The sequence below is a fragment of the Leptotrichia wadei genome (genome assembly GCF_007990545.2).
Classification (GTDB): Bacteria; Fusobacteriota; Fusobacteriia; order Fusobacteriales; family Leptotrichiaceae; genus Leptotrichia; species Leptotrichia wadei.
In genome coordinates, this window is sequence record NZ_AP019829.2 from 1,441,788 (window position 1) to 1,499,458 (window position 57,671).

Annotated in this window: 63 protein-coding genes (2 of these 63 cut by a window edge); 11 read left to right on the forward strand and 52 right to left on the reverse strand. The window is 29.1% G+C overall.

Going from position 1 to position 57,671, the window contains the following annotated elements; genetic code table 11:
* From FVE73_RS06735 to FVE73_RS11060, 19 genes are all read right to left on the reverse strand, one after another.
* Positions 1 to 852: the 5' portion of an FAD-dependent oxidoreductase gene (locus FVE73_RS06735; RefSeq protein ID WP_018497730.1), read on the reverse strand. Its footprint begins 522 nt before the window's first position; the window shows 852 of its 1,374 coding nt (coding positions 1-852); its start codon is at positions 850 to 852; its stop codon lies off the left edge, out of view.
* 136 nt (positions 853 to 988) lie between these two features.
* The gene (locus FVE73_RS06740; protein WP_018497729.1) at positions 989 to 1,177 is read right to left on the reverse strand and encodes a DUF4926 domain-containing protein; all 189 of its coding nucleotides are present in this window, start codon (positions 1,175 to 1,177) and stop codon (positions 989 to 991) included.
* A gap of 54 nt (positions 1,178 to 1,231) precedes the next feature.
* The gene (locus tag FVE73_RS06745) at positions 1,232 to 2,458 is read right to left on the reverse strand and encodes an SEL1-like repeat protein (RefSeq protein WP_018497728.1); all 1,227 of its coding nucleotides are present in this window, start codon (positions 2,456 to 2,458) and stop codon (positions 1,232 to 1,234) included.
* Positions 2,459 to 2,483: 25 nt separating this feature from the next.
* Complete coding sequence (locus FVE73_RS06750; RefSeq protein WP_018497727.1) at positions 2,484 to 2,915, reverse strand: hypothetical protein; 432 nt, start codon at positions 2,913 to 2,915, stop codon at positions 2,484 to 2,486.
* Positions 2,869 to 3,366, reverse strand: a complete 498-nt coding sequence (locus FVE73_RS06755) for a hypothetical protein (RefSeq protein ID WP_018497726.1) — start codon at positions 3,364 to 3,366, stop codon at positions 2,869 to 2,871. Before FVE73_RS06755 ends, FVE73_RS06750 begins: the two co-directional genes overlap by 47 nt.
* Positions 3,363 to 4,376: a tetratricopeptide repeat protein gene (locus FVE73_RS06760; RefSeq protein ID WP_018497725.1), complete on the reverse strand. Its 1,014-nt coding sequence runs from the start codon at positions 4,374 to 4,376 to the stop codon at positions 3,363 to 3,365. Before FVE73_RS06760 ends, FVE73_RS06755 begins: the two co-directional genes overlap by 4 nt.
* A gap of 273 nt (positions 4,377 to 4,649) precedes the next feature.
* Complete coding sequence (locus FVE73_RS06765) at positions 4,650 to 5,444, reverse strand: TraX family protein (RefSeq protein ID WP_018497724.1); 795 nt, start codon at positions 5,442 to 5,444, stop codon at positions 4,650 to 4,652.
* Positions 5,445 to 5,838: 394 nt separating this feature from the next.
* On the reverse strand, positions 5,839 to 6,792 hold the full coding sequence (locus FVE73_RS06770; protein WP_018497723.1) for a GTP-binding protein: 954 nt from the start codon (positions 6,790 to 6,792) through the stop codon (positions 5,839 to 5,841).
* 28 nt (positions 6,793 to 6,820) lie between these two features.
* Positions 6,821 to 7,909, reverse strand: a complete 1,089-nt coding sequence (locus tag FVE73_RS06775; protein WP_018497722.1) for an NAD(P)-dependent alcohol dehydrogenase — start codon at positions 7,907 to 7,909, stop codon at positions 6,821 to 6,823.
* Positions 7,910 to 8,561: 652 nt separating this feature from the next.
* Positions 8,562 to 8,732 carry a hypothetical protein gene (locus tag FVE73_RS06780; protein WP_155822748.1) on the reverse strand — a complete coding sequence of 57 codons (171 nt, stop codon included), beginning with the start codon at positions 8,730 to 8,732 and terminating at the stop codon, positions 8,562 to 8,564.
* Entirely contained in the window at positions 8,687 to 9,664 is a 978-nt protein-coding gene (locus FVE73_RS10930; RefSeq protein ID WP_018497720.1) for a helix-turn-helix domain-containing protein, read from the reverse strand. Before FVE73_RS10930 ends, FVE73_RS06780 begins: the two co-directional genes overlap by 46 nt.
* A 106-nt stretch (positions 9,665 to 9,770) precedes the next feature.
* Positions 9,771 to 10,589 carry an oxidoreductase gene (locus tag FVE73_RS06790; RefSeq protein WP_018497719.1) on the reverse strand — a complete coding sequence of 273 codons (819 nt, stop codon included), beginning with the start codon at positions 10,587 to 10,589 and terminating at the stop codon, positions 9,771 to 9,773.
* A gap of 112 nt (positions 10,590 to 10,701) precedes the next feature.
* Complete coding sequence (locus FVE73_RS06795) at positions 10,702 to 11,271, reverse strand: TMEM175 family protein (protein WP_018497718.1); 570 nt, start codon at positions 11,269 to 11,271, stop codon at positions 10,702 to 10,704.
* Between the two features lie 144 nt (positions 11,272 to 11,415).
* Positions 11,416 to 11,640: an SIR2 family NAD-dependent protein deacylase gene (locus FVE73_RS10935; RefSeq protein WP_018497716.1), complete on the reverse strand. Its 225-nt coding sequence runs from the start codon at positions 11,638 to 11,640 to the stop codon at positions 11,416 to 11,418.
* A gap of 33 nt (positions 11,641 to 11,673) precedes the next feature.
* Positions 11,674 to 12,423 carry an SIR2 family NAD-dependent protein deacylase gene (locus FVE73_RS10940; protein ID WP_232058498.1) on the reverse strand — a complete coding sequence of 250 codons (750 nt, stop codon included), beginning with the start codon at positions 12,421 to 12,423 and terminating at the stop codon, positions 11,674 to 11,676.
* Positions 12,404 to 13,210 carry a protein-ADP-ribose hydrolase gene (locus FVE73_RS06805; protein WP_018497714.1) on the reverse strand — a complete coding sequence of 269 codons (807 nt, stop codon included), beginning with the start codon at positions 13,208 to 13,210 and terminating at the stop codon, positions 12,404 to 12,406. The genes FVE73_RS10940 and FVE73_RS06805 overlap by 20 nt, the downstream gene beginning before the upstream one ends.
* A gap of 81 nt (positions 13,211 to 13,291) precedes the next feature.
* Positions 13,292 to 13,732, reverse strand: a complete 441-nt coding sequence (locus FVE73_RS06810) for an Rrf2 family transcriptional regulator (protein ID WP_018497713.1) — start codon at positions 13,730 to 13,732, stop codon at positions 13,292 to 13,294.
* Between the two features lie 396 nt (positions 13,733 to 14,128).
* The gene (locus FVE73_RS06815; protein ID WP_018497712.1) at positions 14,129 to 14,272 is read right to left on the reverse strand and encodes a hypothetical protein; all 144 of its coding nucleotides are present in this window, start codon (positions 14,270 to 14,272) and stop codon (positions 14,129 to 14,131) included.
* A gap of 155 nt (positions 14,273 to 14,427) precedes the next feature.
* Positions 14,428 to 14,553, reverse strand: coding sequence for a hypothetical protein (locus FVE73_RS11060; RefSeq protein WP_018497711.1), 126 nt, complete (start codon positions 14,551 to 14,553; stop codon positions 14,428 to 14,430).
* Positions 14,554 to 15,088: 535 nt separating this feature from the next.
* On the opposite strand from FVE73_RS11060, the gene FVE73_RS06820 reads away from it, so the two are divergent.
* On the forward strand, positions 15,089 to 15,439 hold the full coding sequence (locus tag FVE73_RS06820; protein ID WP_018449901.1) for a cupin domain-containing protein: 351 nt from the start codon (positions 15,089 to 15,091) through the stop codon (positions 15,437 to 15,439).
* Between the two features lie 139 nt (positions 15,440 to 15,578).
* Positions 15,579 to 15,914: a winged helix-turn-helix transcriptional regulator gene (locus tag FVE73_RS06825; protein WP_269473107.1), complete on the forward strand. Its 336-nt coding sequence runs from the start codon at positions 15,579 to 15,581 to the stop codon at positions 15,912 to 15,914.
* A 151-nt stretch (positions 15,915 to 16,065) separates the two neighbouring features.
* Here the strand turns inward: FVE73_RS06825 and FVE73_RS06830 are convergent, their stop codons facing one another.
* From FVE73_RS06830 to FVE73_RS06885, 12 genes are all read right to left on the reverse strand, one after another.
* A complete protein-coding gene (locus FVE73_RS06830; protein WP_018497709.1) occupies positions 16,066 to 16,398 on the reverse strand; it encodes a hypothetical protein in 333 nt (110 codons plus the stop codon).
* Between the two features lie 151 nt (positions 16,399 to 16,549).
* Positions 16,550 to 17,803, reverse strand: coding sequence for an RNA-binding domain-containing protein (locus FVE73_RS06835; protein WP_018497708.1), 1,254 nt, complete (start codon positions 17,801 to 17,803; stop codon positions 16,550 to 16,552).
* A gap of 92 nt (positions 17,804 to 17,895) precedes the next feature.
* Positions 17,896 to 18,186, reverse strand: a complete 291-nt coding sequence (locus FVE73_RS06840; protein ID WP_018497707.1) for a helix-turn-helix domain-containing protein — start codon at positions 18,184 to 18,186, stop codon at positions 17,896 to 17,898.
* A gap of 4 nt (positions 18,187 to 18,190) precedes the next feature.
* On the reverse strand, positions 18,191 to 18,778 hold the full coding sequence (locus FVE73_RS06845; RefSeq protein ID WP_018497706.1) for a TMEM175 family protein: 588 nt from the start codon (positions 18,776 to 18,778) through the stop codon (positions 18,191 to 18,193).
* Positions 18,779 to 18,994: 216 nt separating this feature from the next.
* Complete coding sequence (locus FVE73_RS06850) at positions 18,995 to 19,579, reverse strand: TMEM175 family protein (protein WP_015769649.1); 585 nt, start codon at positions 19,577 to 19,579, stop codon at positions 18,995 to 18,997.
* A gap of 131 nt (positions 19,580 to 19,710) precedes the next feature.
* Entirely contained in the window at positions 19,711 to 20,331 is a 621-nt protein-coding gene (locus FVE73_RS06855; RefSeq protein ID WP_018499010.1) for a flavodoxin, read from the reverse strand.
* 47 nt (positions 20,332 to 20,378) lie between these two features.
* The gene (locus tag FVE73_RS06860; protein ID WP_018499009.1) at positions 20,379 to 21,371 is read right to left on the reverse strand and encodes an alpha/beta hydrolase; all 993 of its coding nucleotides are present in this window, start codon (positions 21,369 to 21,371) and stop codon (positions 20,379 to 20,381) included.
* Positions 21,372 to 21,412: 41 nt separating this feature from the next.
* Positions 21,413 to 21,715, reverse strand: a complete 303-nt coding sequence (locus FVE73_RS06865; RefSeq protein ID WP_018499008.1) for a carboxylesterase family protein — start codon at positions 21,713 to 21,715, stop codon at positions 21,413 to 21,415.
* Between the two features lie 7 nt (positions 21,716 to 21,722).
* Positions 21,723 to 22,625, reverse strand: coding sequence for an alpha/beta hydrolase (locus tag FVE73_RS06870; protein WP_018499007.1), 903 nt, complete (start codon positions 22,623 to 22,625; stop codon positions 21,723 to 21,725).
* Between the two features lie 90 nt (positions 22,626 to 22,715).
* Positions 22,716 to 24,389, reverse strand: a complete 1,674-nt coding sequence (locus tag FVE73_RS06875) for a carboxylesterase/lipase family protein (RefSeq protein WP_018499006.1) — start codon at positions 24,387 to 24,389, stop codon at positions 22,716 to 22,718.
* Positions 24,386 to 25,447: a cupin domain-containing carboxymuconolactone decarboxylase family protein gene (locus FVE73_RS06880; protein WP_169458051.1), complete on the reverse strand. Its 1,062-nt coding sequence runs from the start codon at positions 25,445 to 25,447 to the stop codon at positions 24,386 to 24,388. The genes FVE73_RS06875 and FVE73_RS06880 overlap by 4 nt, the downstream gene beginning before the upstream one ends.
* 173 nt (positions 25,448 to 25,620) lie before the next feature.
* Positions 25,621 to 26,685: an alpha/beta hydrolase gene (locus FVE73_RS06885; protein ID WP_018499004.1), complete on the reverse strand. Its 1,065-nt coding sequence runs from the start codon at positions 26,683 to 26,685 to the stop codon at positions 25,621 to 25,623.
* A gap of 147 nt (positions 26,686 to 26,832) precedes the next feature.
* Here FVE73_RS06885 and FVE73_RS06890 point away from each other — a divergent pair, with 147 nt between their 5' ends.
* Positions 26,833 to 27,684: a LysR family transcriptional regulator gene (locus FVE73_RS06890; protein WP_018499003.1), complete on the forward strand. Its 852-nt coding sequence runs from the start codon at positions 26,833 to 26,835 to the stop codon at positions 27,682 to 27,684.
* A gap of 35 nt (positions 27,685 to 27,719) precedes the next feature.
* Here FVE73_RS06890 and FVE73_RS06895 read toward each other — a convergent pair whose 3' ends face one another.
* The 4 genes from FVE73_RS06895 to FVE73_RS06910 all read right to left on the reverse strand — a co-directional run bounded on the left by FVE73_RS06895 (position 27,720) and on the right by FVE73_RS06910 (position 31,816).
* Positions 27,720 to 28,562, reverse strand: a complete 843-nt coding sequence (locus FVE73_RS06895) for an aldo/keto reductase (RefSeq protein WP_018499002.1) — start codon at positions 28,560 to 28,562, stop codon at positions 27,720 to 27,722.
* Positions 28,563 to 28,620: 58 nt separating this feature from the next.
* The gene (locus FVE73_RS06900) at positions 28,621 to 29,976 is read right to left on the reverse strand and encodes an MATE family efflux transporter (RefSeq protein ID WP_018499001.1); all 1,356 of its coding nucleotides are present in this window, start codon (positions 29,974 to 29,976) and stop codon (positions 28,621 to 28,623) included.
* Between the two features lie 173 nt (positions 29,977 to 30,149).
* Positions 30,150 to 31,241: an alpha/beta hydrolase gene (locus FVE73_RS10945; protein ID WP_018499000.1), complete on the reverse strand. Its 1,092-nt coding sequence runs from the start codon at positions 31,239 to 31,241 to the stop codon at positions 30,150 to 30,152.
* A 41-nt stretch (positions 31,242 to 31,282) separates the two neighbouring features.
* A complete protein-coding gene (locus tag FVE73_RS06910) occupies positions 31,283 to 31,816 on the reverse strand; it encodes a nuclear transport factor 2 family protein (protein WP_018498999.1) in 534 nt (177 codons plus the stop codon).
* 177 nt (positions 31,817 to 31,993) lie between these two features.
* Here FVE73_RS06910 and FVE73_RS10745 point away from each other — a divergent pair, with 177 nt between their 5' ends.
* Both FVE73_RS10745 and FVE73_RS10750 read left to right on the forward strand, forming a co-directional pair.
* Positions 31,994 to 32,242: a TetR/AcrR family transcriptional regulator gene (locus FVE73_RS10745; RefSeq protein WP_018498998.1), complete on the forward strand. Its 249-nt coding sequence runs from the start codon at positions 31,994 to 31,996 to the stop codon at positions 32,240 to 32,242.
* A 144-nt stretch (positions 32,243 to 32,386) separates the two neighbouring features.
* Positions 32,387 to 32,584 (forward strand): hypothetical protein, encoded by a 198-nt coding sequence (locus FVE73_RS10750; protein ID WP_197739254.1) that lies wholly within the window; start codon positions 32,387 to 32,389, stop codon positions 32,582 to 32,584.
* A 171-nt stretch (positions 32,585 to 32,755) separates the two neighbouring features.
* On the opposite strand, the gene FVE73_RS06920 is transcribed toward FVE73_RS10750, so the two are convergent.
* The 4 genes from FVE73_RS06920 to FVE73_RS06935 all read right to left on the reverse strand — a co-directional run bounded on the left by FVE73_RS06920 (position 32,756) and on the right by FVE73_RS06935 (position 36,712).
* A complete protein-coding gene (locus tag FVE73_RS06920; protein ID WP_018498996.1) occupies positions 32,756 to 33,796 on the reverse strand; it encodes a restriction endonuclease in 1,041 nt (346 codons plus the stop codon).
* A 37-nt stretch (positions 33,797 to 33,833) separates the two neighbouring features.
* Complete coding sequence (locus FVE73_RS06925) at positions 33,834 to 34,541, reverse strand: FtsZ/tubulin family protein (RefSeq protein ID WP_018498995.1); 708 nt, start codon at positions 34,539 to 34,541, stop codon at positions 33,834 to 33,836.
* Positions 34,542 to 34,565: 24 nt separating this feature from the next.
* Positions 34,566 to 35,507: a helix-turn-helix transcriptional regulator gene (locus FVE73_RS06930; RefSeq protein WP_018498994.1), complete on the reverse strand. Its 942-nt coding sequence runs from the start codon at positions 35,505 to 35,507 to the stop codon at positions 34,566 to 34,568.
* A 74-nt stretch (positions 35,508 to 35,581) separates the two neighbouring features.
* A complete protein-coding gene (locus FVE73_RS06935) occupies positions 35,582 to 36,712 on the reverse strand; it encodes a hypothetical protein (protein ID WP_018498993.1) in 1,131 nt (376 codons plus the stop codon).
* 480 nt (positions 36,713 to 37,192) lie between these two features.
* On the opposite strand from FVE73_RS06935, the gene FVE73_RS06940 reads away from it, so the two are divergent.
* Entirely contained in the window at positions 37,193 to 38,635 is a 1,443-nt protein-coding gene (locus FVE73_RS06940) for an acyl-CoA dehydrogenase family protein (RefSeq protein WP_018498992.1), read from the forward strand.
* Between the two features lie 93 nt (positions 38,636 to 38,728).
* Here FVE73_RS06940 and FVE73_RS06945 read toward each other — a convergent pair whose 3' ends face one another.
* The gene (locus tag FVE73_RS06945; protein WP_315861808.1) at positions 38,729 to 39,223 is read right to left on the reverse strand and encodes an NADPH-dependent FMN reductase; all 495 of its coding nucleotides are present in this window, start codon (positions 39,221 to 39,223) and stop codon (positions 38,729 to 38,731) included.
* 195 nt (positions 39,224 to 39,418) lie between these two features.
* On the opposite strand from FVE73_RS06945, the gene FVE73_RS06950 reads away from it, so the two are divergent.
* From FVE73_RS06950 to pcp, 4 genes are all read left to right on the forward strand, one after another.
* Entirely contained in the window at positions 39,419 to 40,207 is a 789-nt protein-coding gene (locus tag FVE73_RS06950) for a PhzF family phenazine biosynthesis protein (protein WP_018498990.1), read from the forward strand.
* Between the two features lie 160 nt (positions 40,208 to 40,367).
* Positions 40,368 to 41,048 carry a DUF969 domain-containing protein gene (locus FVE73_RS06955; protein WP_018498989.1) on the forward strand — a complete coding sequence of 227 codons (681 nt, stop codon included), beginning with the start codon at positions 40,368 to 40,370 and terminating at the stop codon, positions 41,046 to 41,048.
* Positions 41,048 to 41,989 (forward strand): DUF979 domain-containing protein, encoded by a 942-nt coding sequence (locus FVE73_RS06960; protein WP_018498988.1) that lies wholly within the window; start codon positions 41,048 to 41,050, stop codon positions 41,987 to 41,989. The genes FVE73_RS06955 and FVE73_RS06960 overlap by 1 nt, the downstream gene beginning before the upstream one ends.
* A 126-nt stretch (positions 41,990 to 42,115) precedes the next feature.
* Entirely contained in the window at positions 42,116 to 42,757 is a 642-nt protein-coding gene (gene pcp, locus FVE73_RS06965; RefSeq protein ID WP_018498987.1) for a pyroglutamyl-peptidase I, read from the forward strand.
* 165 nt (positions 42,758 to 42,922) lie between these two features.
* Here pcp and FVE73_RS06970 read toward each other — a convergent pair whose 3' ends face one another.
* From FVE73_RS06970 to FVE73_RS07025, 12 genes are all read right to left on the reverse strand, one after another.
* A complete protein-coding gene (locus tag FVE73_RS06970) occupies positions 42,923 to 44,020 on the reverse strand; it encodes an RNA-guided endonuclease TnpB family protein (RefSeq protein WP_146997847.1) in 1,098 nt (365 codons plus the stop codon).
* Positions 44,021 to 44,296: 276 nt separating this feature from the next.
* Complete coding sequence (ybaK, locus tag FVE73_RS06975; RefSeq protein ID WP_018499149.1) at positions 44,297 to 44,800, reverse strand: Cys-tRNA(Pro) deacylase; 504 nt, start codon at positions 44,798 to 44,800, stop codon at positions 44,297 to 44,299.
* A gap of 2 nt (positions 44,801 to 44,802) precedes the next feature.
* The gene (locus tag FVE73_RS06980) at positions 44,803 to 46,467 is read right to left on the reverse strand and encodes an NAD(P)/FAD-dependent oxidoreductase (protein ID WP_018499148.1); all 1,665 of its coding nucleotides are present in this window, start codon (positions 46,465 to 46,467) and stop codon (positions 44,803 to 44,805) included.
* A 28-nt stretch (positions 46,468 to 46,495) separates the two neighbouring features.
* The gene (locus tag FVE73_RS06985) at positions 46,496 to 47,731 is read right to left on the reverse strand and encodes a BaiN/RdsA family NAD(P)/FAD-dependent oxidoreductase (protein WP_018499147.1); all 1,236 of its coding nucleotides are present in this window, start codon (positions 47,729 to 47,731) and stop codon (positions 46,496 to 46,498) included.
* Between the two features lie 188 nt (positions 47,732 to 47,919).
* Complete coding sequence (locus FVE73_RS06990; protein ID WP_018499146.1) at positions 47,920 to 48,690, reverse strand: competence/damage-inducible protein A; 771 nt, start codon at positions 48,688 to 48,690, stop codon at positions 47,920 to 47,922.
* Between the two features lie 211 nt (positions 48,691 to 48,901).
* Entirely contained in the window at positions 48,902 to 50,587 is a 1,686-nt protein-coding gene (gene treC, locus FVE73_RS06995; protein WP_018499145.1) for an alpha,alpha-phosphotrehalase, read from the reverse strand.
* Positions 50,588 to 50,671: 84 nt separating this feature from the next.
* Complete coding sequence (gene trmD / locus FVE73_RS07000; protein ID WP_018499144.1) at positions 50,672 to 51,436, reverse strand: tRNA (guanosine(37)-N1)-methyltransferase TrmD; 765 nt, start codon at positions 51,434 to 51,436, stop codon at positions 50,672 to 50,674.
* A 121-nt stretch (positions 51,437 to 51,557) separates the two neighbouring features.
* Entirely contained in the window at positions 51,558 to 52,067 is a 510-nt protein-coding gene (gene rimM, locus FVE73_RS07005; RefSeq protein WP_018499143.1) for a ribosome maturation factor RimM, read from the reverse strand.
* A gap of 80 nt (positions 52,068 to 52,147) precedes the next feature.
* A complete protein-coding gene (locus FVE73_RS07010) occupies positions 52,148 to 52,567 on the reverse strand; it encodes a PTS-dependent dihydroxyacetone kinase phosphotransferase subunit DhaM (RefSeq protein WP_018499142.1) in 420 nt (139 codons plus the stop codon).
* Positions 52,568 to 52,612: 45 nt separating this feature from the next.
* Entirely contained in the window at positions 52,613 to 53,176 is a 564-nt protein-coding gene (locus FVE73_RS07015) for an RNA methyltransferase (RefSeq protein ID WP_018499141.1), read from the reverse strand.
* Positions 53,177 to 53,197: 21 nt separating this feature from the next.
* The gene (locus FVE73_RS07020; RefSeq protein WP_018499140.1) at positions 53,198 to 54,286 is read right to left on the reverse strand and encodes an O-antigen ligase family protein; all 1,089 of its coding nucleotides are present in this window, start codon (positions 54,284 to 54,286) and stop codon (positions 53,198 to 53,200) included.
* A 24-nt stretch (positions 54,287 to 54,310) separates the two neighbouring features.
* Positions 54,311 to 56,638, reverse strand: a complete 2,328-nt coding sequence (locus tag FVE73_RS07025; protein WP_026239090.1) for a peptidase U32 family protein — start codon at positions 56,636 to 56,638, stop codon at positions 54,311 to 54,313.
* A gap of 253 nt (positions 56,639 to 56,891) precedes the next feature.
* Between FVE73_RS07025 and FVE73_RS07030 the strand changes: the two genes are divergently transcribed.
* A protein-coding gene (locus FVE73_RS07030) for a BMP family lipoprotein (protein ID WP_018499138.1) crosses the window boundary here: on the forward strand, positions 56,892 to 57,671 show its 5' portion. 261 nt of this gene lie beyond the right edge of the window; the window shows 780 of its 1,041 coding nt (coding positions 1-780); it begins with the start codon at positions 56,892 to 56,894; the stop codon falls past the right edge of the window.

Below are 57,671 nucleotides of genomic sequence, written 5' to 3' on the forward strand. Positions count from 1 at the left end.
AGTTTTTACTCCTGCTGCTTCTAGATTAAGACCTTCTGTATTAGGTTTTCTTCCGATTGCCACAAGAATTGCGTCTGATTCAATTTCGCTCTTGCTTGACCCTTGTGAAATTTGCACGTATCCTTTTCCATTTTTATCAATAATTTCCTCAATTTTTGATTCCAGTAAAAATTTAATTCCTTTTGCCTCAAATATAGCTTTTGCCCTATCAGCAATTTCTTCATCTTCTCTAGGCATAAGTCTTTGTGCCAAATCAATAACCGTAACTTCTGACCCAAAATCAGCATACATCGAAGCAAATTCCAACCCAATGTACCCTGCTCCCAAAATAGTCAATTTTTTAGGAAGTTCCTTTAGTTCCATAATTGAAGTGCTTGTATATACATAGTTACTTTCTTTAAGTCCTTTTATACCAGGAATTATTGTAGTCGAACCTGTATTTATAAATATTTTTTCCCCTTCAATCTGAACATTTTCCCCATTGCTTTCAATATTAACTACATTTTTTGAAACAAAGCTTCCAAATCCATCATAAATATCAATATTTTCCTTTGTAGCTAGCATTTCATAATTTTTTCCACGTAATGCACCAATCAGTGTATTTTTATTATTTATACTTTTTGTATAAAATCTCTCCTTTTCCTCAATACCACTTAGTCCTTTATTTTTAAGAACTTTTGTACTGTCAACAAGTTTTTTCGTAGGAATACATCCAATATTTATACAAGTTCCCCCATACATCTTGTCCGATTTCTCAATCAACGCAACATTCTGACCTTTCCCAGCTAAAAATCCTGCCAAAGTTTTTCCACCTTTTCCAAATCCAATTATTACTGCATCATATTTTTTCATTTTCTTCGTCCTTTCCATTTTATACAATTATAGTTACATAATTGTATTTATTATAAAATTAATTTTTATATTATAAGAGTACCACATTTTTTGTAAAAAAACAAGAGTATTTGTGTTTACAAATTTTATTATTTTTTCAATCCCCCTTAATAACTAAAATATCCAAAGTCTTCTCATCTTCCATAAACTCTACCATATAATCATTTAAAAATTCAGGAAATATCATCACAACTGTTCCAATCGAATTTTTTAAAACTTTATCAGACAATTTTCTTTTTGCTTTTACTACATCATATTCATCAAACATAAAATCTTCATTTTTCATTTTTATATCAAAACACCTATATTTATCATTTTATTTCACAATTAATTAAGCATTTTACTCTTTTTCTTTTAAAAATTTTTCATACTGCTTTATTCTTCCGCTTTGACCTTCGTTATAATTTTTTAATTTTGTTGAGTTTTTAACCACATCTACCCATTCTTTTATTTCTTTCAATTTTTTTCCTCTATAATAATATTTTAACAAATAATCAATTGCTCTATAATCTTTTAGCTCAGCCGCTTTTAAATACAAATCAAAAGATTCGAGTTTATAACCTTCTTCTTCCAAAATTTGTGCTAAATATATTTGTGAATCAGTGTATTCTGCATTCGCTGCTATCCTATACCATTTTTTTGCTTCATCAATATTTCTATTTCTATGCTCAATAATTCCTATAAAAACAGCAGCTTTCTTTAAACCATTTTCATATGCTTTTTTATATTTTTCCATTCCTTTTTCTTTTTCATCCTTAAAACGATAATAAAAATCAGCTGTATACAAAATTCCTTCTTTTTTTAACTTCTCCATTTGTAAAAAATATTTTTCTGCTGTATCATAATCTTTTTTTAAAATACTTTCCTCTCCTTTTATATACAACTCAAAGAACTCTTTATCCATTCTATCTTTTGATAAACTGTATTCCAGTAAATCATTTGCTTCATCATCAAATCTAAAAATTTCTTTTGTATTTAATATTTTATCTTGCCAGTATTTCAATTTTTCATTATCTTTTTTCATATAATATATTTTTATTAAGTATAACATCGAATCCGCATCTTTGCGATTTCCAGCTTCTATAAAATATTTCTCAGCCTCATTTTTTCTATTTGTTTTATATAAAAATGTAGCAAAAGATTTATATCCTAATACATTCTCTTTATCCAATGATTTTTTGTACCATTCTTCCGCCTTTTTATAATCATTATTATCCTCAGCAATCATACCTAAAATTGTACCTGCCTTTTTATTTCCTTTTTCAAAAGCTATCTTATACCTCTTTTTCCCTTCATTTTCATCAATATGTTCATAATACATATCTGCAATTGAAACATAAGCAGTTTTGTCATATTTTGCCACTTTTAAAAAATACTTTTCCGCTTCTTTATAGTTTTCTTTGTTCAATTCATAGGCAATTCTTGCCATTAATTGAGCTTTTTCAGGATTTTTTTTATTTTCCAGATAAAAATAAACATCATCAATATCTTTTATTACCACATCATTTCCTTGATTTCTACATCCTATTAACAAACAAAGCAACATCAGTAAAATATATTTATTCATTTATAATTCCGCCTTTTCAAAGTTTTTATTCCTTCCGATTTTTAAATTCCGTACCAAATCCCGCCATCCTGCATTCATCATCAAAAAATAGCAAATATCCTTCCCAAATTTCAACTTCTAAAAAAATTTTCTTCCCTTCCTTTAAATAAACTGTTTTTCCATCAGCCCAATATTTTTCCAGCTTATCCTCAATTTCTATTTCTACATACTCATACAATCCATATTCATAATCCAAAATAACCGAATTCCCCTTAAATTTTAATACTGCTTCCATTCCAATTTCTTTTTCAATTTTCTCATTTTCACTAACTATTTCTATTTTTTTCAGTTCTCCTGTTTCATAAGACAAATATATTTTTATCTCTCCGTTATTAAAAGAAAAAATCATATCCCGCTCGCTTACAACATTCTCACTTTTTCCAGTAAAATCTATCATCTTCAATTTCAAATTTTCCATAAATCAAAATTCCTTCTGCATAATTATCCCTATTTATTAAGATTACTATATTTTCACAAATTTTTACTCCAAAATAAATATTAAGCTTGTTATCAGTAAAATAACATCCGATAATATTTTTGGGAATATCAATCTCCAAAAAATCTAATTCTTTAACTTTTATACCAGCTTCATTGTATTCTTCTCTCTTAAAATAAATATCGCCTTCTATTATATTTTCAGGAATTTCTATTTTATGTGTAAATTTAGCCATTTTCAATATATTGAGAATTTCCAGCGAATTTATTCTCCCGTCTTCTCCTATTAATAAATAAAAACTGTATAATTTTTTTTCATACGAAACGCTTGAAAGTTCCGTTACCTTCCTATTTAAATTAATCTCCACATATTCATCAGAATTATTTTCAAATTTATCAATATTTTTTACAAATTCCAGTTTTTCTATTCTCATAAAACTCTCCATTTTTTATTTCTTTTATGATTTAATTTTTTCTGTTTTTCTATTTTTTCCAATTCTTCTAATTCTTCGTTTATTTTCAAAGCTTGATTATATTTCCCTTGCTTTTCATATAATTTGGCTAAACTCGTTAATGCAAGTTCCTTATGTGCAAGTTCTTTTGCTTTTAAAAGACTATTTTCAGCCTTGCCGTAATCTCCTTTCATTTCATAAACTTCTGCTAACAGACGCAATAATCTTGCTCTTTTTTCTTCAATCCGTTTTACATTGTCTTCTGAATGTGAAAATAATTTTTCCGATTCCTTTAATAACCATTCTTCAGCTTTGTCATAATCTTTTTTCCACATATAAAGTTCTCCTAAAAGTCTTTCTGCATTCGGATATTTTTCATTAACAAGCTCCTTGTAGAGTTTTTCAGCCTCATCAAAGTAATCATGCCTCTGATAATAAAAAGCCAAAGCATTTTTTACCTCAATATTTTTGTTTAAATTTCTTTTAAATGCTTCCACCACTTCGCTATTAATTTCTTTCCTTTCTCCATACACCCACACTCTAAACAAGGTGTCTTCCCTATAATCTCCCTGATCCATTGCCTTTATATAATATTTTCTTGCATTCATTTCATCTCTCTGATTAGCATAAATCTGTCCTGCAAATGCACTTGCTTCCTTCACTCCTCTGTCCGAGCCTTTTCTTGCCCATTTGAGTGCCTTTTCTTTTTCCCCTCTCGCACTATAGTTTCTTGCTAGATAATAATCTGCTATTGGAATATCCTTTTCCACACTTTTAAAATACACTACCCCAATTCGTAAATATTTTTCCTGAACTTCTAGCCCCTTTTGCAAAATTTTTTCTTTTTCTGCCATTGTCGGATTCTTCTTCATTTCAGCAATTTCCGTTTTTGCCTTTTTTAAAGCTCCTTTTTCCTCCTCCGAGAAAGGAATACCCCCACTACAGCTCACTAAAAATAATACACTTACCAAAATTAAAATTATCTTTTTCATAACTTACCCTTTCTATATTTTTTCAGTATTAACAAAATTTATATTTTAAATTTTATCCAGTAATATTATACCCTATTTTTTATTTACATTTCTTTTTTAAAATATAATTTTAACAACAAAATAAATTCTTTATTGCCATACAAAAAAGACTGAAAAAATTCCAGCCTTTAATTAAATATTTCTATACCAATCTTTCATCCTATTTTACTATTAAGAAATTCTATAAATTTATGATTAAATCCGCTTTTTGTTACAATACTTATATCATTTAGTTCAATAAATGATGTATTTCTTTAAAAAAATATAAATCATTACAATTAACAAAAGATGCAATGGATAAAAACTGTAAAACATATATTTTGTAATTTTATTATGAATACCTTGCTTTCCATTATAGAGCCATATAAAAACTAATGAAAATATTGCAAATGATTGTACTGGTGCATATATTTTATTTCCAAAAAGATAAAAAGAAAAATCATATCTTGGTATAAGAAAAATATTTATCCATGCTAACAAGATGACTTGAGCCACAAAATTCCACCATTTTCTACTTCTAAAAAAATAAAATACTAAAACTGTCATAATTCCGTATTCTAAATAGTCACTACCTATGAGACGTGTAATAAACATAGCTAAAATACTTATAATAATTTTTCCAAAAATTTTTACTGTTACAGGTAAGTTATCTTTATTTTTAATTTTTTCAATCAAAACTAGCATATATAAAGCAATCCCAAAAGTCCATAAAACATTATTATATGGAAAAAATATCGACGGACTCTCAAATATAGAAGTACTTAGCAAAAGATTAAAAGGAATTTCTGAAATAACAGCAAAAATAAAAATACGCTTTAAATATTTACTTCTATTCTTTGTTTTATAAAATCCTTCTACAAGCATAAAGGCAAAAATAGGAAAGGCAAGTCTGCCTAAAAGATTCATCCTTATCTGATTCTGATTAACAAAAAATACATTCCACGAATGGTCTAATGTCATAAATAAAATAGCCAAAATATGTAGTGTAAAAGAATCTATCCCTCTTAAAAATATATTTTTTTGTTTCATTTTAACTCCTTGTACAGTATAATTAAAATAATATCTAAATTTATTTTTTTTAATTTCTGGGCTTTTTATTTCAACGTACAATTGATTTTTTCACAATTGAAGAATTGATTATAAAGAAAATCATAAATAAAACTAACAATCTTTTTATTTTATGCTTCTTCCTAAAATTTTAAGCAATTCATAACACAACTAATTATTAAATCTTTGATACTACACAATTATTATAAACAACTGATAATTGTATAGATTTTTTACTAAAAACTTTCTTCCATTTTAATTTAAAATCATTTAGTATTAAACAAATATCTATTTGTCATAAACAAAAACGGACTGAAAAAATCCAGTCCTTATTTATTATTTTTTTATTTCCTTAACAAAAATTATTAAAAAATTTCTATTTTAAATTTTTCATTTCATCAAGCTCTTTTATTAACAATTCCTTATCAATCGGATTTCCTATAAAAACTGCATTGTTTTCTGAACTATCCTCCAAAATTGTAATATTATAATTTGTATCTACCACATCAAAGTGCATATTATAGTCATTGCCTTTAAATACACCTTTTGCTCTGTTTATATCCCCGTAAAAGCCTGAAATCAACTTTTCCAGAAAAGATACAAGAATTGCAGGATTATCAGAATATGAATTTTTATAAGTCATATTTTGCATTTTATTTTTAACATCTATTAAATCTGAATTTTCTGTTTTTACAAGTTCTCCGCTAAAAAGCGCATTCCAGTAATCCGTATTTTGGTTATGATAATCATTTGTAAAAATATCAGCATTTGGATTAAACGATTTTATGTCTTCATAAATTAGCTGTAACTCTTCATCTGCCATATTTTCGACTTTTGAAAGCTGTATATGTGCTGCCATTTTTATCTGGTCTATGAATATTTCATCATATTTATTTTTATATTTAAAATATGTGCCAGCATCAATTATTGTTATTGGCGGGAACATTTTTATTCTGTCATAGCCAGTATTTGTCACATTTTTTAAGATATTGCTCAAAATAGCTATTCCTGATGGTTCGACTATTAAAAAATCAGGATTTAAAGTATTATCAATTACAAGAAGTGAAGATATAAAATCTGCCTTTGTACTGCAACAGGCACATCCGCTTGTAAGTTCCCATACGTTTAATTCTACATTTCCATTTTTCTGGTTATTTTCTTTCATCTCTTCAGTATTATTTCTCAAGATTTCACCATCAATATTTACATCTCCAAATTCATTTTCAAAAATTACATATTCCCTTTTTGTGCTTTTAACCATCTCTTTAATAAATGTAGTTTTTCCTGCTCCAAGAAAGCCAGAAATAACAAGTATTCTCAATTTTTTCACCTTTTCTCTTTGCTTCTATTTATCTTTTTTACTCATTTATTCTTTGTGAAGTCATATAAACTACAGGTTTTATTACTCCATCAGCTTTTGTTCTCATAAGTTCCAAGGCTTTTTCAACATTTTCAAAACCTTCAAATCTATGAGTAATCAAAAGGCTTGGATCTAATTTTCCAAATTCAATCAATCTTGCCAATTTTTCAAGTCTTAATCTTCCACCTGGCATAAGACCTCCAAAAATTTGCTTATGTCCCATTCCAGCTCCCCATTCAACTCTCGGTATTTCTATAAATTCTCCGCTTCCTAAATAATTTACATTTCCTATACGTCCTCCTGGTTTCAAAACTTTTACAGCTGTAGCAAATACTTTTTGATCTCCTCCAGCAATTAATACCCTGTCAACACCTTTTCCATCTGTCAATTCCATGATTTGTTCATCTGCAGGCGCCTTTTTAAAATCAACAATATCTGTTGCTCCATAAGCCTTTGCAATTGGCACAACTTGTTCTCTTGAATCCACAGCAATTATTCTTCCAGCTCCCTTTAACGCAGCAGCAGCAACTCCCATAAGTCCCACAGGACCCAATCCAAATACTGCAACAACATCACCAAACTGAATATCAGCAAGTTCTGCACTATGGAATCCAGTAGGTACCATATCACTTAACATACATGCTGTTCCGTAATCCATACCTTTTGGAATTAACGCTAAATTACCATCTGCATCATTAACGTGAAAATATTCTCCAAAAACACCATCTTTAACATTTGAAAACTTCCATCCAGCAAGCATTCCTCCACAATGCATCGGATATCCCGCCTGAGCTTCCACCGAATTCCAATCTGGAGTTATCGCCGCAACCAAAATTTTATCTCCGACTTTAAAATCTTTAACTAATTCCCCAACTTCAACTACCTCTCCACAAGCTTCATGCCCCAATACCATATCATGTCTTTCTCCAACTCCACCTTCATAAACAGTATGTATATCCGAAGTACAAGGTGCAAGTGCAAGTGGTTTTATAATCGCATCTGTCGGCCCACATTTAGGTCTATCTTTTGTAATCCAACCAACTTCTCCGATTCTTTTCATTACAAACGCTTTCATTTTTTCTCCCATTTTGGAAACCTCCTAGATTAACAATTGCATAATTTTTTCTTAATATGAGTATAACCTATAAATTTTAAAAATGCAAATTTTATTATTTAAAACTTTTTATTTTTTTTCTATTATTTAAAAATTTACTTAAATATGTTGTACTAAAAAATAAATCACAAAAAAGGAGTAACTATGTTTTTAATAATTATTTTAATAATTTATATGTTATACTCATTAACATGAACAAATGAAATTCTAATATTTCAAAATTTAATAGAGAACTTAAAGATCTTAATGAGAAAAAGCGAGAATGAGAAGAACTAAAAGATAGAATGAGAGATTTAAGAAAAGAAATTTGTAAAATTAATGAAGAAATAGAAAAAAAAGATCTGAATACAAAAAATCCTATTTTCAATATTTGTACAAAAGAACCGCAGATTTGCAAATAGAATTAGATGATTATGAGTTTGAGCTAAAATAGGCTTACAAGCAAAAAGATAAAAATTAAATAATTCGTTATTCTCTACTAACTCAATCACTCCATACACACTATAAAATGTTATGTCTTTTAAAGGTCTAGTCACCTCAATTTCTCCAACCCCTCTCGCAATATTAATTAACCCTTTATTTTTTTAGTTGCATCAAATTTTTCGTACGATAACAGGATTTGTATTTATACTTCCAGCAAGAAAATCACTTGTAATTTTGTGACTTTTGTTATGTCGGTAATCGTTTTGAAAGTTAAAACAGTTGTAAATACGACAAAAAATACTCCAAATTTATAACATATTTTAATATTTATTTTTTGCCCTTCTGATACTGCAATACCGTTTTCCCAGTCCATTTTTTAAATGCTCGATAGAAGGACGAAAGTTCCGTATATCCAACCAGATAGGCTATTTCATCTATTGAAAGTTCCTTTGTTTCCAAATAGTTGAAAGTCATTATTTTCTGAATATCTTTCACCAGCTGATTAAAACTTGTATTTTCTGCTGACAGATTTCTTTGAAGAGTCCTTCCACTTATTCCAAACTCTTCTGCTACATTTTCCAGTCCAAAACGTCCGCTCGGAATAAGCTGAAAAAGTTTTTTCTGAACTCTGCTCGCAAAGGTTTCAAATGTCTCACTTTCCATTTCTGCCAGTTTCTGCTTCAATTGAGGTTCCAAATATTCCACCATTATATTATTTGCCGTCAAAAATGGCTTTTTCAAATCTTTCATGCTAAAAATGACTTCATTTTGCTTTGCTTTATTTATCGCCGTATTTATCTCTTTTGTCAATAATTCCCCGTACTCAAAAGGACTTGTAACACTTACTGGAGATATTTTTTCCCCAATTCCTTTATTTAGTAAATTTATCAACATAAGCTGTTCATTCAAAACTGCAAAACGTGGCAATTCCTTTTCCCTTTGTTCAAAAAAATACTGCACTTGAACTATTTCTTCAAACTCTTTAATTTCCAAAAACACAGGCCCTATTAATTTCTTGTATTTTGCCAGCCTTTTTAAACCTTCACGTCCATTTTTTGAAGAAAGTGCTGCAAAAAATGAAGGAATAAACACATTTAGATTATCAATATTGCTAATTGCTGAAATTTGCTCATCAGTAATAACTTCATCAATTTTTTTCAAAAATAAATAATATTCCTCAGTAGAAAGCTGAATTTCCTCTTTCCATAAGATATTTGGTATTCCCGTTTCTTCAAGAATATTTTCAATTGATAATCCAATACTCTTTAAAAAATCCTGAAACTGCTTTGGCATAGTTATTTTCATATTTTCTCCATTTTTCCTATTTTTTATTATATTAAGTTTTTCATTTTCAAAAATTAATTTTTTCTATAAGTTTCTCAGCAAAATTCAATTTTCAATTATTTTTTATCTATTTCGAAGCATTTTTCATAATTTTATCAAAAATTCTTGCAGGAAGAACAGTATGTAAAAATACTAATGGTTTTGCCATAAATCCTATTAAATATCTCGCTTTTGGACGACGACTATTCACTGCTTTTGAAATTGCTTTTGTGATAACAATCGGGTTAGAACCCATATTTCCTGAATATTGCTTTTTCATTCCTTCTGATGTTCTCAAGGCTTCTTTTTCATAGGCCCCGTCTTTTGACGAATCTACCAATTTATTCGCAGCGATGATTCCCCAGTCAGTTTTTATCAAACCTGGCTCAATAAGTGAAACATCTATTCCAAAATCAGCCACTTCCATACGTAACGCATCACTAAATGCTTCAAGTGCATATTTAGTCGCATGGTACCAGCCACCAAAATAGCTTGTCATTCTTCCTCCCATTGATGAAACATTTATAATTCTACCTGATTTTTGTTTTCTCATATGCGGAAGCACTAATTGAACCAATCTCGCCAATCCAAATAAATTCACTTCAAACTGCATTTTTGCTTCACTTATTTCAACATCTTCTATCGCACCATAAGAACCGTACCCCGCATTATTTATCAGAACATCTATACGCCCTTCATTTCCAATTATTGTATCAATTGCACTTTTTATACTTTCCTCATCAGTTACATCCAAATACATAGGTTTAACTCCAAACTGTTTTAAAGTCTCCATTTTTTCAGTTCTTCTAGCTGCACCATAAACCACATGCCCTTCTTTTGCCAAACTTTCTGCTGTCTGATATCCAATTCCACTACTTGCTCCTGTCAATAAAATTACTTTTTTCATATCTTTAATTTCCTCTCTTCTTATTATTAATTTTCATACAATTATTCTATCAAAGATATATTTTAAATTCAATAACAAAAGGCGACATTTAACTGACAAATAACGACAATTTTTATTTATTTTTTCTAATTTTTGGCATTGGAATATACCATATTGACAATGAAATAAATCCTATTATTAGCATAAACATTGGATTAAATAGACCTATTATCAAAGAAGAACTTTGCAAAATCGTTGCTATCTTATGTCTTCTAAGAGTTGTTATTGTGTTCTTTAATTTTATATTTTTAGAATCTGCTTTCATAAGTTCATCGCAAAGCCATGAATAAACAATATTTGCCCCTAACAAAAAAAATGTATACACGCATTCTACCAGATAACTGTGAGGATTTTCAGAAACCCATGATGTTATATACGGAAATAATGTATTCAAAAACAGTAAAAATATCTGTATTCTAGCTATTTTAGGAGTTACTTTCTCAACCTTATCAAATATTGTATGATGAGTGTCCCAAAATACTGCAAATAGTGTAAATGTAGTTATATATGCAAAATAATGCACTCTATTTTCCCAAATAGCTGACAATGTTGTTCCATGAATTTTAGGAAGTTCTAACACTAAAACTGTCATTACAATTGCTATAATTGCATCAAAAAATGCTACTAATCTTTCTTTTTTCATTTTATTTCTTCTCCTTTTGTTTCAATCCATAATAGTAATTATACTAAAAAGGTTCAATAAAATCCAGCACATCTTTTATTTTTTGATATTTTATTTTCAATATCAATTGATACAAATTTTATCAACTGGAAAATGAAAAAAATTTTAAATATCTTCTTCAATTTTTTTATATATTTCACCCAAAACTTCCCCAATATCCCCATCTAAACAAATACTTCTATCTTCAAGTTTAATCGGACAAAATGCTTCCCTGTAATTTATACAAGCATAAACAGCTTTTTTGTTTTCCATCGTCATATACCAAAATGAATATTTCACGATTACAGGTGTATTTCTGCCAACTCCTAATTCTAGAAATAAAATGTGCATATTTTTATGATTTTCAAGGTAATTTGAATATTCTTAAGACGCTTTATGCCATCCTTCATCTTCCACGAACGAACTGTCAGCCCGAAGATTAGTTGTCATATCTGAGCCGTCATCAGGACATTTAGGAATTAATTCTGCCGGTATTCTCATAAGAATTTCTCCATTCATAGGAATACTGAATACTTCATTTTCATCTTTTACAAATCCTTGTGCTTCCATCGCTTTCATTACCCATTCTTCATTATCATAGGTTTTTTGTATCTGCGGATTCACACTTTGGAATAAACCATAATCTCCTTGCGTATAGAAAAGTCTCTTTTTATCAAATCCTGCCTTTTGAAATTGATGATCCACATTTGTTGTAATAACAAAATAATCTTTATCTTTTAAAAGTGAAAATAATTCATTATAGACAGGTTTTGGAGCTTTCACATAACGATTAAAATATATGTGTCTTGCCCACCAGGCCCAACGAATTTCATCATTTGGAAATGGATAAAATCCACCTGAATACATATCTGCAATGCCATATTCCTTTATAAAGTCAAAAAAGTATTTTTCAAATCTTTCACCGCTATATGTAAAACCTGCCGAAGTTGATAATCCTGAACCAGCACCTACTACAATAGCATCCGCATTTTGAATTTCATTTTTCAAAAGTTCTATTCGTTCTTCTCTCGAACCTTTTCCTAATGAAAACTTATTTTCAAAAGTCCCCAATACCACCAATCCTTTTTGAATCGTTTCTAAATATCCATTTCTTCTACTGTAAGATTTCTTCATAATATTTTTTATCTTCCTCTTTAAAAACATTAAAAATCACCCTTTCCATAGCATTTGGATTTTCCACTAACCATTTTTGTACTGTATCCACAGCAATTTCTGCCGCCCTTTTATTTGGAAAACAGAATACTCCAGTTGAAATACAGCAAAATGCCACACTTTTCAAATTATTTTCCAGACACATATTTAAAACATTTGTATAGCAATCTGCCAATTCCTGTTCTAATTCTGCTGTAAGTCTATTTCTTACTATCGGACCAACTATGTGAATTACATTTTTTGCAGGAAGATTATAAGCATTCGTAATCATAGGAATCGCTGTCGGTTGCTCATAATAGCTTCCATATTTTTTTCTCAATTCCTTCATTTTATGACTGCATTCTTCCCTAAGTTGTACTCCTGCATAAGTATGAATCTGATTATCAATGCACATGTGCATCGGTATAAAACATCCTAACATTTGAGAATTTGCCGCATTTACTATGGCATCCACTTCAAGCCTTGTAATATCTCCCTGCCAGATAGAAATATTCCCTTTAGTTACAGGAATATCTGAAAGCTGGACAATACCTTTTTCCTCAGCACAGACAGATAAATATTCATCCTGTACCTTCAATACTGAATCTGACATTTTCTTAGGCATACGTACATTCATTAAAGACCTTAAAATACAACGTTTTCCATTTATATCTTCTGGAATTTCTATATCTTTATATTCAACTGAATCAGCTTTAAACTCTTCTAAAAGATAATCAAGCCTTTTTTCCTGCTCTTTATTCTTTTCCATAACTCTACCTTCCTTCCATTATTCATTCAAATAATTTTTATAATTTCACAAATATTTTCCTTAATTCTGTTATTTCTAAATTTAATCTTCTTTCCCTAAAATTTCCTGTATTTCATTTTTAAGGCTTTCCAGTGTATATTTTTTCATTTCATCTTCCATAGCCTTCTGTATTGTTTCCATCTTTCTGTCAAGCAATTTATGAATATTTTTCCCCACAGGACATTCTGGATTCGGATTTTTATGAAAATTAAACAATTCATTATTTTCCAATGGTTCTATTGCCACATATACATCATAAAATGTTATCTCCTTTAGAGGTTTTGTCACTTCAATTCCTCCTATTCCTCTTGCAACTGTTATCAATCCTGCATTCTTCAATTGTGTTAAAATTTTTCTTATAATAACAGGATTTGTATTTATACTTCCAGCAAGAAAATCACTTGTAATCTTGTACTCATCTTTAAATACCTCTACACATGCAAAAATATGTAGTGCTATCGTAAATCTACTTGATATCTGCATAATCTCATTCTCCTTTTTTCTATATTTTTATTTTTTTTTAATGGCTTTTTTTATTTTCAAAACTTCAAAATTGACTCTGATATTCTATAAAACTTCTAATCTCCCTTTAGATGTAATAGTGATAGTTACATCTTATAAAATCATGATACAATATTTTTGATGTAATGTCAATAGTTACAACAAAAAAATTATAAATAAAAAACTTCTTTAATTAAGATTTTTTCTTAAATTTAAAGAAGTTTATTATATTCACTTTAAATTACTTTGTAACTTTAGGTAACTTTTATTATTTTACTCTTACCTTCAAACTTATAATTTATTTCCTAAAAAACTTGGTTTATATAATCTAATCTCTTTGTCTGCTTCTCTCATTTGTAAATCATTTTCATGAATATTTCATTTTTCATCAATATATCTTACAATTTCTCCATTAGAATCAAAATAGTATCTCTTTTCAGAAATTCCAAGAACTTTAGGATTTTCTTTCCATACAGACTCTCCTGTAGGCATTACTTTTATGATATGTTCTGTATGTGTCATTTTTTCATATATAAAGTAAACTTTATCATTTTTTATATAATATTCTCTATATTCATTTCCTGTTTCAAAATAAAAATAGCTTACTATTTTTTCAGTACATTTCCTTTATAGTAATAGCTAACTTCTCCTATAGCTCCATCATCTACCTCTTCTTTTCATACTGTCAATCTCTCTTTATCTGTTCCATCCTTTTCATTTCTTATTTCCTGTATTACAGGATTTACCTTAGCTACAGCATACACAGCAGTATTGAATGAAAAAAAATAACATAAACAATACAAAATTCGTTATTTTTCTCATAACAAAATATCTCCTTTTCTATTCTTCTTTAGGATGGGTCATTCCTCATTCTTTACGTAATTTTGTCATAATATCTATTCCAGCTTCATTTTGTTAATTTCTACTCAATAAAATATATCCTTGTTTCAAAGTGAAGTCAAGAAAAAGATAGAGTAAAAAAATAACAGTTTCATAATCATCGGTTTCCTTGTCATAAGACTTTTTTAATTATTTCTTACATTCGAATAATTTGTAGCTATCATTTAAATCCACCTCTTTATTATTGTACAAAAATCAATACAATTTGCTATTTTTACAACGAAAAGCTTTTCGTTTCATTTTTTATTTGTCATAATATCTTATACAATCTGTGATTCAATTAAAAATATAGAGATATTTTTAAAATTTATTCAATCATTTTCTTTATATTTCCACAATTTATACCAAAAGGTAACTATATAACAAAAAAGTGCATTCTTGCCATTTGTTTCATTATGTTATAAAATAAACATACAAAAGAAAAAGGAGGAATCATATATGAAAAATTATTCAATAGGAATTGCAGATGGAGCAAGAACAGAGTTTCATCAAACATTAGGATTAACAGGAGCGGAAGTAAGTTTTAACAGTTTACCTGCAGGTGTAAGCGTACCATTTGTTCATTCGCATAAAGAAAATGAGGAAATATACATAATTACAGAGGGTAAAGGTACTCTGACAATAGATGGTGAAGTTGTTAAAATAAAAAAAGGAAATGTAATTAAAATATCCCCTAATGGTAAAAGACAATTTGCAGCCGCAGATGATGAAGGTATCAGCTATGTATGTGTTCAAGTAAAAGAAAATTCATTAACTTCATATACTGAAAATGATGCCATTATATATTAATATTATATATTAATAGGGTTTGTCTCAAAAAAAAATTTAAAAAATAATGTGGAAACTGTATTTTTGAATTATTTAAAATTTTACTATTTTGAGACAGCTCTTTTTTTTGTACTTACTTAAAGTATCATATGATGGTATAATGAATGCAAGAGGTGATTTTATGAGAAAAATATATACAGAATGTCCAGTTGAATATACTGCTTCAATGATAGCTAATAAATGGAAAATACTAATATTGAGGGATTTATTAACTGGTACAAAAAGATATAATGAATTAACAAAATCTATAGTCGGAATCAGTGCAAAAGTTTTAACTGAAAATTTAAGACAACTTGAAAGTGATGGAATAGTTGTAAGAAAAGTATATCCAGTTGTTCCACCAAAAGTAGAATATTCTCTTACAAAGAAAGGTAGTGAACTAAAACCTATTTTTGATTTAATGAACGAATATGGAAATAAATATAAGAAAAAATAAGTATACTGCACCCAAAATTTTGGACACTCTCTAAATATAATATTATGAAAACTATATTTTGAATTAAAAGCTGTCTCATGAGGATTATTTTATGAAACAGCTTTTTCATTTTTTAATCATTTTTTACTAAAATATAAACTTTACATAAAAATTAAAGACCTGCTGGATCATAAAATATAATTCTCTTATCATAATCTATTGCTATATTGATCCCTTCGTTCATAGATAAAGTCGAATTTTTATAATATCCAAGTATTGTTACTCCTATATTTCTATATCTTAATCCATTAATTCTACATAATTTGAAATTCATAACAGTTCTCGTACCTCCTCCTCCGTGTACCTCTTCTCCCATCGTATACCTTCTTATAACCTTTCCTCCTTCACAATATCCCTTTTCAACTGTAATCTGAGGATAACCAAGTCCAAATGAAAAGCTCAAACTTCCTAAAACTAATGATAAAAGAATTACAATTCTTTTCATAAAAATCAGCACCTTTCTTAATATATTTTTCAATTTTATATTATTTTACATCACTATCCTTTCTTTTTTTTTGATTAGAATATAATTTGAATAATAAAAATTTCTAATTTAAAATACGACAAAAATATTTACATCGGTTTTTTGTGGTTTTTTAGTTTTTATAATACTTAGTTCCTCTTCCATTTCCAATAGTTACAATATATTTTTTCTCAACCAAAGATTTCAATAATTTCAAATTTTTGTCCTTTTTAAACCCTGTTATTTCTGATATTTCTTTATTCGATAAAATATTTCCATCTTTTAATATTTCAAATACAATTTTTTCATCTTTAGACAAAAATATTTTATTAAAAATTGTAAAAAGTGTGATTTTTATTGAGTTTTCATTGATTTCATAAATAGGTTTTGTGCTATAATTTCTGTAAATTTCATTTATTCTTCTTATTCCTGTTCCAAACATTTCAATATACTTCAATCTAAAAAAAACATTTCCCAAAATAGGATTTCTAAGTTGTGAAATTTGTCCGTTTAAATATTCTTTTTCAGTTATTCCCGAAGGCAATCCTCCTGGAGAAACAACTTCAATTCTATTCTCAAACATTGATATTCTTATATTTGAGTTTATATCCCAAGTTCTATGAATTATCGCATTTGCAATCACTTCTCTAAAAGCTTTTTCTGGTATTAATTCTTTTTCAATTCTTTCAAAACCCTGAATTTCCTCATATTTATAGTATCTTTCAAATACTTCTATAGTTTTATGAAATTGAGAAAAAATAGACATATTGACAAATGTATTTCGATCAAGAATCTCATTTATATCCTTACCAAATCTCGCAATATCTATTCCTGAAAATGAATTTTTATCTGCTACAAGTGCCGCAGCATTGTTATAACCTTCTTTATCATCATATAAATTCAATGTTTTAAGTAAATCAATAGAAAAATTTTCAATTGCAAGTTTTTCCTTTAATTCTTTTTTCAATACTTCAAATTTTAACTCTTGATCATTTGATCGTAATTCTTCAAAATATCTGTTCATTCCTTCCAAAGTAAGTCTATTCAATTCTAATCTGTCAACTTCAACAGTTGATGTATCATTTCTTTTATAGGCTTTTCCTTTGTATAAATACGGTTTATCAAGTCCCTCTTTAACTACAAGTGTTATAGTTTTATCCCTATTATTTTTTATAAAACTAAAATTAGGTTTTGGTACAATATTATCATTTATTTTATTTTCAAGACTTAAGCATGTCTCATCCAAATCATCTATCCCTACAATTTTTCCATTATCATCAATTCCAAAAATTATTCTACCTGAACCATAATTAGCAAAAGCACTCACTGTTTTTAAAAAAGTATTTGTTATCGTTAATTTTAATTCTAATTCTCTATTTTCTTTCATACCTTTAAATCCTCCTGAAAAAATTATACCATAATTCCGTCAAAAATACGACAAAAAAAATACGTCGGTTTTCTGACGCATTTTAATATCTATTACTTCTCTTTTTGATACTGCGAAACTGTTTTCCCTGTCCAATTTTTGAATGCTCGATAGAAGGACGAAATCTCTGTGTATCCAACCAGATAGGCTATTTCATCAATTGAAAGTTCCTCTGCTTCCAAATAGTTGAAAGTCATTATTTTCTGAATATCTTTCACCAGCTGATTAAAACTGGTATTTTCTGCCGACAGATTTCTTTGAAGAGTCCTTCCACTTATCCCAAACTCTTCTGCTACATTTTCTAAGCCAAACTGTCCACTAGGAATAAGCTGAAAAAATTTCATATTTCTATTTTTCCCTTCTCCTTTTTGCCGCCTTATATTGTGCGGGAAGTACAATTCCAAGTAAAGTAATATAAACACTTGTCATCATTGCAGGCGGATAAAAGGTGCACGATATTATTAACCCTATAATTTTTATAATTGTATCAATACTTAACCATCTCATCCTTATTTTTAATGATTCCTGTAGTTTCTCATCGTTTCTATTTGCTTTTCCTATCAAATGCCCAGAAATTATATTACAAAATGTAACAGCCAGAACTATTATCCCATAAAATCCTTGTGCTACACTACTGTTGTAATATGAAGTGACAAAAGAAGTCACATAAGGAAAAAACGAAGAAAAAAACAGTAAAACTACGTTTGCCCAGACAACTGCCGGTGTAATGTATTTTATTTTATGCCATTCATTATGCATATTTATCCACATTGTTCCAAGCCAGAAAAATGAAATCGTATATGCAAAAAAATTTACTCTTAAATTCCAAAGGGCTTTTAAAGTTGCTGTTTCAGGCTTTTTTAGCTCTAATATGAGAATTGTCATAATAATTGCAAGTACGGCATCCATAAAAGCTGCAAGTCTTTCCTTATTCATAATCAAACTCCATTCCATGATTTTATAATAATAGTACAATTGTATCATAAATCAGTAGAAAATTCAATTTTCAGTTTTTCATCTTCTTCATCTGAAACTTCTTCAAACCACTCTGCATCTCCAGCTGTAATGGCAATATGTGAAAACCAGCTGTCTTTCGTTGCTCCATGCCAATGCTTTACATTTTCATGATCAGTATTAGATTTACTACTCCTATTAATCCCTTCTTCTTTTTATTGCCTTATACTGTTCCGGAAATGCAATTCCAAATAAAGTAATATAAACACTTATCATCATTGCTGGCGGATAAAATATACACGATATTATTAACCCAATTATTTTTATACTTATATCAACTTTTATCCATCTTATCATTATTTTTAATGATTCCTGCAATTCTTTATCATGTTTATTCACCTTTTCTATCAGATACAACGAAATTATATTGCAGAATGTAACAGCTAGAACTATTATCCCATAAAATCCTTGTGCTACACTACTGTTATAATATGAAGTGACAAAAGAAGTTACATATGGAAAAAATGAAGAAAAGAAAAGTATTACTACATTTACCCAGACAATTGACGGTGTAATATATTTTATTTTATGCCATTCATTATGCAGATTTACCCACATTGTTCCAAGCCAGAAAAATGAAAGCGTATATGCAAAAAAATCTACTCTCAGATTCCAAAGGGCTTTTAAAGTTGCTGTTTCAGGCTTTTTTAGCTCTAATATGAGAATTGTCATAATAATTGCAAGTACGGCATCCATAAAAGCTGCAAGTCTTTCCTTATTCATAATCAAACTCCATTCCATGATTTTATAATAATAGTACAATTGTATCATAAATCAGTAGAAAATTCAATTTTCAGTTTTTCATCTTCTTCATCTGAAACTTCTTCAAACCACTCTGCATCTCCAGTTTCTATTCAGTATTTTAAGCTTTTCACCCAATCTACAACCTCAGATTCATTATAACTGCTGGAAAATCTTTGTCCATCAACCCAGTTTCCTGTTTTTGTCAATTTTTTCAATCTGTTTCCGCTAGTCCCATCTCCTGTTGACATTGATGTACCAAACGGAATTACAGTTTTTCCAGTAAAATCATTTTTCTTAACAAAATCATCCAGAACCCAGGAAGCCTCTCTCCACCAAATCGGATACCCGATAAATACGGTATCATATGAAGAAAAATCAGGAATAACCGCATTTTTCAATTCTACATTTCTACTATTTGGGTTATCATGTTCTCTGTTAACTCTACTATTTTTATCAGTCCAATTCAAATCATCACTTGTATACTCGTTTTTTACTTCCAATTTAACCAAATCTGCATTCGTTTCTCTCGCAATAATTTTAGCAACTCCTTCAGTTGTTCCAGTTTGCGAGTAATATACAACTAAGACTTTTCCGTTCCCTTTTTTTGCATTTCCGTTTTTTCTTGAATTTTGGTTATTTACTGCTGAAGAATTATTTCCACATGCAACAAATCCAAATAATACCGCCATATTTAAAATTACTTTACAAAATCTATTTACAAAATTTTTCATTTTTTTGTCTCCTGTTTTATTTTTAAATATACTCTATATTCTTTGTTTTATAAATTTTTATTATAAAACTGTGTCAATTTTCCACTAATTTCTTTCACAAACTCAGGCTTCCAGTAAGTTTGAATATGAGTTGCACCTTTTACTAAAAATAATTCTTTATTATTTGTTCCAGTTGCATTTTTAAAAACTTCTTCTGTCATATACAAACTATCAGCCTTATCTCCAGCTATCATTAATAATGGTTGATTTATCAAATCTACATTAGTGTTAACATCAAAAGACATTAAATCTAATAAGCTACTAACTGTATTATTAGTTTGAGAATTTGGGTGTTTATGAGTTACTCCATAATATTCATAACCATCTCTATACAATTCAAAAGGTAATGCTGCTATTTCTTCTTTTGTCATTCCATCTGCAAAAGCTGGTGTGTATCTAACTTCTCCACCTGCTGCTTCTTGTGCTCTTGCATCTGAAGCATCTTTTAAACGAGTTTGTATAGTATCCATTTGTGTACGATTATATCCATTACGTCTAACATCACCTGTATTAAACATACTTACAGTCGCTACAGTTTTAAATCTTTTATCTGTTTGTGCTACTTTTATTGAGTAGCCACCTCCACCACAAATTCCTAATAAACCTAATCTATTTTTATCTACACCAGGATATTGAGTTATGAAATCAGCTGCAGCTCTTATATCTTCCATACGATTTGCAGGTTTATCTACATAACGAGGTTTTCCTCCACTTGCTCCTTGATAAGCAGCATCAAAAGCTATTGTAACATATCCTTGTTCTGCTAATTTTTGTGCATATAACCCTGCAACTTGTTCTTTAACTCCACCATTTGGGTGTGCCACTACTATTGCTGGAAATTTACCATTTGGAGTATAATTTGCAGGTTTGTATACATTAGCTGCAATATCAATTCCATTAATTTTATAACTTACTTTTTCTACATTTACCTTTCCTTTTTCATTTTTTGTAATCGCTCCATCATATACAAATGTAAAAGGATTATTTCTATAATTTGCCATTGCTATACCTCCTATTAAAAATGTCATAATTGATAATAATTTTAGAAATTATAGCCAGGTGCTAATAATCTCATTAACTCTTCATCATGTTTATGTCTTATTTCTGACTTATCGTTAAAAATCATAACTGTCCCATTTTTACGATTATATGGTTCCCATTTTGGTAAACCTTCTGCATTAGGATTCCCTGTTCTTGCAAAATTTATCCAAACTTGACTAATTTTTCCTGCTAATTTATAAGCTTCTTTTTCTCTAACTTTTATAAGTCCTTCAATCTTATCTATATCATTAAATACAAATGGAATTTCTGCTGTGTGGAAAGACATTGCCATACCCTCAACCATAAGTTAGTCACTTTTCATATTTTACACTTTGCTTTTCCCAAAATTTTATAGCACTATCTATCCAATTTTCTGCTGAAGTTCCAATGCCTAATCCAAAGCCATGCTCTACATTTTTATATTTATGAAATTCTACTTTTAAGCCTGCTTTTTTCATTTCATTAAATCTATTTTCAACAACTCTTGGATTAGCAATTCCATCTCTGTCACCAACTGCCATAAATGTAGGAGGATCATTTAGTGTAAAACTAGCTAATCCTGTGTAAAGCATAACTATTGTATTGGGTTTAGTATAATTTTTTTCTCCAAAAGAAACTAAACCTCTTGAGCCAATTGCTGCAACCATCCTAGCTCCTGCTGAACTTCCCCATAAAGAGTAATTATTTATATCAACTTCAAATAAATCTTTATTTTCAATTATATATGATATTGCTCTTGCTAGGTCCTGAGTTGCCCTATAACCATCTTCAACTCTATATTGTAAAACAAAAGCATTATAACCTCTTTTATTTAATTCTATTGCATAAGGAAAACCCTCATGTATAGAACCAACATAGGAAAAGCCTCCACCCGCATTGATTATAGCAAAAGGTGCATTTTTATTTCCTTTAAAGAAAAATATTCCTGTATTTGCTTTGCTCTTATCTTCTTTTATTTCTTTATCGGTATAAATTTTATAGAATATCTCTTCACCCTTTTCACTTCTATCAATTATATAATTAATACTCTTTAAAGTTGTATCAGTATTTATATTATTATGATATGGTAATAAATAAGCTATATCTTTTAATTTTGAGTTTGGATTGTAACCATGTTCAAGAGGTAAAATAAATTTTGAAAACTCTTTTATACTTGGATAAGTTAAAAGTTCTTTTATTGTACTATCTTTATTTAAGTATTCTTTTTTTAACATTTTTTCTCCTCCAACACTTGCTTCTATACTTTTTATATAGAAAAAGTTAATAATAATTAAAATTAATATATTCAGTCTTCTCATAATATTTTAGAAATTATAGTCAGGTGCTAATAATTTCATTAACTCCTCATCATGTTTATATTTAACTTCTGACTTATCATCAAAAATCATAACTGCTCCATTTTTAGTATTATATGGTAACCATTTTGGTAAACCTTTCACATTAGGATTTCCTGTTCTTGCAAAATTTATCCAAGCTTGACTAATTTTTCCTGCTAATTTATAGGCATCCTTTCCTCTACCTTTTAAAGTTCCTTCAACTTTATCTATATTATTAAATACAAATGGAATTTCTGCTGTATGAAAAGACATTGCCATACCATCAATCATAGGATTATCCCAAGCAAAAATATAACTATATACTGGTGCTCCATTTTGATCTGCTTTTAATCTTGTTGTTTTCAATGTTTGTTTTCTTAATAAAGCATCAACATAAAGTGCATCTACTGCTTTTCTTTCTGGATAAGCCTTTTTAAATTCTTTCGCTATTGCTTCTGCTCTATCACCATATTTTTCTTGCATTTTCTTTTTTATTTCTGCATTAGTAAAAGTATTTTTATTTTCAACTTTATTATTTGATAATACAAATGGCATTGTTTCCCATTCTGTTAAGTTAGTACCTATTAATAAAGGAATCTCTCTTGATTGTTCTGAATATTTTTCTCCTACAGGTTCTACTGGAATATAGCTATCTAATTTAGGTGCCCAATCAAGTCCTGGTTGTCCAGTTAAAACATTTTTATAACCTTGTTCCTCAGCTGTTTTTGCTAAGGCTTTTTCTGTTGCTTCCATAACTTTTTCATAAGGTATTTTTTGAATTTCATCTACATTTTTTGCATTTAATCCTAAATTTTCAAGAGTTAATTCTGCAACTCTTCTAGTAGCTTTTTCTGGTAAAAGTGTCATTCCCATTTTTTCTACTGCTCCACTTTCAGATATAGCTTTGTGGAATAAACCTTTTGCAGCTGGTGTAGCCATAAGAGTTAAAACTTTTGCTCCTCCTCCTGACTCTCCAAATATAGTTACATTATTAGGATCTCCTCCAAATTCTTCTATGTTATCTCTTATCCATTCAAGAGAAGCAACTAAATCCATAATTCCAGCATTGGCAGAATTTTTATATTTTTCTCCATAAGCTGATAAATCTAAGAAACCTAGTGAATTTAATCTATGATTTACAGAAACTACTACTACATCTCCTTTTTTACTTAAATTTTTTCCATCAAAAATATAATTTTCAGCAGATGAACCGCTTCTAAAACCTCCACCATGTAACCATACCATTACTGGTCTTTTCTTTCCATCTTTTATACCAGGAGTCCATATATTTAAGTTATGAGAATTTTCACTCATCTCTAATTTAGGTCCTGCAAACCAACCTCCACTTGAAACCATACTCTCACCTTGTGAAAAATATGTTCCAAAAGTTACAGTTTGTTTAATACCATTCCATTTTTCTACTTTTTTAGGTGCCATAAATCTTTCGGCTCTTGCATAAGGTACACCTAAGTAAGTATATATTTCATCTTGAATAAATCCTTGTATTTTTCCACTTTCTGTTGTAGCTATTGTATTAGTATTTTGATTTACAGTATTTTCAATTTTTTTAACTACATTTTTATTTTCATTTGTTTCAGAAAATAATAAATTTCCAGTTCCAATTTGTAATAAAAATAAAGCTACTAATAGCATTTTTTTCATTTTTCAACAACTCCTTTTAATCTATTAGATGAATCACTATCAACTTCTTTATTTAAAATATTTACAACTTTTTCTAAATCACTTTTTTTAATTCCTAAATTAGTTATTAAATTAACATGTGAAGCTAATTGTGCCTCTCCACCTGATATTGTGGAAATGGTTGAAACTGTTGTTAATTCTCTATTTACATAGTTTAAATTATCTCTACTAAATAAATAACCAAATAAATGTGCCTTTAAAGCATAGTCAACTCCATCAAAATTTTGTAATAATCCACTGCTATCTCTTTGAGATAAAATACTTAAAGTTTCTGTTCCATATTCATAGTAATTTATATCCCCCTTATTTGTAGGAACTTTCCCTTCAATATCTTTTTTACCATTAACTTTTCTTTCTTCTAACACTTTATTTAAAGTAAGCATTCCATTTAGTGCTCTTGGAAAACCTATATAAGCATATTGATGATTTAAAATTTCTCTTATTTCATTAATAGTTAAACCTTTATCTAATCCCTTATTCAAAGCTACTTTTAATTTATTTAAATCTCCTTTTGCCGTATTAGCTGCTATTGAAACAATAGCTAGTTGTTTTTCTGTCAAAGAAGTATTTTGTTTATGTTTCTCAATAGAAATTTTCAATCTTTCTTCTGTTGGTTTTTCATTTAATTCAACTTTTTCAAACCAAGTAGTTGTATTATTTTCAGTATCAGGTGTTATTACTAAGTGGGACATTGAAGTTGTTTCCCCAGCTCCATGCCAATGTTTTACATCTGCTGGTATCCATACAACATCACCTTTCTTTACATATTGAATTTCCTTACCCCATTCTTGAACTCTACCTTCTCCCTCAGTTATATATAAATATTGCCCTTTTGAATGTGAATGCCAATTGTTAACTACTCCAACTTCAAAATCTACTATTGCAACACTATCCTTAGATATATCAATTTGTGGTAAGATTGCAAACTCTGCTTCTCCTGAAAAATATTTTGGATCTGCTTTGATATATTTTAAATTTTCTTTTTTAGTAATACTTAGATTATTTACTGAATTTGCCATAATTAAATTTCCTCCCAGTAAAAAAATTATAAAAGTTAATATATATTTTTTTATTTTTTTCATTCTTTTCTTTCCAAATTTTATTTTAAGAGTCAAAATTATTTATTTTAGCATTTTTTTATTCCACATGAACTTTATCAAGATTTTCATGTGCTTTTATTACTCTGCTATTTTTATTTTGCTAATCCTTTTTCTTTCATCCATTTTTCCATGGCATTTGCTACTTCTCTATTATTTAAATCTGCCATCATAAAGTGTGTACTTCCTTTTATTCCTATATCAGGTAGCATTACAACTTTTACATCTCCACCTGCTTCATTCATCATTTTTTCCCATTTTTTAGCTAAATTTACTCTTATTCTCCAATTATCTAAACCCCAGTTATCAGTTAATTCAGTTGGAATATTATCACCAAAATATACAACTATTGGAATTTTAGTTAATTTTTTAAATTCAGCATCAGACACTTCATAGCCACTAGCTGGAAATGGACTTGTTGTTTTTTCAACTTCTGGTAATTTTCCTTTTGGAAATGGGAAAGTTCCAGGTTCTAATGCAATTACTCCTTTTACTTTGTCAGAAGCTATGGCAGTGTCCCAACCAGGTCCTCCACCAGCAGAATGAGTTACTAAAACTCCATTTCCTGATTTTTCAAAAACTTTTACCATCGCATCACTTATAACTTTTTGGTCAAAATCTCCAGTATCAGGAGTCATTTGTCTAAAAAATTGCTCACGAGATTCATTATCTCTTGGTACAGAAACATTATCATATATTCCTGGCCATTGCCCTATACGAAAATTGTTATACCAAAGTTGGTCATCAGGTCTTGCTGTTAAATTTCTTGGAACTGTTGACTGCCCAGCTCTACCACGTCTAGGCTGGTCAACAATATATGTACTGTATCCTTTTTCCAAAAATATATTTTGAAATCCATCTCTTCCATCTGGTGTACTTTCCCAACTTTTTCCTGACTGTCCATACCCATGTAAAAATACAATACTATTCTTTTTTGCTTTTACTGGCTTTTGATAAAATACATAGGCATGATCTCCATGTAATGTTTCCCCATCAAAATTCATAGGCTCGGAATCTTTATATTCTCCTGGTGATGTTACAACTGTTCCTCCTGCCATAAAACTTCCCTGTTCTTTAATTGTTACAGGCTTCTGAAATCCAAAACTTGCAGTTGCTGATAATATCCCTATTGCCATTAATAATATTAAATTTTTTTTCATATATAATCTCCTTCATTTTCTTATTTTTATTTCCTTATCTTCATGTAGTTATAATACTAAAATTTAAGATAAAAGTACAATACCGTTTATAAAATGTGCTATAATTAAAATGCATACTAGAAATAAAAATTATATGAGGTGATTTATATGATAGAATTGGAACAACTTAAACAGCTTATTGCGTTTGCAACATATGGAACATTATCAAAAGCTGCTGAAGAGTTGTATATTTCACAGCCTGCCCTTTCCCGTTCGATACAAAAGCTGGAAAAAACTTTAGGGGTTGAACTTTTTGACAGGAAAAAAAATAAGATGGAATTAAATGGAAATGGAAAAACTGTTATCCAGTACGCAGAAAAAATATTGAATCTTGTAGATGAAATGGAAGAAAAAGTTAATAAAAATAATCAGGTTCAAAATAATTTTTCAATTGGTTCATGTGCTCCTGCTCCATTGTGGGATATGATTTCATTATTTGCAAAATTTTATCCTGAAAAATACATTCTTCATAAAATAGAAAATAATCTTCAGTTATTTGAAAAACTTAAAAATGACATTTATCAGATGATTATACTTTCTGAGCCTATTGATAATTCTGAATTTTTCTGCATAAAATATAAAACTGAACAATTATTTTTATCAGTTCCTCTAAGTCATCCACTGGCTAAAAAAAAGGAAATACATTTTTCAGATATTACAGATGACAGAATGCTCTTATTCAATCCGATCGGAATATGGAAGGATGTAGTTTTAGAAAAAATGCCTAATATGAACTTCCTTATTCAAAGTGACAGGATTATTTATCAGGAATTAGCTGAAATGCAAAATTTACTGCATTTCCGTTCAAATTTCACACTTGAACGTGAAGACAATTTCAAAAATAATATTTCAATTCCAATTGCTGACAAGGAAGCAAAAATGACTTTCTACTGTGTCTGTAAGAAAAATATAAAAAATGAAATTGAGAAACTTTTTGATAGTTTTAGTAAAAATTTTTAAAAAATAAGAGGGAAGAAATCTCCCTCGTATTTTTATTATTTCCTTCCATTAAGCCATTTTACTATTTCTACATCATCATGGTTTAAAAATAAACTTTCCTTTTTATCAAGTTCAGATATTTTTCCCATATCCTCACTGTTCAATTCAAAGTCAAATACATTGAAATTTTCTTCAATTCTGTCTTTTCTTGTTGATTTAGGTATTGCAATTATATTTCTCTGAATTAACCATCTTAAAACTACCTGAGCCACAGATTTATTGTATTTTTTACCAATTTTAGATAAAATTTCATTTGTAAATATTCCATTTTTCCCTTCTGCAAAAGGTCCCCATGATTCTATTTGAACTCCATATTCCTTCATTATTTCATTTGCTTTAACCTGCTGATTAAAAGGATGTGTTTCCACCTGATTTACAGCAGGAACTATTTCATTATTCAAAATAAAATCAACAAGTCTGTCAGGATAGAAATTACTTACACCAATTGCCTTTATTTTCCCTTCCTTGTATAATTCCGTCATTGCTCTCCAAGCTCCATAAACATCATTAAATGGCTGATGTATCAGATATAAATCAATATATTCCAAATCCAATTTTTTTAAAGATGTCTCAAATGCTGATTTTGCCTTTTCATAATTTACATCACTTACCCATAATTTTGTTGTAACAAAAATTTCTTCTCTCGGTATACCACTTTTTTTTATAGCTCTTCCCACTGCCTCTTCATTTCCGTATGCTGAAGCCGTATCAATTAATCTATATCCTGCCTTTAACGCATTGTAAACTGCTTCCTCACATTCTTTCATATCATCAATTTGAAATACTCCAAATCCTAATATTGGCATTTTTACTCCATTGTTTAAAGTTACATATTTCATAATATTTCCTCCTAATTTTTTAATTAACATAACTGTTAATCATCATTTTATTTAATTACTATTTTTTTATTTTTATCCACATATTTTTTAAATAATATACACCAAAAATAATTGCCTTTACAACCCAGTCAAAAAACATCGCAACCCAAGTTCCAATCATTCCCATGCCAAATCCAAATGCAAATACATACGCTAAAACAATTCTACACAAAATCATTGATGTCATACTTACAATCATTGGAAATTTAGCATTTCCAACTCCCCTAAAAATTACAGGCAATGAATATGCTGCAGGCCAGATTAAAATCATTAACACACCATGTGAAACAACTATAAACCATGCCATTTCTGTAGCTTCAGGAGACAAATTATAGACTTTCATTATTAATGGCATAAGTCCTAACACAATTAAAGTACTTACGATAAATGTGCCATGAATTATTCTTATAATTTTCCTGTTATAATATTTTAACTGTTCATAATCTCCCATTCCATAAACTCTTGAAACAATTACTGATAATCCAAGATTAATAGCCATTCCAGGTAAAACTTCAAACATTACTATCGTTCCACCCACTGAATTTGCTGCAATGGAAGCAGTCCCAAATGATGCAACAACACTTAAGACAACAAGTCTTCCAAGATAAAACATTCCATTTTCAAATCCAAATGGCATTCCAATATTTAAAATCTGTTTTATAATTTTTTTATCAAACTTCGTTTTCATCCATCCTTTTATACTTAATTTCATTTCTTTTTTATTGGCAAGATAAAGGATGATAATTGCAGCCCCAATTCTCGAAACTAGTGTAGGTATTGCAACGCCAGCCACTCCCATATGGAAAATTATTACTAGAATACCATTTCCAATTACGTTTAAAATATTCATTGATAACATTATCTGCATCGGCAGTTTTGAGTTTCCAGTTGTTCTAAAAATTGCAGCTCCACTATTATATAGAGCCAAAAATGGAACAGATGGAAGGACTATCAAAAAATATATATTTGCAGCTTTCTGAACTTCAGTAGAAATTCCTCCAAACATATACTTAAATATCAATGGTTTTACCATATAAACAGTAATCATAATAAAAACTGAAAACCATACAGAAATTTTCAGAAGCTGTCTTCCTGTTTCCTTAGCTTTTGAAATATCCTTCTTTCCAAAATACTGACCTGCTATAACTGCTCCACCTGTTGCCAAAGCCGCAAAAATACTAATCAGCAATGCCATAATAAAATCCACTAGTGAAACTCCTGAAACAGCTGCTTCCCCAACTTGTGCAACCATTATGGAATCTGCCATACCTACAATATATTCCAGCCCCTGTTCAATTACAAGTGGCAGGAACAATTTAAATAAATCTTTATTTAAAAATATTCTATTTTTATTTTCAATTACTTCTCCCGTCATTTCTTTCTCCTTTAAAATAAGATGCTTTTCATAAAATTAATTTTTGATTTCAGAAACTTTTAAAATTATAATCGACATCCTTTATCATCTTGAGTATATTTTACAAAAAGTTTTTTCTAAAGTACAATATCAAATAGGAAAAGCACTATAACTAAAACGCATACTTTCTTTACCTAATCCAGTTTCTTTTCTTTCAAAAATTGTGATAACTGATTTGCAATCTGCACATTATTTAAATCTGCAAAAGGAAAATGAGTATTTCCTTTTATTCCTATTTCTGGAAGATGTACAAGTTTTGCATCTCCTCCATGTCTGTTTATTGCATCGACAAACTGTTTTCCCCTCTCAAGAGAGAGTCTCCAAAACTCTATTCCAAAAATTGGTGATTCATATATATTATCTCCATATACTATAAGAATTGGCATTTTTGTCAATTTTTCAAATTCTTCTTTTGGAATCATATTAGGTTCTGAAAACTTACTGGCTAATTCATTTTTTGAAGAAATATCTGCAGGTCTTTCTCCTTCAGGAAATACATATGTTCCTGGTTCATAAGCAACTACTGCTTTAACACTATTTGGATTTTTCATTGCTGTTTTCCATCCAAGTATTCCACTTGCAGAGTGTGATACAGCTGGACCTGATTTTTTGAATAATTCACTTACAGAATTAACCATATCGTCACTATTATCTACAAATTCTGAAACTTCTTCACCATTATCACTAACTTGCCATCTCATAAATTGATCTACAGATTTTTCATCTTTTGGAAATTTAGTATTTTTAAAAAATGTTCTTCCTTTTTCTGGTGTCCATTCTCCCAGTCTGAAAGCATTCCATGTCCCCATTTCTCCAGCTGTTGTAGGTATCATATCAGGTGCCATAAATTTAAGTTTTGATCTTCCTGCCCGTCCTCTTCCTGGCTGATCAATAATATATACAGACCAGTTACGTCTTGTAAATATCTGCATATAACCATCCCTTCCATCAGGAGTAGTTTCCCAGGTTTTTCCTGTCTGTCCGATTCCATGCCACATTACTAAGGGATACTTTCTCGCATGAACTGGAATAAAATACTGAACATATGCATGATCTCCATGAAATGTACTTCCATTTTTTTCCTGATAAACTTTTCCACCTACGGTAAAACTCCCCATATCTTTTAAATTAATATTCTTTTCTGCCGAAAATCCTGTTGCTGAAATTAAGGCAAGAATAACTGTAAATATACTTTTTAATATCTTTTTCTTTAAATTATTTTTCATATTTTTTATTTCTCTCCTTTTTTATTATTATGATAAATCAATTATTTCATTTCTTCAGAAGTTCTCCAGTCGAAATTTGAAGTTCTTTTGGAAATAAGCCATTTTCCGTTTTCATACACATATTCATCATTATATCTGACTCCCATTGTATTTTTTATTAACTGACCTTTGTCATTTTTACCAATAAGCACTGTCATACAATACACAGTTCCTGTTGCTTTATTCCCTTGAATGTCAAATACCTTCTGACCATTAAAATGGTAAACAGTATCATAACTAGTTAAAGTTTTGTTAAAAGTATCTCCTATTTCTTTTCTTCCAGTAAGTTTTAAACTAACTTTCCCATCTCTGACTATTTCAACAGTGGCATTTTCAGTAAAAAGAAATGTCTGACTATGAGCATCCTTCTTATCTGCCAGAACTGAAAAATCATCAACAAGTCTTCCCAATTCTCTCTCATTTTCTAATAACGATTTCCCATTATTCTGATTTTTACCAGCCGAATAAGATACATTTGATGTTGATAAAGCTCCTAATAATAATATTGAAACTCCCAAAATTAATTTTTTTAGCATAATTATCATCTCCTAATTTATTTTTTTTATCCTTAATAGACTTTTTCAAATCTGTTATTGAATTATTTCTATGAATGAATTATAATACTAAAAAAATCAAAATAGAACTACTCTTTTTTTCTAAAAGTTACTTATACCACATTTTATAAAAAATAGTTACTTTTAATGGAGGAATTTATGGAAAATGATAAAAATACAAATATTAAAAGAAATGAAATTAAGGATTTAAGGGTAAAAAGAACCCTTGAAAATATAAATAATGCTTTTAATGAACTTATCTTTGAAACTGATTTTGAAAAAATTACAGTAAAATCTCTTTCTGAAAAGGCAAAAATTAATAAAAAAACTTTTTATACTTATTATTCTTCGCTTGATGATCTTCTTTTGGAATATCAGGAAAAAACTTCCAGCGAATACATTGAATAAATTTCAAAGTACCGTATTCCTGAAGATTTTGATAAAATAACCAGAGAATTTTTCCTGTTTTCTGAAAAATATGGAGAAGCCTATGAAAAAATAACAAGTAATGAAAAATATTCATATATAAGACAACGAATGATAAATAATGTGATGTCTACAACATGGGGAAAATCGGGCATATGCGAAAAAATAGGGGAATACAGATATAATCTTCTTATTGCATTTGTCCAATCAACAACTCTTTCAATGTACAAACAATGGATAACTGATGGGAAAAAAATCTCTCTTGAAGAAATTATTAGTTTAACTAGTGACCTTTTAATTGATGGAATGAAAAAGTTTTTTTAATCTATTTTGTAAAATTAAAATCCAACAATAAGTAAATCAGGATAACTCCCATCATCCTGATTTTAAATTTCCCCTAAAGCCCATACTTCTAAAACCAATTGAAATAACCCCTTCTACTAATATTAATTCTCAAATTCAAGTATTTAACCTTCTAATAATTTGTATATACTATTATTCTTGTAACATCTCATCAAAAATTTCTTTTAAATCAATACTCTCAATAATTGATTTAAAAATTAATTTTTTTAGTTCTTCTGAAAAAATAACTCTAATTTCATTTTTTTGGCATTCTTCAATTAATTTTGGATTCTCTTCTTCTTTAGCTGGAGTTATAACCAAAATTTTATCAATTAGTTTTCCATCTTCCCATCCATATTCTTCAGCTTTGTTTACTTGGTCTATAATTATATTAATATTTTCATCAGAAATCTCACCTTTGTAATTTTTTACTTGTATAGCTATGTTATAACTTTCTGAAATTGAGATTCCAGGTATATTTACCAAAACATCGGTTCCATGTTCTTCTTCTTTACTACCACCCGTTTTTTTAATTTTATATCTAGGATAGATTTTTTCTAAAATATCTTTTAATACCTCTTCCCACTGAGAAGCTACAAATTTTTGATTATATTCATCAACAATTTTGTCACAACATTCTTTTAAATTAAAATAAGATTTTACTTGCTCTGATATAATATTTTTTATATTTTCAATAACACTTGTTGATTCCCTATTTCCTTCTAAATTTTTTATGATTTTTTCAATATCCTCTGAAAAACGACTGATATTCCAAAATCTATTTCTTGCTTTTAACGTACTTTGTATATTTCCAGAAACATCTTTTCCGTGTCTGTTAAAACATCCAATATATTTTGCAGGAAAAATATGTCCATAATCTTTCTTTTCATCATCAATCTCAAACTTATATCCTTTTTCTTTATCATCCCAATCTTGAGTTGCTTCAACTATAGCAACACTACCCCAATCTGGCAATCTAGGTATTAACAGTATATCTCCTTTTTTTACATTATGATACATGCTTAAATTTTTTCTAGCACCACTATCCTTTGTATCAGGTAGTTCTTGATTTTTATCATATCCCCAACCTTGTCGTAATCGTCCTTGTTCTAATTCCTTAAAAAAGAAATCTTGATTTTTTACATCAATTCTGTATCCCCAGTAATGCTTTTCTCTTTCTTGTGTATTTTCCATTCTAAATCCCTTCTTTCTATAATATTAATTAATTTATTTATTTAACTGAATCTTCCACAATGTAAGCAATAATATTTATGAAATTTTCATTTTCTGGATATATTTGCAGTCCCCAAAGAAATGCCCGCTCATTAAGAATATTAGTCATTATTTTAGCAATATCTTTTATCTGAGTCAATTCAATATTTTTTCCTGCTGTTATATTCAAAAATATTTTATAAGTTTTATTTTTATCAAAAGTTTCCAGCTTTAGTTTTAGGTTTTGCAAGAAATCATCAAAAGTTTCTAAATTTCCTTTTTCAAAAATTACGAAAGATTTTGAGGTTTTTTGAAATACAGTTTTTAAGTCCGCTAAATCAAGAGTAACCATTCCTTTTGCTGTTAAAGTTTTTGTTATTCCGTTGATTCCATTTTTTAAATCTTCTGAAGATTTGCATTTTATGATAAAGTCTGTTTTTGAATCAAATAGGTCAGTATAGCCATTTTCAATATCGTAAATGCCAGTAAAAATGTCGTTTTTTTCAGTGTTTCTGATTATTTCTAAGGCAAAATTTTTATCATTTTCAAAATATGTATTTAAAATTATCAAAATTACATCTGTATCTTGAAAATTTATTTTTAAATCTTTGTAGTCATTTTTAATTGTAATAATGCTTATATTTTCATGTGTAATTATTTCTTTCTCAATAGTGCTTAGAGCTGTTTCTCCTAAACTTATAATTTTTATTTTTGGTATTTTTTCCATAAATTTTCTCCTTTTTATAGAAATTTATTTTAAAATTTTGTATTCAATAACGTAATCTCCCTGACTTCGTAGCCACATTTCCGCTCCAAAACTTCCATAAACTTCGATTTTTACAGTATAAACTGTAGTTTCCCGATTATTTTCTTTAACTATTTTTTCATCCAATATTTCTGCAGTTGGAAATTTATCAAGCACATACTCGATATAGCCTCTGTATTTAAATTCTATTCTTGTAAGAGGTCCTAAGTGCATAAAATGTATATATTTTCTAAATTCACCATCTTTAAATTTGTCAGAATAATTTAAGATTTTAAATTTTCTGCCTGTATTTTCTATCTTTTTCATTCTATCAATTCTAAAAATTGCAGGATATTCTTCTTTATTTTCAATATATCCAATTAGATAAAAATAATATTCAGAAAACATTATTGACAGTGGCTTTATTCTGTATTCTTTATATTGTTTATCTTTTTTTGTATAATTTAAATGCACCCATTCTTGATTTTTTATACATTGCGCTAATTTCCAAATACTTTCGAGTAGTTTCTGTCCATGTTGTAAAGGAATATAATTCACCTTTTCACTATTTATCAAATTTTTTATTATCTCCCTATCGTTTATTGAGGAATTGTTAACTAGTTTCGTTATTAATTTTTCAGTTTCTTCTTTATTAAAAGCCCGACTTTCAAGGATAATTTTACTTATAGCCAAAAGTTCTTCGTTTGTAAAAGCTATCTTGTCATTCTTTTCAAGATAATAACCTTTTTTTGAACTAGAATATTTTATATCCGATTCACCTTCTTCAAAAAAATAATTCCTCAAAGTAGCTATATCTCGTTGTATCGTTTTTTTATCGACTTTAAATTCATTAGCTAAATCACTTCTATTCACTATCTCTTTTTGATTCAACCTTTTCATTATTTTTAATATTCTAATTGATTTTTCCTCAGAATTTTCATTTTTCATGATTAAGATTAAGCCTTTCTAAAAAATTTTTCTCAACGTTTTAATTATACCTTGATTTATCACTTTTTCAAAATTTAAAACTTTTTCCTAATTTTTCTTTTACTTCGAAATCTTTTCTTTAATCTCTTTTCTTCAAAATATTCTACATATTCCTCTCTTATGTCTCTACAATTTTTCATTTTATTAAATTTCTCAATTTTTTCCGTTATTTTATCAACCATTTTTTTTATATCTTTTAATGAACTATCTAGATTTACTGCAAAACACATTAATGGAATTTCATTATTTTCACAATCAATATCTTCATAATTAACTTCCTTAAAATCAGGAAATATATCTTTTAATTCTTTCTGAATTAATTTTATTGTCTTTTCTTCGACTTTATTATTATTAAACCATTTTAACAAAAAATAATTATTTGTTTTTTTATCTTCTGCAATTAAATTTACACAAAAGCATTCTATAAAAAATTCATGTTTCAACCATTTTATATAATCAAAACAACGATATACATCATAATCTTCAAATTTTTTATTTATATAACTTTCTAAAACTAAATATAAAGATAAATTTTCGTTAATATTTACACCAAAATTTTTCTTATTTTCCTGATTAATTTGATTGTAATAACTGTCAAAAATACTGTCATCTATATATTTTTTTGAATTTTCAAATAAAGTTAAAAATTTTTCTTTATCGTATAAAATATTTATTTCTTCTACTTCTTCCTTTTCATACCTAGAAATTAAATCAGATGAAAAATGAACAATTTTTACATTATTCTCTTCGTTTTCTTTTAAATTCTCATATTTTTTTAATAATTTAATTAATTTCCCATTGTATTCATTAAAATCTTTTGAATATTCGTAATAACTAAAATCTCTGAAATATATATATTTTCTGTTTCCATTTTGATTCCTATTTAAAATTAACAAAATCGGACAATCACCTAAAATTCTATCAATAAAAGTTCCATTTTCAGAATAATAATTTTTATTTGAAAAATGTATCTCAATATCTTCTGTAGTTAACTTTTCTCCTAAAATTTCCTCAATAAATTTTTTTGCCATATTTTTTAAAGCCACCTTACTACTATTATTTGTAGTCTCAACATTTAACCATTTTATCATCCAATATAAAAAAATATCGGTATCAAACTCAGCGTTATAAAAAGCATCATTTTTAACTAATTTTACATTACTCATTTTCCCCATCTCCTCAACTTTATTTTTGTTATTTAATTATACTTTTTATATGAGACACATTTTGTCTCTTTAGAATAAGAATTTATTTTTTCAAATAAAAATTATTATTCCTAAATTTTCAGAATTTTAAATAATTTTAAATTTTTATTATATTCAGATTTTTCTTAAATTCTATAACTAAAATCATAAATTTCAATACTAAATGCAATGTTTTTTTAGATTTCCTCAAATTTAATTTCATTACTCCTATACTCAATTTTTTGTTATTTTCAGTATATTAAATTAATTTTTTTCATTCAATTAAAAAATATGATATTCCTTTTTTTCTCAATCTTAACTGAATTAAAATAAGTTACAAAAATAACTTTATTAATAAATTGTCATTTTTTTTCATTTGTGTTATAATAACAACTGTTATATAAACAAATTATTTTAAAATCAAAATATTTTGGTTTAAATTACTTACTTGGGAGGAGAAAAATGAATAAATTTATAAATGGAAATTTGCTAAAAATGAATACAGAAGAATTTCTGTCTAATATAAAGAAAGCTTTCAATGATGTTTTTTCAAATGGAAATATTGAGAAAATAAACTTAATGAACTATTTGTCAGAGAAGAAATGGTTAAGTATAAAAAAATGTGGACTTTTACTGCCCTTTCTACCAGAAAAATTTGGAGGAAGAAAAAATAGTCAGCTTGAAATTCAGGAAGTTCTTAGAATCGCTGGGAACTATGGTGTACCAGTTACACTTAGAACAGGAATTGAAGGAGCATTAGTATTGCAGCCGCTTCTTGAATATGGGAATGAGGAGCAAATTGAAAAAGGTTTGGAAATGATATTTAACGGAGAAGGTGGAGGACTGGCTATAACAGAGCCTGAAACTTCTGGATCTGCTATCGCAAAAGAAATGCAGTCTTACTATGAATATGTTGATGAAAATACAATTCATGTTAAAGCTGATAAATATTGGCAAGGAAATTCTCAAAGTGATTTTTTATTAATTGCCGCAAAGGAAAAGAAAGAAGGTAAATTATCAAAAGTAATCAGCTTAATTTTAGTTCCAAGAGAATATATAACTTATGATGTACTAAATTCGGAAGGTTTAAAAGCAGTAAGATATGCTGTAAATCATGTTGATGCAAAGATTCCTGCAAAATATATAATAAAACTTTCAGAAAACAGGGCAAATTGTCTTAGAGAATTTCAAAATATCTTTATAAGAAGCCGATTGCAACTAGTTGGAATGACACATGGAATTATGGAATATATTGTAAAAAATATAAATAAATTTGCCAGAAAAGAAATACCATTTGTTCAAAATGAATTAAATGAAATCGAAAATACTTACGATATATCAAAAATTATGTATAGCTATACTTGCAATAATGTCTCTCCAGATAAGTCTGTTTCAGATAAATTAATGGAAGCAAATATTATAAAGAGCCTTGCTACTGAATATACTTACAAGGCATCGAGAATCGCACAAAAACTTCTAGGGGCAAAAGGATTTGAAGCTGGGCATCCAATGAGTAATGTGGCAATTGACTTTAGACCATTTACTATCTTTGAAGGTCCAAATGATATGCTTTATTCAGAAATTTATGATCAGTTTTCAAAAGCTACGGCTGTGGAAAAGAAGGAGGGAATCCGAATTAATAAAAATTCTACGATTTATGAAAGATTTATTTTGGATAAACGATTTGAAAATATATCTGTAAATAATATTGTTAATAAAGTAGACGATTTAATCAGTTTTCTAAAACATCATACATTAAATGAGATGGATCAGATAAAAAAAGTTTTTGTTGGGAAAATACTAGCAAGATTGTTTCTTTTAATTCAAACAGAATCAGATAATTTAATAAAATTTTTGATAAGGGATATTAGAAAAGATATTTTGGATTTTGAATATAATAGTTAGCTTAATAAAAAAAGAAGGATAGCTCATAAAAGCTATTCTTCTTTTGTTTTTTTCTTTAATAAATTAAAGATCAAATTTTCTCAAAATCCAAGTCTATTTAATAAATTCCAAAAATTCTTTTACTTGTTTTTTCAAGGCTTCTTTATGCTCATCAGTCAAGTTCAATATTCCTGTTCCCCATGCTTCTGCTAGTACGATTAAACCTGTTCCAGTTCCTTCCATTGGATTCATACGGATATATAAAAATAATGTTGAAAGATTTTGTCTTACAAATTTTCCTTCAGTTGAACCTGCAATACTACTTACAGTTACTGGTTTTCCTGCTATTACTGTTGGTGTTTCCCTATCAAAAGCCACTAACGGACGAGATAACCAATCCAATAAATTTTTTAACACAGCTGGATAAGAACCGTTGTATTCTGGTGAAACTACCCACACAGCATCTGCTTTTCCAACTTGGTCACGAACATCTCTAACTGATTGAGGTGCTGGAAATTCTGTATCTTGTTCCAATAATGGCACATCTCTATAATTTAAAAATTCCACATTCACATCTTTTTCAATTCTTTTGCGATACAGTCTGAAAATGTTTGGATACTTTTAAGTAGTCTTTATTTTAAGATTTTTTAGCCCTAAATTATTATATTCAATATTGTAACTTATAATATTGTAAACTAAAATTCATTTAAACCTTGAATTTTTTCCCATTTTACTATACAATATTCTGAAGTATTCAAAACTAATTTTTTAAATTTTATTTCAAAATAAACAGAAAGGAAAAATATGAAACAATATGTTGTAGATGCCTTTACAGACACTGTTTTCAAAGGAAATCCTGCTGCTGTGTGTATTATGGATTCTTGGATAGATGACGACTTGATGCTTTCGATTACTAGAGAGAATAATTTGTCAGAGACGGCTTTTGCTGTGAAGGAAAATGAGAAATATAGATTGCGTTGGTTCACTCCTGGCGGAGAAATCGACCTTTGTGGACATGCTACTTTGGCGACAGCTTTTGTGATAACTAATTTTTATGAAAAAAATATTGATAAAATCGTGTTTGACACATTGAGTGGCGATTTAACTGTTCATAAAAAAGGAGAATTATTTGAGTTAAATTTTCCTTCTTATAACTTAAAATCTGTTGAAATTACGAAAGAAATAATTGATGCGATTGGAGTTAAACCGCTAGAAGTCTTTATTGACAGGGATTTAGTTTGTGTTTTGGAAAATTCGGAACTTGTGGAAAAGTTTGAGCCAAATTTGGAAAAAATTAAATTACTTGATGGACTTCTCTTGCACATTACGGCTAAATCTGATGAAAACTCAGAATTTGATTGTATTTCTCGTTCTTTTGCACCAAAATTGAATGTTGCTGAAGATCCTGTTTGTGGCTCTGGCCATTGTCATCTTGTGCCACTTTGGTCAGATAAATTGGGAAAAAATGAGATTGTCGCATTTCAAGCTTCCAAACGGACAGGAATTCTTTATTGCAGATTAAATAGAGAAAAAAATCGAGTTTCATTGAGTGGGAAAGCTATATTATTTGCAGTTTCAGAAATTTTTATTTAAAAAATTTTATTTTCTATTTTTCAAAACTTAAAAAGCAGTATAAAATTAGAAATCTATTTTTTTCTTAAAACTATTGCATTTTCACTATTTCAAGGTAAAATCATATTAGGATTATATGATAATTTTAAAAAAATAATAAACTTTATTAGGAGGAATACTTATGAATTTATGGATACTTATTGGTATTGTTATTATTGTAGTGGGATTTTCTTTGAAGCTAGATGTGCTGGCTGTGGTGCTTACTGCTGGTATAGCTACTGGAATTGCTGCAAAAATGAATTTTTTTGAAATTCTTGGAATTATTGGAAAGGCTTTTGTGGATAATAGACTTATGTCAATTTTTTTGATTAGTTTGCCAGTCATTGCAGTCCTTGAAAGATATGGACTTAGAGAAAGAAGTGCAGCTTTAATTGAAAAATTAAAAAATGCGACTGCTGGTAGAATCTTAGGACTTTATATGGTAATCCGTTCGATTGCGAGTGCATTGTCAATTAGAATTGGTGGGCATATTCAGTTTATACGACCTCTTATTTACCCAATGTCTGAAGCTGCTGCAAAAGCTCATAAAAATCAGGATTTAACAGAAAAGCAAACTGAAGAGTTAAAAAGTTTAAGTGCTGCAATTGAAAATTATGGAAATTTCTTTTCACAAAACATATTTGTCGGTGCATCGGGACTTCTTTTGATTCAGACTACACTGAAGGAAAATGGATATGCTGTATCTTTGAAGCAATTGGCGCTATCTTCAATACCAATTGGGATAATTGCAATAATTTTCACTTTTATTCAAGTATATATTTATGATAAAAAAATAATTTTGAGCAAAGGAGGTAAAAAATAATGGAAATAAAAGCTCTTTTAAAACTTTTGACACAAATTATTTATATTCTTTGCGGACTTGTCAGTATAAGTACTGGAATTAGAGGATTGAAAAATGAAAAGGCAAAAATAGGAACATTTTTGTTTTGGACTATTCTTGGGATAATATTTATTTTTGGAGAAGCTATTCCATATAAGGTTACTGGCGGACTTCTTGTAATTCTTGCCATAATTACTGTAACAAAACAATTACATATTGGAAAATTTGAAAATATTTCTTCACAATTCAAAATCGCACAAAGTGAAAAATTAAAAAATAAAATTTTCATCCCAGCTGTATTAATTGGAATTGCCGCTTTTCTAATACTTCAATTTAAAATTGGAAAAACTGCTATACCACCCGCATTAGGTATCGGTGGAGGGTCACTTGTCGCTCTTCTAGCAGCTGCAATTATCATAAAACCAAAATTCAGCGAAACAAATGAAGATACTTCAAAACTTCTTATGCAAATTGGTGCAACTGCCATTTTGCCACAGCTTCTTGCTGCATTAGGTGCTGTATTCACTAAAGCTGGAGTTGGAAAAGTAATAGCCGCCAGCATTTCATCTGTTGTTCCAACTGGAAATATCTTTGTAGGAATCGTTATTTATGCTATTGGAATGGTTATATTCACTATGATTATGGGAAATGCCTTTGCTGCATTTTCAGTAATAACTGCAGGAATTGGAATCCCATTTATTATCAAAAATGGTGGAAATCCAGCTATTATTGGTGCTTTAGGAATGACCGCTGGCTATTGCGGAACTCTTATGACTCCAATGGCAGCAAACTTCAATATTGTCCCTGCTTCAATTTTGGAAATAAAAGATAAATATGGAATTATAAAAGTCCAAGCTCCAATGGCTTTATTACTGCTTGTAACACATGTTATACTTATGCTATTGTTATTTGGAGTAAAATAAAACTGAAAATACTATGTTTATTGAGATTTCTAAATTTTTGCAAACAACTAAATTAAAAAAAATCTAGAAAGGAGAGTATGAAATTATAAATTAAATCTATTTTTATAAAATCATACAAAAAATACTATGAAAATATTAGTTACTGGCTTTGACCCTTTTGGAGGTGAGCCCATAAATCCTGCTATCGAATCAGTTAAAAAATTACCTGATAATATTGCAGGAGCACAAATTATCAAATTGGAAATTCCGACAGTAAAAGGAAAATCTATAAAAAAAATTGAAAAGGCTATTGAAGAGCATAATCCAGATGTTATCTTGTCAATCGGACAAGCAGGCGGAAGATTTGATATTTCCGTTGAACGAGTTGGAATAAATCTTGATGATTTCCGAATACCTGACAACGAAGGAAATCAAACTATTGATGAGTCAATTTTTCCAGATGGAGAAAACGCATATTTTGTAGATCTTCCTGTAAAAGCTATGGTAAAAAACATACAAAAAAATAAAATTCCAGCTTCAGTTTCGTACACTGCAGGAACTTTCATCTGTAATCATGTTCTTTACGGTACACTTTATTTAATAAATAAAAAATATAAAAGCAAAAAATCTGGATTTATTCATATTCCATTTTTACCAGAGCAAGTTATTAATAAAAAAAATACACCATCAATGGAATTAAATACTATTGTAAAAGGTTTAATTGCCGCAATTGAAGCTATTGTAAAAAATGATAAAGATATTAAAGAAACTGGGGGAACTATTTGTTAGCAACATTTTTCTAAACATTTAGATATATCAAAAATAAAAAGCCTGCTTTTAGTGAACTACTCCCGCTTTTAGAAGCGGGAGCTTCTTGGGAAGTATCTGCTTTTGTTAGCCAAATATATTTACCAAGCTCTTCGGGCTGTTCCTACCCTGTCTTCTTTTATTTTCTTAATATTTCAACATTGCTTTTCCAATGTTTTTTATATTCAGTGCCGCATTGTAATCTCTATCAATTTCAATCCCACAGCACTCACATTTATAACTTCTTTCTGATAATTTCAGTTCCTCTTTAATATTTCCACATTTACTGCAAGTTTTCGACGATGGAAACCACTTATCTATCTTCAAAAATTGTTTCCCTAAAAACATCAACTTGTACTCAAGCATTTTCAAAAACATTCCCCATCCATTATCTCCTACACTTTTACCAAAATTTAATGCCTGGCTCATTCCTTTTATATTCAAATCCTCAACAACTACAGCATTATACGCTTCAGACAATTTTTTCGATAATTTATGTAAAAAATCTCTTCGACAATTTTTAATATATTCATGTAATTTTGATATTTTCGCTTTTTGTCTATACCAATTTTTAGAAAATTTTACTTTTCTCGATAATGATTTCTGTAATTTTTTCAATTTTTTCTCCAACATCCTAAAATATCTTGGATAATCAGCTCTTTGGTTTTCAGAGCTGACAAATAATTCAGACATTGAAAAATCAAGTCCAATCACTTTATCATTACTTGGTATTTTTTGAATTTCTTTTTCAAATTCCGTCAAAACAGAAACATAGTAATTTCCATTACTGTTTGTCAATGTTACTGACTTTATCTTGTAATCCTTCGGTATTTCTCTATGATATTTCAATTTTACTTTTTTCAATTTTGGCAAAACCAAATATTTGTTTTCTTCAATTCGTATCGAATTGTTCACACAATTTGTCGTGTAACTTTTAACATTATTCTTTTTAGATTTGAACTTTGGAAACTTCGCTCTCTTCTGAAAGAAATTCATAAACGATCGTTTTACATTCAATTGAGCATTTGAAAGTGCCAGACTATCTACTTCTTTTAAAAATTGATTTTCACTTTTCAAACTGGCAGGTGTAATTATTTTATTTTTTCCAGTTTCTTCATAAATTTTATTAGCGATACACAAAATCGTATTGTAAACAAAACGAACACATCCAAAAGTCTTATTTATCAATAATTCCTGCTCTTTATTTGGATAAATTCTGTATTTGAATGCTAAATTATATTTCATAAAATTACACCTCCTTTTAATTTTGAATATATTTTTTAATTATTTCTCTTCGATATTTTATACAAAAATTGTATCATAGACGTATCCTTTTTTCAATTTTTTTACAAAAAAAGCAATTCATCTCCCACTTGTAGAAGTCGGAGACTTCTTGCTATCTTTTTATTAAAAAAAATTCTAAAGCAGGTTTTATTATTTATTTTTTACTTATAAAAGGTAAACTTTCTTTTAAAAAACAAAAACTAGATTTTATTTATTTGTACCGTTTAAATAAAATTTCTATTTAATCTCTTCCATTAACAAATCCACAACTGTACCATTCACAATTCCAACTAATTTTTCAGTTTCCACTTCCATCTGCAATCCTCTTCTGCCAGCTGAAACCATTATTTTTTCAAATTTCTCCACTTCCTTATCAAAAAAAGTTCTATACAGCTTTTTCATTCCCACAGGAGAACATCCCCCACGAATATATCCTGTTTCCTTCTCAAGCTCTGAAAGCGGCAACAAATCAATATTTTTTTCCCCACAAGCCTTCGCCACCTTTTTCAAATCCAAATGAGCTGCTCCATGAATAACACAGACATATAAATTTTTACTTTTTCCCTTCAACACAATTGTCTTAAAAACTCTTTCTGCAAGTTCAGGAAATTTTTCAGCAACTCCAAGTCCCCCGCTTTTATCTTCACTCCATTCATAAGTATGAATAATGTATGGAATTTTTTGTTTATCCAGTTGTCTTAAAGCATTTGTTTTTGCTATTTTATCTTTCTTATGTTTCATAATTACTCCTTCGTTTTACAAATCATTTGATAATACCCAATCACATACTCTGCACATTTTATCCCATCAACCGCAGCCGACATAATCCCGCCAGCATATCCTGCACCTTCTCCGCAAGGCATAAGTCCTTCAATATTTGAGAAAAACTTTTCATTTCTAGGAATTTTTACTGGAGATGAGCTACGACTTTCTACTCCCGATAAAATTGCATCATAACTGGCAAATCCCTTTATTTTTCTATCCATCAAGAAAATTCCTTCTTTAATGGAATCATTTATATATTGTGGAAAAATTTCATTTAAGTTTGCAAATTTATAACCTGCCAAATAACTTGGTTTTACTTTTCCTAATTTTGTTGAAATTTTATTATTTACAAAATCACCAAATAACTGAATTGGAGCCTTGTAATTTCTTCCACCAAGTTCAAATGCCTTTTCTTCCAATCTTCTTTGAAATTCTACTCCAGCTAAGACGCTTTTTCCTGGAAAATCTTCAGGAAATACGTTTACTAAAATTGCTGAGTTTGCATTTTCCAAGTCCCTTTTTGAATAACTCATTCCATTTACAACAAGCCTTTCTTCCTCACTTGAAGACGGTACAACAACTCCGCCTGGACACATACAGAACGTATAAACTCCACGTCCATTGCTTGTTTTCACGTTTAATTTATATTCTGCAGCTGGTAATTTATTGGCAAATTTTCCATATTGAGAATGATTTATCATACTTTGAAGATGTTCAATCCTAACTCCAACTGAAAAGGTTTTTCGCTCCATAGTAACATTTTCTTCATTTAACATAAAGAAAGTATCTCTGGCACTATGTCCAATTGCTAAGACTACAATATTAGCTGGAATTTCATAGGTTTTGTTTTCATCAGTATCTTCAATATTTTTCACATTCTCAACTAAAATACTTTTTATTCTATTATTTTCAGAATCTGTTTTTTCATAATTTATTTTTATTAATTTTGTACTAAATCTATATTCTCCACCAAGGCTTTCAATTTTATGCCTAATTTTTCTCATTATTTCAATTAATTTATCAGTTCCAATATGTGGTTTTGACATATAATTAATTTTTGGATCAGCCCCAGCGAGAATTAATTCATCATAAACCTTTTGAATCCTGAAATTATTTGTATTTGTATTCAATTTTCCATCTGAAAACGTTCCAGCACCGCCTTCTCCAAACTGCACATTTGAATACTTTTCAAGTTTCCCAGTTTTAAAAAAATTATAAACATCCTTTTCCCGTTCGTTCACATTTTTCCCCTGTTCAATAATAATTGGCTTTAATCCAGCCTCAGCAAGTACAAGCCCAGCAAAGATTCCCGCAGGTCCGCTTCCTATAACAACAGGTCGTTTTATATTTTCACTTTCTGTAAAATTCTCAATTTTTTCTGTAAAATAAGATTTTTTCTCAATTTTTCTAACATTTTTTACATTTTCAAATCTTTTCTTTTCCATTTCCTCATCAAATTTAAAGGAAATATCTACTGCATAAACAAATACAACATTATCTTTTTTTCTCGCATCAATTGCCTGTCCAGCGATTTCAAAGGACTTTACTTCTTCTTCATTAATTCTGTAAAGTTTATAAACTGTTTTTTTTAAATCATTTTTATTGTGTATTACAGGCATTTTTATATTATTTATTCTAATCATGGTTGATCTCCTTAAATATGTTTACATATCAAATATTTTTTCCTAAAAAATATCCAGATGCCCAAGCCCACTGTAAATTAAATCCTCCACATTCACCATAAACATCCAGTATTTCTCCAGCAAAATAAAGATTTTTAACTTTCTTAGACTCTAGATTTTCTAAATTTACTTCACTTAACGGAATTCCTCCAGCAGTAACTTGAGCCACTTTAAATCCATTTGTGTCAATAATTTTTATTTTATATTTTTTCAAAATCGTACAAATTTTACGAATTTCATTGTCTGTTAAATCATTTATACTTTTCGATAATTTTTCTATTCCTGCAGATTTTGTCAAAAATTGTCCTAATTTCTTATTAACAACCCCATTGAAAAACTGTTCCATTGTAAAATCTTTCAATATTTTTCGACGTTTTTTCAAAATTTCAAAAATCTCATTGTACGTAAATTTTGGCATAAAGTCAATTTCAAATTCTACATTTTTGTAAATTGGAAAAACATAAGAAATATTAAAAACCACATTTCCAGAAATCCCAAAATCTGTAAATAACAATTCTCCATCATAAGTACAAATTTTTATTTTTTCTCCATCTTCATTTTCTCCAAAAGCCGTAACTTCCACATCCGACTTAATCCCCTTCAGTCCCCTTATTTTCTCCTTTTCCGCCTTCAACTGCACAATAACAGGCGTTAATTTCGTAACAGTATGTCCAAACTTTTTCGCCAGCTCATACCCGCTTCCATTAGATCCCAGCTCAGGATAAGATTTACCGCCAGTGGCAAGGACAACCTTTTTTGCAGTAATTTGCCTTTTATCTTCTGAAATTATCTTAAAATCAAACATTTCCTTTTCAATTTTCATAGCGTAAAAATCTGTAATTATCTCTATTCCAAGGCTTTGCGCATAAAATCTAAGCCCATCCACAATCGAAGCCGCCTGTCCGCTAAGCGGATAAACCTTTCCTCGATTCTCCTCGTTGCAAATAATTCCAACTTCATCTTCAAAAAATCTCATTGCATCTTGCGAAGTAAAACTTCCTAAAATTTTCTCAATTGGCTGCCTCATTTTTTCAATTCCAAAATAATTTTGATTTGAAGCATTTACATTTGTCAGATTACATCGACCATTTCCAGTAGTTAGAACCTTTTTTAAAACCCTGTCCTTTCTTTCTAAAATGACAACATCTTTTCCATTCTTCTTGGCAGTAATCGCTGTTAAAAATCCCGAAGCACCGCCACCAATTATTGCTATTTCTCTTTTCATCCTATAATTTTATTCTCCTAACTATTTATTCAATACTATTTTTTATTAAATGGTCAAACCATAAAATAAAAACGAGCCATGTGCTCGTTTTCTTGTATGAAAGAAGTCTAAATGTAGAGATGGGGCATCCCTATTAGACAGTTTATTTATATCATATAAATACGTTTTTGTCAAGCTTTGTACTTTTATTAATTTTCTTTAATTTCCACAGCCTGCGGATAAATTTCTTTAATCTCATCTGCAATTTTATCAATTTCAGCAATCAAATAATCTGAACTCCCACGATCTCCCTTCATCGCAATTCTAACGTGAACACACCCTTCCTTTGCATAAGGGGCAACAGTTGGATTTGACATTTCAAAATAATTCTTTAACCTATCATCAATTCTTCCTTCTGGAATTCCTCTTATTTCCAGTGTTCTCATTAATAAAACATCATTTGAATATTGCTTCAAAAGTGGCAAAACTTGATTGTCAACCATCCATGTCATTTCTCTTGGAGGTCCTGGTAAAACTATTATTTTTTTATTATCCTTTTCATAAAAAAATCCAGGTGCAAGTCCAACTTCATTTTCTAATAATTTTGAATTTTTTAAAATTGAAGCCTCCTTTCTTCCGCCAGAAGCCACTTCTCCAAAGCCTCTCTCATTATATCTTTTCACAATCAAATCATAATACCTCTCAATAACTTCCAGCTCTTCCTCAAAATAATCAGCCACAACTTCCTTCGTAATATCATCAACTGTAGGTCCAAGTCCTCCAGTAGTAATTACTAAATCAACTCTTTTAAAAGCATTCTCCAGACATTCTTTAAGCCGTCCATAATTATCCCCAACTGTAGTTTGATAATATAAATCAATCCCAATGTTTGTAAACTTCGCTGAAATATACTGTGCATTCGTATTTACAATATCTCCAACTAATAATTCTGTTCCAACACATATAATTTCCGCTTTCATTTTAGTTTCCTTTCTTTTTCATTTAAAATACCGCTAAATAATACTATTCCCCATTTAAAAAGCAAAAATTATATTTTAATTACTTGAAAATAAATATCCGGTTTAAACTACTAAAAAGATTTGTAATATATTCGTTATTTAAATGGGGTTTTGTATAAATTCCATATTTCAGAATTTTATTTAACGGCAAATTTATATTTAAATATTTATTTTATTTTTTAAAAATAATACTTTCATAAGGTTTCAAAATAATTTTATCATTTGAAATTTTAGGCCCTTCAATGTAATTTGACAATAAAATTGACGCATTTTCTAAATCCAATCCTTTAACATCAAACTCGCAAGTTTCACCATAGAAATTAGAAATTACTATTAATTCAGCATTTTCTCCAACTCTCTTATAAGCATAAACCTTTTCATTTTCAATATCAAAATCTTCATATCTTCCAGTTATCAACAATTCTTCATTTCTTCTCAATTTAATCAAATTTTGATAATGATAGAATACAGAATTTGGATCTTCCAACGCTTTTTTCACGTTAATTTCTTTGTAATTTTCTGGAACTGAAATCCAAGGTGTTCCTTCTGTAAATCCTGCATTTTTAGAGTCATCCCATTGAACAGGCGTTCTTGAGTTATCTCTTGATTTTTGCATTAAAATTTCAATAGCTTCTTCTTCAGAACATCCTCTATCCAACAAAATTTTATAAATGTTAGTCGATTCAACATCTCGATATTTCTCGATTTTATCAAAATATGGATTTGTCATTCCAAATTCTTCACCTTGATAAACATAAGGTGTTCCTTGTAATCCGTGAAGAACTGTCGCTAACATTTTTGCTGATTCATCGTGATATTTTTTATCATTTCCAAATCTTGACAATGCTCTTGGCTGATCGTGATTATTCCAGAAAGTTGCATTCCATCCATTCCCTTCATACATTCCAATTTGCCATTTAGATAATATTTTCTTCAATTGCACAAAATCAAACGGTGCTTTTACCCATTTTTCACCATTTGGATAATCCACTTTCAAATGATGGAATGAAAATGTCATAGCAAGTTCTTTTTCATCAGGATTTGAGTATTTTATACAATTTTCAATGGCAGTAGATGACATTTCTCCAACTGTCAATAAATCACTTTCTCCAAATACCTCTTTATGTAATTCTTTCAAGAACTCATGAATTCTAGGCCCATCTGTGTAATATCTTCTTCCATCAGGCACAAATCTAGTATCAGTTCCATCATCATTCAAGAATCTTTGATCTTTTGAAATCAAGTTAATTACATCAAATCTAAATCCGTCTACTCCTTTATTTAACCAATATCTAATCATTTCATACAATTTTTTTCTAACATTTTCATTTTCCCAATTCAAGTCAGCTTGAGTCACATCAAATAGATGTAAATAATATTGTCCTCTCTTTTCACTCCATTGCCAAGCATTTCCACCAAATTTTGATTCCCAGTTTGTAGGCTCTTTTCCATCAACTGGATCTTTCCAAATGTAAAAATCTTCAAATTCTGGATCTCTAGCTTCAGATTTTTTAAACCACTCATTTTCAGTCGAAGAATGATTTATGACAATATCCATCACTATTTTCAATCCTCTTTTGTGAGCCTCGTTCAACATTTCCTCAAAATCTTCCATTATCCCATAACTCTCATCAATATTATAATAATCACTAATATCATATCCATTATCATTTTGAGGTGATTTATACATCGGTGTCAACCACAAAACCTCTACTCCTAGTTTCTTCAAATAATCTAATTTTTGTGTAATTCCTTTTATATCTCCTTGTCCACTTCCAGTTGTATCATTAAAACTCTTTGGATAAATCTGGTATACAACAGATTTATGCCACCATTTTTGCTCAAAATCTTTTATCATAGATACCTCTCTCCTAAATTTTTACTTATTTCCTATTTTTTACATCTTTATTTTATTATATCCTATTATTTTCAGATATACAAACTAATTTTTATTTTTCAAATACTTCTTGTAAATCTTTTTAAATTCCAAATCTTCATTAATATTTTCCAACTTTTTCTCAAATAAATCCATTCTATTTTTCATAGTTTTTTCAATTGAATGAAATCGCCTATATTCATCAATTTTAGCATGATTTCCACTTCGCAGAACTTCCGGAACAGTAAAGCCATCAATTTCTACCGGTCTTGTATATTGTGGAAATCCCAATAGTCCATTATAAAATGAATCTGTTTCAAAAGATTCTTTTTTTATTACTCCTTCTTTTATACGAATTACAGAATCCATAATTACAAGGGATGGCAAATCTCCGCTACTTAGGACATAATCACCAATAGAAATTTCCTCATCTACAAATTTGTCAATTACTCTTTGATCTAATCCTTCGTAACGACCTGAAATAAGGACAATTTCCTCCTTTTTGGAAAATTCTGTAACTTTTTTATGGGTTAGCTGTTTTCCTTGTGGAGATAAAAAAATTACGTAAGGCTTTTTTGAATTTTTATTTTCGTTATTATAAAAATCGTAGTTTTCATAAAAGAAGTTCCAGTAGGCTTCTGGCTTTAGAACCATTCCTGCACCACCGCCAAAAGGGATGTCATCCATTTGATTGTGTTTATTTCTGGCATAATCTCTGATGTTTACAATATTAAAATTGATGATATCTTTATCACTTGCTCTTTTTAGAATTGTTTGTGATAAATATTGCTCAAATAATTCTGGAAATAGTGTGAGTACGTTAAATTTCATTGATTTTACTCCCTTTTATAAATAACTTTATTATATTTTTTTATTTAACAACAAGAGAAAAAGCCTCTTGCTCATACAATCTAAATTTACAACGAATCTAATAAAATTATATTAGATTTTATTATTCTCGCATTCCATCAATTAGAGTTACTTCCATTTTCCCGTTTGGAAAGTCAATTTTTGTTACAAATTCATCAATTAGTGGAATCATGATTTCTTTTTTGGAATCAATATCTTCGATAATTAAAATATTATGGGCAGCAGTTTCCATTACATCAACAATTTCACCAATTTTCTTATTTTCAGAAAATACTTCTAGTCCAAATATATCTTTTATATAAAAGTTATCCTCACTTTTTTCTGGCAATAAATCACGTCGAATTTTAACTTTATAGCCATTTAATTCCTTTGCACTATCAACATTGTCAATTCCTTCAAAATCTAAAATTACTTTTTTGTCATTTAATCTTTTTACATTTTTTACAACAAGCAATCTTTTTTTATCATTTTTTTCAAGGAGAACACGCTCATTTTGGATAAGTTCAATGTTTTCAAAAATTGAGTTAATTTTGACGCTTCCTCGTAAATGGTGTGTTCCAACAATTGTTCCTATATTTACTAAGTTTTCCATTATTTACTATTATTTCTCACTTTCTTAATTTTTTCATTTTGACAAGGAGTCAAGACCCCTTGCTTTATTTTTAATTTTGGTTAAATTTCCTTTCTTAATTTTGTAAATTTTCTGCTATCTTCAGCAATTATTTTCAAATCATTCAGGTCAATTCCATTAAAATTACCTGCAACTGCTGAAATTACCCCCTCCAAAAACGGAGCATCTGCAATTTTAGCTTCAACTTGTCCTTCCAATTCCTTTATTGCCTTAACTGCATTAAATACAGAACTTCCCATATCGACAAAGACAAGCACTCCTGCTCCTTTATCTGCACGAAGTATGGCCTGCTTAACATTTTCAACATTTGTTCCATAAACCTCCCTTTTCGCATTACCCCCATTTTCCAAGGCAAAATCCTCTTGCTTGAACACTTTTACAAAGTTAATAACTTCTTCTGCAAGTGTATTACTGTGGCTGACTACTACAATTCCTACTAATCCTTTATTTTTTGCTTTCATATTTCCGCTTATTTTCTCCTTTCAGATTTTCTACATATTTTTAATTTAATTTTCACCTAATAATCTATCTAAAACTATTGAAACAGCACTTCTGACACATAAATGATTATATTGAGTTTTTCCACGAATTGGCTCTAAAATTTTGTAGGATAAATCCATAATTTCGCTTGTAAGTCCCCATCCAGTTCCAAATAAAATTAAGTATGGAGTATCATCTTCAATGATTTCTTTACCTAAATCAGCATATCCAACAGTATTTGGAAAAATTTTTGCTGAAGTTGTAATAATTTTTGGCTTTTTTCCTTCAATTTTTTCAATAGTTTTTATAGCACTTTGGACAGAATCTTCAAGTTCTGTATTTTCAAAGGCTTCATTTCGATTTTTATTAAATTCTATTCCGTTTCCTTCAGTCCAGTAGCCGATTATTCTGCCTGTCAGCTCCTTCTGGGCATCAACTGGAGTAATTATGAAATATTTTTTTATATCATAAGTTCTGCATGTTCTAGAAATATCGTGTATATCAAAGTTTGTAACGGAAGTCGCTACAACTGCGTTATTTTTATTGTATACAGGATAGTGGACAAGTCCCACATATATATTATCTCTCATTTTTTGTTCCTTCCTCTTTTTTTATTTATTTTGTATTTGTCTATAGCCACGTATTTTCTCATTTTTTTCCTTATAAGCCAAAGCCATAATAAATAAAAGTACAGTCTGTATCCAAAAAATTGCAAAGTCAGTAAAATTATGAACTACAATTCCAGCAATTAAAGCAATTTTCATAACATTATTCCTGTCATTTTTCAAAATATCGTATAAATATCGTAAAAATACAGTAAGTAAAGCTATTGTTCCAATTAACCCATAGCTTAAAAGCAATTCTACCAATGCATTATGCGAATGTGGATACACGTAATTCGTAAATTTATAGTAAAAAAAGTTCCCGTGTCCGTATAAAAGATTTGTTTTTTTGAAAATTCTAATTGCCATATCAATGATTTCTATTCTTAACCAAAAATATTCTATTAACGTACTTTCCCGCAAAAATGGAAAAACTCCTGAAATTACTCCAAAAATATATGACACAAGCATTAAGATTAATCCTGCAAAATATCGTCTTTTCAAAAAATAGAAAAAAAGTACAAACATTCCAAGAATTACTGCAATTAATGATGATCTTGAGCCTGTTATCAAAATTGTCAGAATATTCATAATAAATATGACAAAATTAATTTTTGACCTTTTTTCAAAAGTAAAATATAAATTTATAATTGCCGACATCATCATAATGCTTCCAAGATAATTTGGATTAAAATATGCAAAATATCCTACTCTGTTATGCGTGAATAGAAATTCTCCAATTCCAATAAAAAGCGATATTCCAGAAAATTTTGCCATCCATTCCAGATTATTTTTTTTAAATTCCACATTTACAATCAATGTATAATAACGTCCAACTATAATGCACAAAAATATTGGAATTGCCATTAATCCCAAAATATTTTTGTAAAAGGCAGATGTTATAAGGGAAAATCCAAGAACGATTCCCACAGTAATAAGCGATTTATCTTTAAATATCTTTTTATATTCTCCAGTTGTAAAAATATTTATTAATATTAAAATATTAAATAAAATAACCAAAGCATAATGCACAAAAATTGATGCACCTAAAAGTAAATATAATTTTTCCAGATATTTCTGTCTTTTCTCAATTTCCAAGGTTCCTCCTTTAATTTTAAAAATTTATAAAACTCCCTGTTCAAAAGCATAAGGAGTATATTTCCCACTTTTCGTATCAACACTTTTTATAATCTTTCTTACTTCATCAGCATTTTCAAACGTAAAATCCAGCCTCAATTCATCCAAATCCAGTTCATAAATCTCATTTAGCCTTGGAATCAAATTCATTGGTTTATCCAAATAAAGCTCAATGTTATCCAGCTCATTTTTCACAATTTTATACTTATCATAAAATTCTCCTTCCAATTCTTTGTAATTCTCATCAAAAATTTTATGCTCAATATACATTCCCTTTAGATAACCGTAAATCACAAGACCCTTTTTCAATTTATCAGATTTTATGTTTTTTAACTGTCGACAGCTTAATTCTGGCGATAAAAATACCGTTTCTAAATTTTTAAAGTTAGAAAACATTTCAATTGTATGATTATTGAAAACGTTTAAGTTCCAATCTAAGGACTGCCCTTTTGCTCCAGTTTTTTCTCCCATAATTGCCTGATAAAGGTTAGAAACTAAATTTGTTCCAATTTTTATTTTATCTGTTTTGGACAAGTTCTTTTCTTTGGCAACATCAAACTGTTTTCGGTAAATTTTTGTTATTCCCGTTTCACGACAGGCTTTTTCCTGCTCATCATTTGCAACAAGTGCTGAAATAACTGGTCTTTTCTTATTTTCTGTATTTTCATTTTCCTTGATTTCAGAATTTTTATTTAATTCAAAATCATATTTTTTTCGCTCAGCAGCTGTTCTTTTATATGATTCCAGCAATTTTTCCAAAAGTTCTGAAACACATTCCCTTTTCAAATTTTTCAGTTCACTAAAGGGAATAAACGAAGTTCCATCATAGTCAATCTGAATTTTTCCAAGCTCAAAAGTTGTATCCCCTAACTCTCCAATTTTTTCGGCAATTTGCTCCTTCGTAATTAATTTTCTGGCATCCTGCTCGATAATATTCCCTTTTTTCGTAGCAGAAATTATCTCATTTTTCAAGTTTTCAATTTCCAGTGTAAGTTCAATTTCCTGCCCTTTTTTTGCCAGCAATTTTGCATTAACAGCCGCATATCTTTTGGAAACCTTTATATTATGAATAATTCTGTCGTTAATCTCTTTAGAATAATTTTTATAAATGTACTTTGTCCCTTTTGGCAATTTTCCAATGGAAATAATATCGTATTTATCAGCTTTTGAAGTTTTTTCTTCAGCTTTTTTATCTTCATTTTCCTTACCTTTACTTTTTGGGTTCTGTTTTTTATTTTTCTTTTCAGAATCTTTTTTTCCAAACTCCCTATTCTCGTTATTTCCATTCTCATAAGCTTCAATAATCCTAATTTTATTTACATATTCTCCGCCAATCTGTTCAAAATTTTCATCTACAAATTGAACTCCATCTCCTAAAATTAATTTGTCATCAATTTTGAAATTATTTGACTCACCAATTCTCACTCCCAGAAAATATCCAAAATTTGAAGAATATTTAAAGTTCATAAGTTTGTCATCCAAATAAAAATATCCCTTTGAATATCCACGGTTAAACAGCTTGTAGCTTTCTGTCGGCCGTGGAGTCCCTTTTAAAATATTATCGTAATAACTTACGGTTTCATAAACATATTCGCTCGATTTTTTCCGACCTTCAACTTTTATCGCATCAATTCCAATGCTTTTTAGCAAATTAATTTCCTTTTCCTGCAGAAGCTGGTCATTTGGACTTAAAAAATATGCACTTTTTCCATTTTCATCTGTAAACTTTTTACGGCAAGAATATGCACAAAGTCCACGATTTCCACTTCTTCCCCCAATAAAGCTGCTTATGTAGCAATTTCCAGAATAGGAAATGCATAGTGAACCTGAAACAAAGATTTCCAGCTCTATGTCAGTCTTTTCACGGATACTTTTTATCTCTTCAAAAGAAAGCTCTCTTGCAAGACAGACACGAGTTAAACCCAGTTCCTTTAATTTATTGGCTTCTACATGATTTGCCACAGTCATTTGTGTACTTCCGTGAATCTTCAAATTTGGAAAATTTTCCTTTAAAAACTTCACAAATCCCAAATCCTGCACAATAACAGCATCAATCCCGTGTTCATAAACCCTTTTGACATTATTGTACATACTGTTAATTTCGCTGTCCTTTAAAATCGTATTCAAAGTCATAAGCGTTTTAACCCCACGTGAATGAGCATAGTCAATCCCGTCAAATACCTCCTGCATAGCCAGATTTTCATTATTTCTTCTAGCCCCAAATCCCTTCAGACCAAAAAATACCTCATTAGCCCCAGCCTTTACCGCCGCAACCAGTTTTTCATAATTTCCTGCTGGTGCCAGAATATTCATTTTTCTCTTTTTATCAAAATCTATTTCATGTTTCAACTTAATTTTCTCTCCATTTTTCCAAATTTTTTCATTTTTTATATTATAGCAAATTTGCTATTTTTTTCCAATTTATTTTTCTTATATATTTCATAAAAAGTGAAATTTACATTTGCAATTTACTACAAAAAAATTTTTCAAAAAAATCATTTAAAAATTCAAAAAAATAAGGTATAATTAATTATAGAAAAAAATATAAAATTTTTAGGAGGAGAAAATGAAAAGAATTTTAACAATTTTTAGTGTAATTTTTGCACTAATGTTAATCGCAGCTTGTGGAAATAAGCCAGCTACTGGAGAGCAGGTAAAAGATGGAAAAACTTTTACTGATTCAACAAATTCTAAAAAATCTGTTGCAGTAGTTTACTCTACAGGTGGAAAAGGTGACAAATCGTTTAATGATGCAACTTTTAGAGGATTGCAAAAGGCTCAGAAGGAACTTGGGATTTCTTTTAAAGAATATGAGCCAAAAGACCCAGCGACAGAAGCAAAAAATGCTTTGACACAATTTGCAGAAACTGGTGAATTTGACTTAATTATTGCAGTTGGTTATACAATGAAAGATTCGTTAGTTGCAGTAGCCAAAGCGTTCCCAGATCAAAAATTTGCAATAATTGATGAAACTGTAACTGGCCTTCCAAATGTTGCTTCTATCTTATTTAAAGAACATGAAGGGTCATTCCTTGTAGGTGCATTAGCTGGAATGATGGATAAAACAGGAACTATTGGATTCGTTGGAGCAAATGAATCTGAACTAATTAACAGATTTTATGCTGGATATGCACAAGGTGCAAGATATGTAAAACCTAGCATCAAAGTTTTACCTGTTTACATCGGAGGAAGCAATTCTTTCAACGATCAAGCGTCAGCTAAAGCAAAAACAGAAACATTAATTCAACAAGGTGCAGATGTAATTTATCACGCAGCTGGAGCAAGCGGACTTGGAGTATTCCAAGCAGTTAAAGAAAAAAATGTTTATGGAATTGGTGTAGATTCT

Coding starts and splice junctions, on each gene's coding strand:
- FVE73_RS06920 (WP_018498996.1), bottom strand. CDS start 33,796: ATGGAAAATACACAAGAAAGAGAAAAGCATTACTGGGGATACAGAATT.
- FVE73_RS06990 (WP_018499146.1), bottom strand. CDS start 48,690: ATGAAAGCGGAAATTATATGTGTTGGAACAGAATTATTAGTTGGAGAT.
- FVE73_RS06760 (WP_018497725.1), bottom strand. CDS start 4,376: ATGAAAAAGATAATTTTAATTTTGGTAAGTGTATTATTTTTAGTGAGC.
- FVE73_RS06935 (WP_018498993.1), bottom strand. CDS start 36,712: ATGAGTAATGTAAAATTAGTTAAAAATGATGCTTTTTATAACGCTGAG.
- FVE73_RS10750 (WP_197739254.1), top strand. CDS start 32,387: ATGTCTACAACATGGGGAAAATCGGGCATATGCGAAAAAATAGGGGAA.
- FVE73_RS06825 (WP_269473107.1), top strand. CDS start 15,579: ATGAATGCAAGAGGTGATTTTATGAGAAAAATATATACAGAATGTCCA.
- FVE73_RS06855 (WP_018499010.1), bottom strand. CDS start 20,331: ATGAAAAATTTTGTAAATAGATTTTGTAAAGTAATTTTAAATATGGCG.
- rimM (WP_018499143.1), bottom strand. CDS start 52,067: ATGGAAAACTTAGTAAATATAGGAACAATTGTTGGAACACACCATTTA.
- FVE73_RS07015 (WP_018499141.1), bottom strand. CDS start 53,176: ATGAGAGATAATATATATGTGGGACTTGTCCACTATCCTGTATACAAT.
- FVE73_RS10940 (WP_232058498.1), bottom strand. CDS start 12,423: ATGAAGAAATCTTACAGTAGAAGAAATGGATATTTAGAAACGATTCAA.
- FVE73_RS10930 (WP_018497720.1), bottom strand. CDS start 9,664: ATGAAAATAACTATGCCAAAGCAGTTTCAGGATTTTTTAAAGAGTATT.
- treC (WP_018499145.1), bottom strand. CDS start 50,587: ATGATAAAAGATTTTGAGCAAAAATGGTGGCATAAATCTGTTGTATAC.
- FVE73_RS06775 (WP_018497722.1), bottom strand. CDS start 7,909: ATGGGAGAAAAAATGAAAGCGTTTGTAATGAAAAGAATCGGAGAAGTT.
- pcp (WP_018498987.1), top strand. CDS start 42,116: ATGAAAATATTAGTTACTGGCTTTGACCCTTTTGGAGGTGAGCCCATA.
- FVE73_RS06750 (WP_018497727.1), bottom strand. CDS start 2,915: ATGGAAAATTTGAAATTGAAGATGATAGATTTTACTGGAAAAAGTGAG.
- FVE73_RS06740 (WP_018497729.1), bottom strand. CDS start 1,177: ATGAAAAATGAAGATTTTATGTTTGATGAATATGATGTAGTAAAAGCA.
- FVE73_RS06895 (WP_018499002.1), bottom strand. CDS start 28,562: ATGAAATATGTAACTTTAAACAATGGAGTAAAAATGCCAATATTAGGA.
- FVE73_RS06880 (WP_169458051.1), bottom strand. CDS start 25,447: ATGGCAAATTCAGTAAATAATCTAAGTATTACTAAAAAAGAAAATTTA.
- FVE73_RS06835 (WP_018497708.1), bottom strand. CDS start 17,803: ATGAAAGAAAATAGAGAATTAGAATTAAAATTAACGATAACAAATACT.
- FVE73_RS06810 (WP_018497713.1), bottom strand. CDS start 13,732: ATGCAGATATCAAGTAGATTTACGATAGCACTACATATTTTTGCATGT.
- FVE73_RS06900 (WP_018499001.1), bottom strand. CDS start 29,976: ATGACGGGAGAAGTAATTGAAAATAAAAATAGAATATTTTTAAATAAA.
- FVE73_RS06765 (WP_018497724.1), bottom strand. CDS start 5,444: ATGAAACAAAAAAATATATTTTTAAGAGGGATAGATTCTTTTACACTA.
- FVE73_RS06950 (WP_018498990.1), top strand. CDS start 39,419: ATGAAACAATATGTTGTAGATGCCTTTACAGACACTGTTTTCAAAGGA.
- FVE73_RS10935 (WP_018497716.1), bottom strand. CDS start 11,640: ATGCACATTTTATTTCTAGAATTAGGAGTTGGCAGAAATACACCTGTA.
- FVE73_RS06780 (WP_155822748.1), bottom strand. CDS start 8,732: ATGGACTGGGAAAACGGTATTGCAGTATCAGAAGGGCAAAAAATAAAT.
- FVE73_RS06805 (WP_018497714.1), bottom strand. CDS start 13,210: ATGGAAAAGAATAAAGAGCAGGAAAAAAGGCTTGATTATCTTTTAGAA.
- FVE73_RS06745 (WP_018497728.1), bottom strand. CDS start 2,458: ATGAATAAATATATTTTACTGATGTTGCTTTGTTTGTTAATAGGATGT.
- FVE73_RS06960 (WP_018498988.1), top strand. CDS start 41,048: ATGGAAATAAAAGCTCTTTTAAAACTTTTGACACAAATTATTTATATT.
- FVE73_RS06955 (WP_018498989.1), top strand. CDS start 40,368: ATGAATTTATGGATACTTATTGGTATTGTTATTATTGTAGTGGGATTT.
- FVE73_RS06970 (WP_146997847.1), bottom strand. CDS start 44,020: ATGAAATATAATTTAGCATTCAAATACAGAATTTATCCAAATAAAGAG.
- trmD (WP_018499144.1), bottom strand. CDS start 51,436: ATGAAATTTAACGTACTCACACTATTTCCAGAATTATTTGAGCAATAT.
- FVE73_RS06845 (WP_018497706.1), bottom strand. CDS start 18,778: ATGAATAAGGAAAGACTTGCAGCTTTTATGGATGCCGTACTTGCAATT.
- FVE73_RS06925 (WP_018498995.1), bottom strand. CDS start 34,541: ATGGAAAAAATACCAAAAATAAAAATTATAAGTTTAGGAGAAACAGCT.
- FVE73_RS06985 (WP_018499147.1), bottom strand. CDS start 47,731: ATGAAAAGAGAAATAGCAATAATTGGTGGCGGTGCTTCGGGATTTTTA.
- FVE73_RS06790 (WP_018497719.1), bottom strand. CDS start 10,589: ATGAAAAAAGTAATTTTATTGACAGGAGCAAGTAGTGGAATTGGATAT.
- FVE73_RS06980 (WP_018499148.1), bottom strand. CDS start 46,467: ATGATTAGAATAAATAATATAAAAATGCCTGTAATACACAATAAAAAT.
- FVE73_RS06910 (WP_018498999.1), bottom strand. CDS start 31,816: ATGCTAAAAAAATTAATTTTGGGAGTTTCAATATTATTATTAGGAGCT.
- FVE73_RS06830 (WP_018497709.1), bottom strand. CDS start 16,398: ATGAAAAGAATTGTAATTCTTTTATCATTAGTTTTAGGAAGTTTGAGC.
- FVE73_RS06940 (WP_018498992.1), top strand. CDS start 37,193: ATGAATAAATTTATAAATGGAAATTTGCTAAAAATGAATACAGAAGAA.
- FVE73_RS10945 (WP_018499000.1), bottom strand. CDS start 31,241: ATGAAAAATAATTTAAAGAAAAAGATATTAAAAAGTATATTTACAGTT.
- FVE73_RS06840 (WP_018497707.1), bottom strand. CDS start 18,186: ATGAAATTTTTTCAGCTTATTCCTAGTGGACAGTTTGGCTTAGAAAAT.
- FVE73_RS06755 (WP_018497726.1), bottom strand. CDS start 3,366: ATGAGAATAGAAAAACTGGAATTTGTAAAAAATATTGATAAATTTGAA.
- FVE73_RS06815 (WP_018497712.1), bottom strand. CDS start 14,272: ATGACACATACAGAACATATCATAAAAGTAATGCCTACAGGAGAGTCT.
- FVE73_RS06890 (WP_018499003.1), top strand. CDS start 26,833: ATGATAGAATTGGAACAACTTAAACAGCTTATTGCGTTTGCAACATAT.
- FVE73_RS06795 (WP_018497718.1), bottom strand. CDS start 11,271: ATGAAAAAAGAAAGATTAGTAGCATTTTTTGATGCAATTATAGCAATT.
- FVE73_RS06930 (WP_018498994.1), bottom strand. CDS start 35,507: ATGAAAAATGAAAATTCTGAGGAAAAATCAATTAGAATATTAAAAATA.
- FVE73_RS07010 (WP_018499142.1), bottom strand. CDS start 52,567: ATGAAAGCAAAAAATAAAGGATTAGTAGGAATTGTAGTAGTCAGCCAC.
- FVE73_RS06860 (WP_018499009.1), bottom strand. CDS start 21,371: ATGGCAAATTATAGAAATAATCCTTTTACATTTGTATATGATGGAGCG.
- FVE73_RS06865 (WP_018499008.1), bottom strand. CDS start 21,715: ATGGTTGAGGGTATGGCAATGTCTTTCCACACAGCAGAAATTCCATTT.
- ybaK (WP_018499149.1), bottom strand. CDS start 44,800: ATGAAACATAAGAAAGATAAAATAGCAAAAACAAATGCTTTAAGACAA.
- FVE73_RS06885 (WP_018499004.1), bottom strand. CDS start 26,685: ATGAAAAAAAATTTAATATTATTAATGGCAATAGGGATATTATCAGCA.
- FVE73_RS06870 (WP_018499007.1), bottom strand. CDS start 22,625: ATGTTAAAAAAAGAATACTTAAATAAAGATAGTACAATAAAAGAACTT.
- FVE73_RS06850 (WP_015769649.1), bottom strand. CDS start 19,579: ATGAATAAGGAAAGACTTGCAGCTTTTATGGATGCCGTACTTGCAATT.
- FVE73_RS10745 (WP_018498998.1), top strand. CDS start 31,994: ATGGAAAATGATAAAAATACAAATATTAAAAGAAATGAAATTAAGGAT.
- FVE73_RS06875 (WP_018499006.1), bottom strand. CDS start 24,389: ATGAAAAAAATGCTATTAGTAGCTTTATTTTTATTACAAATTGGAACT.
- FVE73_RS06820 (WP_018449901.1), top strand. CDS start 15,089: ATGAAAAATTATTCAATAGGAATTGCAGATGGAGCAAGAACAGAGTTT.
- FVE73_RS07025 (WP_026239090.1), bottom strand. CDS start 56,638: ATGAATATTCTGGCACCAGCAGGAAATTATGAAAAACTGGTTGCGGCG.